Below are 53,834 nucleotides of genomic sequence, written 5' to 3'. Positions count from 1 at the left end.
CGAGCAGGTCGATCCCGCCGCCCCCGTCGGCCGGCGACATCGCGTCCGCCGTGCGGATCTCGACCTCGTCGTCGTCGACGTCGGTGAAGGTGATCTCGAGGTCGTCGTCGACGCGGAGGGTCTGGCCCTCGACCGCCTCGACCTCGGTCGTCGTGTCGGTCGACTCGTGGTCGGGGTCCCAGCCGTTCCAGTCGCTCGCCGTGATCGTCAGCGGGACCGGCTCCTGGTCCCGGTCGAGCACCCCGCACCCACCGAGGGGCAGCAGCACGGCGAGGGCCGTCGTGAGGGTGAGGTGTCGCCGGGTCATGGTCGCTCCTGGGTCGGTGTCGTGGATGGGACGGGCGGGGGTGCCTCGCGGTTCCCACGGAGGTCTTGACCCTCACACCGTGTGAGGCGTCAGGGTGGTGCCCATGACCGACACCCCGGACCTCATGGCGATCGGCGACTTCTCCTCCAGGTCGCGGCTCAGCGTGCGGATGCTGCGTCACTACGGCGAGCACGGGATCCTCGTGCCCGCCGACGTGGACGCCGCCTCCGGCTACCGCCGCTACGCGCCGGAGCAGCTCGCCGAGGCCGCCCACGTGCGGCGGCTGCGCGACGTGGGATTCACGGTGTCCGCCATCTCGGTCCTCCTCGCCACCCACGGCACCGAGAGCTACCGGCAGGCACTCGCCCTGCAGCGGGAGTCCCTCGGCGACGAGCTGCGCGCGGCCAAGGAGCGGCTGGCACTCATCGACCAGCTCCTCGACCAGGAAGGCACTGCCATGTCCACCATCACCGTCACCCGCACGACCGTCCCCGCCCGCACCGTCGTCGCCCTGCGCGGCACCGTCCCCGCCTACGACCAGGAGGGGCGCCTGTGGGAGCGGCTCCTGCCCGAGCTCGGGCGCCAGGGGCTGACGCCCACCGGTCCGTGCGGTGTCTTCGAGCACGACCCTGAGTACCGCGAGGCCGACCCGACCCTGTCGATCTGGCTGCCCGTGCCCCCCGGCACCACCGCGCAGGCGCCCCTCGAGGTGCACGAGCTGCCCGAGCAGGAGGTCGTCCTCGCCCACGTCGAGGGGCCGTACACGCTGATCAGCGAGGCGCACACGCGCATCGACGAGCTGGTCCGGTCCGAGGGGCTGACCCTCGCCCCGCGCTCCGGCGTCGACGACGACATCGCCGTCCTCGGCTTCAACCGCTATCTCGTCGACCCCTCGCAGGCCGCCGCGCCGGAGGACCTCGTCACCGAGGTGTGCGTGCCGTTGGCCTGACCCAGCCGCTGGGGGCCCTCGCTTCGCGTGGAGCGAGGGGCGAGGCTCATGGAACCAAGGTGACCTCGTACTCCGTGTATCCATCGAGCGACGGCGTGGAGATGTGCAGGGGACTGTCCGTGCTGACGGTGAACTTGTCCTCGAGGTTGCGCAGATCACGACCACCGTCGACTCGCTTGGCCAGCCGGCGGTCTGTGGAGATCTCCACCGCCGACTCGGATGTCGAGTCCACGGTGATCTGTACCGTGTCGCCGGCATGGTCGATCGTTGCGACCTCGCCTGGGCTCGCGCTGATCCGGGTGATCGTCGGATCGGTGTCCTTGGCAGAGCCGTCTCCGTGGAAGGCGGTCGACACCTCAATGTTCATGCTGCTCCCTGGATCGGCGGAGCACCCAGTCACGGTGAGTGCCAGGGCGGTCACAACCGACACGGCACGCAGGACAACGAGCATGGTGGCTCCTCGGCTGATGGGCGATGGTCCTTGACCACCGTATGTGAAGCCGCAGTTGCTCCACAGGGGAGAGCTCCCCATCGACCACTGCAGGGGGTCTTACCCTAGGGTCGACCGCAATCAGGGCTTCGGACGGGATCCAGGGGGACACTCACGTGACAGGCGCGACCACGTTGACCGACTTGGTGGGGGCCTACGTCCACGACCCGCAACCAGAACGGCTCCGGGAGCTGCGTTCCGTCGTCAGGGGTTCGCCCACCTTCGACCCGGATCTGGACGTTGCAGCCGTGGTCGGCACCTCGCTCGACGACGGACGGGCCAGCGACACCATCCGTGCGCTGACGGGCAAGATGCCTGGGGCAGCGCTGAACCCGCGGGCGCACGCCGTGCTCGCATCGGCCTTCGAGGAGGTGGGAGACGAGGCTGCTGCCCGGCGCGAGCGACTGATGGCACAGCTGTCGATCACCTCGATCCTGTCGACCGGGGACGGGACCCGGGAGCGACCGTGGTCGGTCCTGCGAGTCGCGGATGAGTACGACGTCCTCAGGGCAAAGAACATCCGGCCGGTGCAGCAGGCGGTGCTTCAGGCCGATGGCCGAGTCCTCGATGGTCACGAGGACGCTGCGGGGGGCCGTGTCTGGTTCGCGCTCGAAGACGCGCGCAGCCTCGGGGGTGAGCTCTGATGGCGGGCGGCATCACCCATGGGTCGGACACCGCTCGACTGCGGGAGGTCGGTGGGCAACTGATCGCCAGCTCACGCTCCTTGGAAGAGCTGGCGACCCAGGGGCGCGGGCTGCTCGCGACTTTGCTGGACAACTGGTCCGGACAGGATCTCGAGGCCTTCGCCCACGGGGCCTGGCCCCCTGCTGACCGCTGCCTCACCCAGGCCGCCGCTCTGGTCGCGGCCATGGGCAAGACGGCCGTGGCACAGGCCGACGAGCAGGATGGTGTCAGCGAAGGCGCGGTGCGCTCCGGCGGGGGGAGCGGTGGAACGTCCCCGGGTCTCTTCGAAGAGGGCCAGTCGCGCGCCGCCGCTGACTACGGCGAGCTCCAGGACGGCATGACCGACAAGTGGGAGGGCTACACGACCGAGGAGCGCGAAGCCATCTTCCGCGAGATCGTCCGGCGTGAGGCGGAGAAGTATGGCATCGAGCCGACACCCAGCATCATCTGGGTCGACGACCCAAACTTCACCTCCAACGGCGTGTCCATCGACAACGGTGACGGCACGTACTCGATCAAGATCAACGCAGGCAACATGGACGACCCGATGATGTTGCACACCATCTACCACGAGATGAGGCACGCGGGTCAGTCCGAGATGAGGCACAACCAGCCCAGTGCCATCGAGCGAGCCATCGACGCGGCCACGGGCCAGGACAGCTATCCCGACGGAGTGACCCACGAGCAGGTCCAGGAGTGGGAGGAAAACTCACTTCCCGGCAACTACGTCGACCCCAAGAAGGACTTCGACGGGTACTTCGACCAGCCCGTCGAGAGGGACGCGCGGGCCGAGGGTAGCGAAGGCGTCGAGGGTCTTTCGCCAGACGAGGCTGACGAACTGCTCGAGACCGGACAGCGCACGGACGAGGCCAACAAGCGGATCAAGGAGGTCCTCGACGACATCTTCGGATAAGGCCATCGCTTGGCCTGACCCAGCCGCACGAAGGAGGTGACCCGCCGCGTCCTGCGGTGGGTCACCCCCTTCGTCGTGGTCAGGACTCGAGCAGGTCCTTGCCCTTGGTCTCCTGCATCGTGAGCACGACCGCGGCGGAGACGAGCAGCAGCACCACCGAGTAGGTGACGAAGGCGCGCGGCCCGACCTCGGTGCCCAGCCAGGTCTGCAGGTAGGGCGCGGTGCCGCCGAAGAGGGCGACGGCGATCGAGTAGGGGATGCCGACGCCGATGGTGCGGATGCGGGTGGGGAACATCTCGGCGAAGACCGCCGGGAGGATCGCGGCCGCCGCGGCGATGAAGACGAGCGCGACGCTCATCGACACGGCCAGCTGCACGGCCGAGTCCTGCAGGTAGGCGTTGATGGGGAAGGAGACCGCCGCCATGCCCAGTCCGCTCGCGGCGAAGACCGGCTTGCGGCCGATGCGGTCGGACAGGCGGCCCCACAGGGGCAGCACGGCGATGAAGACGAGGTTGGCGACGACGCCCGCCCACAGGGCCGACTGGGCGTCGATGCCGAGGGTCGCGATCGCGTGGGCGGGCGCGGCGATGGCCCACGTGTAGAAGGCGACGGTCAGGCCGACCGTCAGGCCGATGACCTTGGCCGCCGAGGCCCGGTGGCGACGCGACGATGCCGCGGGATGCCGGGCCGATCGTCGCGGCCCTCGCGCGGACGGTCGGGTCGAGGCCGCGGCCATCGGGCGCGGGACGGGGCGCAACCCCGCGACCGTCCGGCGCCACCTCGCGCGCGTCATCGCCACGGGTGAGCTCGCCTTCCGCTGCGAGGTCGCCCAGGACCCCACGCTCTGGGCGTTGCACTGCACGTGGCTGGCGCGGGTCCCCGAGGAGGCCAAGGAGCGCACCGTCGCGGCGCTCGCGACCCTGCCCGAGCTGCGGCTGTGCGTGTCGACGACGGGGGAGAGCAACCTGCTCGTGTCGGTGTGGGCGCGCTCGCCGTCGGACCTCCTGCGTCTCGAGCGCCTCCTCGGCGACCGCCTGCCCTGGCTCTCCCGCGTCGACTCGGTCTTCATGCTGCGCACCCTCAAGCACTTCGGCTGGGTGATCGACGCGCGCGGGCGGTCCACGGGCGAGGTCGTCGAGCCGGTGATCATCGGTGACGAGCCCGCCTCTGCCTGACAGGATCGGGACATGCGTTCTCCCGTGCCCGACTACCTGACCGAGGTCGCCGAGGCCTGCTCCGCGACGAAGGGGGGCGAGCCCGCCTCCTACGTCCCCGAGCTGGCGAAGGTCGACCCCGACCGCTTCGGCATCGCGCTCGCGACGATCGACGGCGAGGTCTATGCCGTCGGTGACGCCGAGCACGAGTTCACGATCCAGTCGATCTCCAAGGCCTTCGTCTACGGGCTGGCCGTGCGCGACCACGGTCTGGAGCAGGTCCTGGAGAGGATCGACGTCGAGCCGAGCGGCGAACCCTTCGACGAGCTCTCCCTCGACGCCAGTGGCCGCCCGCGCAACCCGATGATCAACGCGGGGGCGATCACCGCCCACACCCTCGTCGGCGAGCCCGACACCGCGCCCCACGAGCGGGTCGAGCGGATCATCCGGCTCCTGTCCGACCTCGCCGGTCGTGAGCTGTCCGTCGACGAGGACGTGTGGCGCTCGGAGGTCGCCACCGCCGACCGCAACCTGGCCATCGCCCACATGCTGCGTAGCCACGGCATCCTCACCGACTCGGCGGAGGAGGTCGTGAGCGCCTATTCACGCCAGTGCGCCGTGCTCGTCACCGCGCGCGATCTCGCGCTCATGGCGGCGACCCTTGCCAACGGCGGCGTGCAGCCGGTGACCGGCAAGCAGGTCTTCACCGGCGCCCAGGTCCGCCACGTCATGTCGGTCATGCTCACCTGCGGCATGTACGACTCCGCCGGCGACTGGGTCTCCTCCGTCGGCATCCCGGCCAAGAGCGGGGTCGGGGGCGGCATCATCGGGGCGATGCCTGGGCAGGCGGGTCTGGCGACGTTCGCCCCGCCGCTCGACGCCCATGGCAACAGCGTGCGTGGCGTCGAGACCTTCGAGCGGCTCTCCCGCGACATGGGCATGCACCTCATGAAGGTCGAGCCGCCCGCCCGGTCGGTCATCCAGTCCAGCCGGGTCATCGATCACCGCGGCGAGCAGGTGCGGGTCTACTACCTCGTCGGCACGATCGGCTTCAGCGGGGCCGAGCACGTCGTGCGCCGGCTCTCCGAGCACCCGCCGCAGGAGCAGGGCATCGCGCTCGACCTCACCGGTGTGCACTCGGTGACCGACGTCGGCCGCCGGATGATCCTCGAGACGGCGCGCCGTCTGCGACTCGACGGTCACGAGGTCTATCTCGTCGACGCCGACGACGTCCTCCCGCAGCCCGACCCGGGCGACGGGCGCGAGCTGCCGCAGCTGGCGGACCGGTGATGCTGCGCCGCCTGATCTACCCGGTCCCCGCCTGGGACCCCGAGGGCGGGCTGCCCGTCGAGACGACACCCGGCGGCGCCCACCTCGTCCACGCGCCGGCCCCGGCGGGCGGTCGCACGATCGTCTACCTGCACGGCAACGGCTCCGACCTGGCCTCGATCAGCCCGCTCGCCGGGCTCTTCGCCCGGCACGGCCTCGGCTTCGCGGCCGTGGAGTACCCCGGATACGGCCCGGCGGCGGGACGTCCGCACCAGGAGGCGATCCTCGCGGCTGCACGCGACGGGCTGGCGCACCTCTCCCTTCGCGCAGAGCGGACGGTGCTCGTTGGTGAGTCGCTCGGCTCGTCGGTGGCCGCGCACCTTGCCGCGCAGGGTCTGCTCCACGACGACGAGGGCTGTGGCCGCCTCGTCCTCGTCTCGCCCTTCACCTCGATGACCGCGATGGTGCAGCGGGTCGTGCGGGTCTTCCCGCGGCAGCTGGTCCCCGATCGCTGGGAGACCGATGCGCTGCTCGAGCGGATCGACGTGCCGACCCTGCTCGTCCACGGCGAGCGTGACGACCTCGTGCCGCTGGCGATGAGCGAGCAGCTGGCACGAGGGATCTCGTCGTCGCAGCGGGTCGTCGTGCCGGGCCGCACCCACAACGACCTGTGGGAGGCGCCGAGCGAGTGCCTCGAGGTCGTCGCTCGCTTCGCCACGCAGGACCTCGGCGGCGCCGCCGTCGAGGGCAGCACCGACGCGGGACGAAACCCGCTGTCCTGACCGCCGGCCCGAGGAGTAGGTTGTGTGCTCGATGCAGGTAATTGGCTGGCAGGCACACGACGCCGCGGTCGAGCGACTGGTCCGCTCGCACGCGGCGATCCCGCACGGGGCGCCGGTGCGACTGGCGAAGCGCACGTCCAACCTCTTCCGCCCTCGCGCCCGGGTCGAGGTGCCGGGGCTCGACGTCTCGGGGCTGGCCGGGGTCATCGAGGTCGACCCGGACACGCGGACCGCGCAGGTGCAGGGCATGTGCACCTACGAGGACCTCGTCGCCGCGACCCTGCCGCACGGGCTGATCCCGCTCGTCGTCCCGCAGCTGCGCACGATCACCCTCGGCGGCGCGGTCACCGGCCTGGGCATCGAGGCGACGAGCTGGCGCAACGGCCTGCCCCACGAGTCGGTGCTCGAGATGGACGTGCTCACCGGGTCCGGCGAGGTCGTCACCGCCGGGCCGGAGGGCGAGCACGCCGACCTCTTCCACGCCTTCCCCAACTCCTACGGGTCCCTCGGCTACGCCACCCGGCTGCACATCGAGCTCGAGGCGGTACCGCCGCGGGTCGCGCTGCGGCACCTGCGCTTCGACGACGCGCAGTCGGCGGCCGAGGCCGTCGAGCGGCTCGTCGCGGCCGGTGAGCACGACGGGGAGCGCATCGACGGGCTCGACGGGGTGGCCTTCGCCCCCGACGAGATCTACCTGACCCTCGCGCGGTGGACCGACGAGGCCGGGGAGACGAGCGACTACACCGGCCAGCAGATCTTCTACCGCTCGCTCCAGGAGCGCACGAGCGACCTGCTGACGATGCACGACTACCTGTGGCGCTGGGACACCGACTGGTTCTGGTGCTCGGGTGCCTTCGGCGTGCAGCGCCCGGCGGTCCGTCGTCTGTGGCCGCGGCGGTGGCGTCGCTCCGACGTCTACCACCGACTCGTCGCCCTCGACCGACGGCACGGCATCGTCGACCGGCTCGACGCGCGGGCCGGTCGACCCCGGCGGGAGCGGGTCATCCAGGACGTCGAGGTGCCCACGGACCGACTGGCCGACTTCCTCGGGTGGTTCGACGAGGCGATCGGCATGCGGCCGGTGTGGCTGTGCCCCCTTCGCCTGCGGGAGGTCGACGGGCAGGCCCGCACCTGGCCCGGCTACCCCCTCGAACCGGGGCGCACGTACGTCAACGTCGGCTTCTGGGGCACCGTGCACGTCGGCCCCGACGCACCGCAGGGCCCGCGCAACCGCGCCATCGAGGCCCGGGTGACCGAGCTCGGCGGGCACAAGTCGCTCTACTCCGAGGCCTTCTACCCGCGTGACGTCTTCGACCGCCTCTACGGCGGCGCCAACCTCGCTGCGGTCCAGCAGCGATACGACCCGGCCGGCCGACTGACCGACCTCTACGACAAGGTGGTTCGGACACAGTGAGCACGATCAAGATCGCCGACGCCCTCTCCGGCATCCTCCCCGAGGGTCTGTCCGTGCGGATCACGGCCTACGACGGCAGCGCCGCAGGTCCGCAGGACGCCGAGATCGGCATCGAGCTGCGCTCCGAGCGCGGGCTGCGCTACCTGCTGACCGCCCCCGGTGACCTCGGCATGGCCCGGGCGTGGGTCGCCGGCGACCTCACGGGCACCGGGTTCCACCCCGGCAACATCTATCCCCTGCTCGACCTGATGAGCAGCACCGACCGGTGGCGCATCCCCACGGCCCGCGAGGCGCTGGAGCTGGTCCGCGGCCTCGGGTGGGAGCACCTCAACCCGCCGCCGCCCCCGCCGCAGGAGCACCTGCCGCGGTGGCGCCGTGTCATGGAGGGCCTGCGGCACAGTCGCGCCCGCGACGCGGAGGTCATCCACCACCACTACGACGTGTCCAACCGCTTCTACGAGATGGTGCTCGGCCCGTCGATGACCTACACCTGCGCGGTCTACCCGACCGCCGACGCGACGCTCGAGCAGGCGCAGGAGCACAAGTACGACCTCATCGCCCGCAAGCTCGACCTCCAGCCCGGCCAGCGGCTGCTCGACGTCGGCTGCGGCTGGGGCGGCATGGTCCGCCACGCCGCGAAGCACTACGGCGTCAAGGCCCTCGGCGTCACGCTCTCGCGGGAGCAGGCCGACTGGGCCAAGCTGGCGATCGACCGCGAGGGGCTCGGTGACCTCGCCGAGGTGCGCTTCATGGACTACCGCGATGTCGCCGAGGGGGACTTCGACGCGATCAGCTCGATCGGCCTGACCGAGCACATCGGGATCCAGAACTACCCGGCGTACTTCGCCTCGCTGCACGACAAGCTCAAGCCCCACGGCCGGCTGCTCAACCACTGCATCACGCGCGACCACAACCGGCCGACCCGCACCGGTGCCTTCATCGACCGCTACATCTTCCCCGACGGGGAGCTCACCGGGGCCGGCACGGTCATCGCGAAGCTGCAGGACGCCGGCCTCGAGTTCCAGCACGCCGAGAACTTCCGGACCCACTACGCCAAGACGCTCGCCGGCTGGGTCGACAACCTCGTGGAGCACTGGGACGAGTGCGTCGCCGAGGTCGGCGAGGGCACCGCGCGCCTGTGGGGCCTCTACCTCGTCGGATCGCGGATCGGCTTCGAGCGCAACGACGTCCAGCTCACCCAGGTGCTCGCGACGAAGACCACCGACGACGGCACGAGCGGCTACCCCCTGCGCCACACCTTCTGACCCCGGGCGGCAGCCGCCGAACCCTGCAAAACCCTAGGGTTTTGCAGGGTTCAGGGTCTGCAACTGCGCAAGACCCTAGGGTCTTGCAGGGTGGGGGGCGTTCGTGGGAGCGGACGTACTCGGATCAGGCGTGGCCGGAGAGCTGGGCCATGCGCGCCTCGAGCGCGGTGAGCATCGCGCTGCACCGCTTGCCGGCGTCCTTGCGGGCCGCCTTGCCGGTCGCCTCGCCGGGCTCGGTGCACATTGGCAGCACGTCGACCGAGAGTCGGGCGCCACCGGCGAGGGAGCGCAGCTCGTCGAGCTTCGCGGCGAAGGGGGAGCCGCTGCCGGGCGAGTAGTAGCGCACGGCCTCGTCGACCTCGTCGGGGAAGAGGTCGGCCTTGGTGACGACGATGACCAGCCACACCGGCTTGTCGCGGCGCAGCGCCATCGACGCGATGCGGTGCGCCGTGATCGTCCAGTCCTCGAGCTCGGCGGCGAGCAGCTCCTCGCGGGTCGCGACGGCCTCGCCGGACGTGCCGGCGGTGCGGCGGGCGGTGGCGTGGCCCCAGGCGACGACGTGCAGCACGCCGTCGACCGGGTCGTCGTGGAAGACCTCGTCGAGCGCGCCGAGCCGGGTCGCGGCGTTGTCGCCGGGGACGACGCGGAAGCGGAAGCCGCGGCCCTTGGCGGTGCGTCGGGTGCGGCGCTCCATCGTCGCGGAGCCGACCTCGACGGTGCTCTCGGCGCTGGTGCGGCGGGCGAGGCGGTCGGCCAGCCGGGTCTTGCCGACCCCGGTCATGCCGGTGACGGCGACGGTCGGGAAGCGGCCGCGGAAGAGGTGGCTCAGCTGGTGCGGCGCCCCCGACAGCGCGGAGATGGCCCCACCGGCGATGCTCGTGCCGACGGCCGTCCGGGTCGCGGAGGACATGCGTGCCATGTCAGTGCAGCTGCTTCTTGACGTCGGCCAGCGAGGGGTTGGTCGCGGACGACCCGTCGGGGTAGAGCACGGTCGGCACCGTCTGGTTGCCGCCGTTGATCGTCTCGACGAGCTCGGCGGTGCCGGGCGTGGTCTCGATGTTGATCTCGGTGTAGCCGATGCCCTCGCGGTCCAGCTGGGACTTCAGGCGGCGGCAGTAGCCGCACCAGCTCGTGGAGAACATCGTCACCGTGCCCTCAGCGGGCAGGTCGAGGCCGGGGGGCAGGATCTCGCGAACGTTCACCCCACCAGCCAACCACGAGTTGCCCGGATCTCCCGCACCCGGGGGCCCCTCAAGACGGCCTCGAGGCGGCTCAGGCGGCCTCGACGTGGTCGAAGGGGACGGTGAGCACGGACCCGCGCCGCCGCACGTGGAAGCGGGTGCGACCTCGCTTGACGACGACGCCGACGACACCCTGGTAGCGCCCCGGGGTGAGGATGCGCACCCGGTCGCCGACGGCGACGAGGTCACCTGAGCCGGCCCGCTCCGCCGCCAGACGGATCGCGGCGAGCTGCTGCAGGTACGAAGGGGGCATGACCGCCGGCTGCCCGTGGTGGGTCCACGTGAAGATCGCCCCGGGGTCGAAGGAGCGGCTGCACTCCCGGCAGGAGGAGACCTGCGTGGGGCGTCGGTGCCGGTCGATGGTGTGGCCGGCCGGGCAGGTGCCGACCCAGGCGCCGGCCACGGTCGGGGCATCGCTCGGCAGGCAGCGCTGCGGCACGGCGCCGATCGCCGCCGCGATCTCGCGCCACCGGGGGCCGTGGCCGGCCCGCGGCCCGGCGAGGGCGTGGGCGATCTCGTGGAGCACGGTGTCGCGCACCTGCTCGGGCGAGTGCAGCTCGGTGAGCGGGCCGCTCAGCCCGATGGTGCGATCGGCCGAACGGCACACCCCGGCACGTCGCTTGGCCCGGTCGACGACGAGATGCCAGCCCTGCAGGCCGTGCTCGTCCATGAGCCCCCGTGCCATCTCGCGTGCCGCCCCCATCTCCATGTGCAGGAGCGTAGGCGCTGGGTCGCACGCCTCCCGACCACGCGATGACCTGGGGACGACCCCCTTCGCCGGTGGGAGCCTGTGGACAGTCGCGCCGGGAATAGGTGCGCTGTGCACGGGGTTGCCGACGGGTGTGATCCCGAAGCTCTCCCTCCTCGACCTGGCCACCGTGGGCCGCGACCAGCCGATCAGCGAGGCGCTCGCCGACACCGTCACCCTCGCGCAGCGCGCGGACGACCTCGGGGTCTTCGAGCGCCTCTGGTTTGCCGAGCACCACAACATGTCGCGCATCGCCTCCGCGGCGACCTCCGTCCTCATCGCGCACATCGCCTCGCGCACCGAGCGGATCCGCGTCGGCTCCGGCGGCATCATGCTGCCCAACCACTCGCCGCTCGTCATCGCCGAGCAGTTCGGCACCCTCGCCGAGCTCCACCCCGGCCGCATCGACCTGGGGCTCGGTCGTGCCCCCGGCACCGACGGCCAGACCCTGCGCGCGCTGCGCACCGACCCGCGCGCCGCCGAGGCCTTCCCGCAGGACGTCCGCGAGCTGCAGGGATATCTCGCCGACGAGTCGCAGGTCGACGGGATCCACGCCTACCCCGGCCGCGGCACCCGCGTGCCGCTCTACATCCTCGGCTCCTCGCTCTTCGGCGCCCAGCTCGCCGCCGCCTACGGCCTGCCCTATGCCTTCGCGTCCCACTTCGCGCCCGACGCCCTCGAGCAGGCCGTGCGGGTCTACCGCGAGCGCTTCACCCCGAGCGAGCAGCTGCAGCAGCCGCACGTCATCGCGGCGCTCAACGTCATCGCCGCCGACGACTCCGCCGAGGCGGTCGAGGCCGCCGACCGGGTCCTGCGGGCCCGGGTGCGGATGCTCGCCGGCCGGGTCGGCTCGGGCAGCCTCGACGAGGAGATGGTCACGGCGCTCATGGACACCCACGTCGGTGCCCAGGCCCGCCACATGCTCACCCACACGGTCGTCGGCAACCCCGACGAGGTGGCCCGCGGGCTGGCCGACTTCGCCGCCCTCGCCGACGCCGACGAGCTGATCATGACCAACCCCGCCCCGGAGCTGGCGCAGCGGATCCGCACCCTCGAGATCGTCGCCGGGCTCCGCGAGACCGGGAGCTGACCCCCCTTCGACCCTCCTGACGAAGTCCTGACGGCGCCTGTCCGACTCTTGACGGCGCGAGGATGGAGTCGTGGTGAGGGCGGCGCATAGCGTCCCGTCACGAAGGCGATACGACCGTGTCGCCGGGTGATGAAGGGAAACGCCACATGAAGCGCACCACCACACGCGCTGCAACCGTCCTGGGTATCGCGGCCACGATCTCGATGGGAGCGGCGAGCCTCGGCTACGCCGACGGGAGCGACGAGCCGACCTACCAGGAGTACAAGGCACAGACCTACCAGGACCCGACGGACCAGCAGTACATCGTCAACGGGGACATCCCGCTGGCGGGGGAGAAGCAGCTGCGCGAGTTCTACCAGGAGCTCGTCAACCCCCAGTACGAGAGCCAGCTCATCGTCAACACGGTCTACGGCAAGGACGACGTGTGGAGCGCCACCCAGGCGCAGAACCTCACCTACTGCGTGAGTGACAGCTTCGGCTCCGACAAGGCGGCGATCGTCAGCGCGATGCAGGCCGGCGGCAACCAGTGGGAGTCCGCGAGCTCGGGTGTCGACTTCACCTACGACTCGAGCCAGGACGCCAGCTGCACCACGCGCAACTCCAACGTGCTCTTCTCCGTGGAGCCGGTGAGCGGTGCGAGCTACGTCGCCCGCGCCTTCTTCCCGAGCACCGCGAAGTCGACTCGCAACGTCCTGATCAACACGGACCAGATCTTCTCCTCCGGCTGGGCCGCGCAGAACGTCCTGGCCCACGAGCTCGGCCACGCCCTCGGCTTCCGCCACGAGCACACCCGTCCCGAGGCCGGTACCTGCTTCGAGGACAACAACTGGCGTCCGCTGACGCCCTACGACTCGTCGTCGATCATGCACTACCCCCAGTGCAACGGATCGTCCGACGACCTGAGCATGACCGCGGCGGATCGCGAGGGGATCCGCTCGGTCTACGGTTCCTGAGCCTCTCCCCCCAGCTCGGGAACCACCCTGGGAAGGGATACCCCCTTCGCCCCGGATTTCCTCCCCGGGGCGAAGGGGGCGTCCTGTCTCCGGGGGTGCCCCACCCTCGCCTGACCGCACCCTGACGAAGTCCCGACGATGGTGGTCGGATCCTTACCCGACGCTGGTCCGCGAGGGCCCTTCACGGTCATACATTCCCTTCACCCGGATGGCGCGACCGCGCCTCCGACGAGACGAAGGATGACCAGATGAAGCGTGTTGCGAGCGTGCTGGCGATTGCCGCCACCGTGTCGATGGGCGCCATGAGCGTCAGCAACGCCGCGTCGAGCGACGAGCCGACGTACGACGAGTTCAAGACGCAGACCTACCAGGACGCGGACCGCCAGTACATCGTCAACGGCGACATCCCGCTGGAGGGCGAGAAGCAGCTGCGCGAGTTCTACCAGGAGCTCGTCGCGCCGCAGCAGAGCGATGCTCTGATCGTCAACACCGTCTACGGCAAGGACGACGTCTGGACCGCGACGCAGGCCAAGAACCTGACCTACTGCGTCAGCACGAAGTTCGGCTCCGACCACGGCCGCGTCCGTGACGCGATGGCCAGCGGTGCCGCGCAGTGGGAGTCCGCCTCCTCCGGGGTGAACTTCACCTACGTCTCCAGCCAGGACAAGAGCTGCACCACGCGCAACAACAACGTCGTCTTCTCGGTCGAGCCGACCAAAACGACGCAGTACATCGCGCGGGCCTTCTTCCCGAGCACGTCCAAGCGCAGCCGCAACGTCCTCGTGAGCACCAGCCAGCTCTTCAACGCCGGCTCGTGGACCCCGAGCAACATCCTCGCCCACGAGCTCGGCCACACGCTCGGCTTCCGTCACGAGCACACCCGCCCCGAGTCGGGCACGTGCTTCGAGGACAACAACTGGCGTCCGCTGACCCCCTACGACTCGGCGTCGATCATGCACTACCCGCAGTGCAACGGGTCGAGTGACGACCTGAGCATGACCGCGTCGGACCGTGAGGGCATCCGCTCGGTCTACGGCTCCTGACCCACCCTGGGGCACTCGGCGCCCCCTTCGTCACGGCTCCTCCCCGTGACGAAGGGGGCGTCCGCGTCTGCCCCCACGGCCGGGGTGGTTCTCGATCCCTGAGGTGCGAGGCCGCCGCGGCCGAGGTGGTTCTCGATCCCTGAGGTGCGAGGCCGCCCGCGGCCGGGGTGGTTCTCGATCCCTGAGGTGCGAGGCCGCCCGCGGCCGAGCCTCGAAGGGCACGATGGGGGCATGGACGAGATCGAGGCCTTCTGGCAGCGCGCGCAGCAGCACGCCGACCTCGCGCAGGTCAGCTCCTACACCGGGGTCAACCCGCTCGCGGTGATCCGCCCGCCGGCATGGGCCTTCGGGGCGACGCCCGACCAGGCCGACGAGCTGCTCGAGCTCGTCCTCGCCGGGGACAAGACGGCGACCGCTTCAGCGCTCTGGGACTACGAGGCCGAAGGGGAGGACCTGCCCACCGAGGGCACGCTCGGCATCGTCGTCGACGGCTCGGGCCGCCCGCGGGCGCTCGTCGTGACGACCCGGGTGCGGGTGGTCCCCTTCGACGAGGTCGATGCCGACCACGCCCGTGCGGAGGGCGAGGGGGACCGCTCGCTCGAGCACTGGCGGCAGGTCCACGAGCGGTTCTTCACCGAGCACCCGAGCCACGACCGCGCCTTCGCCCGCGACATGCCCGTCGTCCTCGAGGAGCTGCGGGTGCTGCACGCGGAGTAGGGCGCGTCAGACCCGGTGCCGCAGCCCGGTCGCCCGCTGGGTGCGCCGGGTGACCGCGGCCCGCACGGCCTCGACCGAGCCGACGAGCGTCACCGACTCCTGGGCGCGGGTGATCGCGGTGTAGAGCAGCTCGCGGGTGAGCAGGCGAGAGTCGGCGTCGGGCAGGAGCACGGTGACCGAGCGTGCCTGGCTGCCCTGGCTCTTGTGGATCGTCAGTGCGTGGGCGGTGTCGACGTCACCCAGGGTCGAGGCGGCGTGGACGACCGGGGCGTCCGGCTCGCCGAAGACCCCGACGACGCGGTGGTCGGCCCGCAGCGCCATGACGCCGGTGTCGCCGTTGAAGAGGCCCAGGCCCCGGTCGTTGGTCGTCACGAGCAGCGGCCGGCCGACGACCTGGCGACCGAGGTGGTCGCTCGACTCGGCGAGCCAGCGCTCGACCCGATCGTTCCACGGCCCGACGCCCCACGGTCCGTCGCGGTGGGCGCACAGCAGCCGGTGCTCGCCGAGCTCGCGGAGAACGTCGGCGTAGCGGCCCGCGAGGGCGAGGTCGCGCAGCCGCTCGGCGTGGGTGAGCAGCCGGGGGCGCAGGGCCTCGTCGGCCTCGATGACGTCGTCGACCGGCAGGTGCTCGACCGGGCCACCCGGGCCGGCCTGCGCGAGCAGCTCGAGCACCCGGTCGGCGTCGCCGACGCGCACGGCCTCGGCGAGGGCGCCGATCTCGTGGCCGAAGCGGTGCGAGGTCTGCAGGCGCGCCACCGGGCCATCGTCGCCGTAGCCCGCGACGAGGTCGGCGAGCACGGCACCGGCCTCGACCGAGGCGAGCTGGTCGGGGTCGCCGACGAGGAGCAGCCGGGCGCTCGGGCGCAGGGCCTCGAGCAGGCGGGCGGTGAGCGTCAGCGACAGCATCGAGGCCTCGTCGACGACGACGATGTCGTGGGGCAGCGGGTTGCCCCGGTCGCGCCTGAAGCGGTTGCCGCTGTCGGGCCGCCACCCGAGCAGCCGGTGGACGGTGACGGCCTCGATGTCGGTGCCGAGGCGCTGCCGGTCCTGCTCGGGCATGTGGCCCAGGGAGCCGAGGACCGACTCGCGCAGCCGGGCGGCGGCCTTGCCGGTCGGGGCGGCCAGGGCGATCCGCGGCCGGTGACCGGTGGCCTCGGCCTGCTCGAGCAGCAGGGTGAGCAGCCCGGCGACGGTGGAGGTCTTGCCGGTCCCCGGGCCACCGGCGAGCACGGTCGTCAGGCGCCCGGCGGCAGCCCGGACCGCGTCGCGCTGCTCGCCCCAGCCCGTGCTGGGGAAGACGCGCTCCAGTCCCGCCTCGAGCATCTGCTCGTCGACCTCGGGGGCCGGCGTCTCGGCCCGGCGCTGCAGGTCCTGGGCTACCTGGACCTCCTCGCGGTGATAGCGGTCGAGGTAGACGAGGTCGTGCTCGACGAGCAGCACTCCTGCCTCGGCGAGTGCGCTGCCCCGCACCTGCTCGAGCCACTCGGGCGTCGGCGGCAGCTCGACCGCGCCCGACTGCTGGGTGGAGGTGTCCTCGACCGCGCCCGGCCGCTGGGTGGAGGTGTCCCCGACCGGATAGTCGGTCGCAGTCACCTCGAATGCCTCGGCGAGCAGCTCGCGGGCGTGCTCCGGGTCGAGGCTCGTCGAGCCCTCTCGGGCCGCCCGCACGACGAGCGCGAGCGTCACCCGTGCCAGGGGATCTTCCTCGCCCACCAGCGTCGCGAGCCGGCTGGCGACGTGGACGTCGGCGGCCTCGATGACGCCTGCGGCGTTGAGCTCGGCGAGCTCGCCGGTGGCGGTGCGGGCGACGCGGCGGTCGTAGCGGTCGAGCACCTCGGTCATCGGTCCACCCCTTCATTCGTGGCCGCGCCCACGCCCACGCCCGCGGGCCGGCGCCCGTCGAGCAGGTCGGAGACACCTTCGATCAGCTCGACCGGTGGTGCCCACGAGAAGACGCCCGTCGGGTGCCCGTCGACGAGCGGTGTCCGCTCCCCGGCCATGCCTCGCAGGTAGAGGTAGAGCACGCCGCCCAGGTGCCGGTGCGGGTCGTAGCCCGGCTGCCGCCACCTCAGGAAGCGGTGCAGCACGACCCCGTAGAGGATCGCCTGGAGCGGATAGCTCGAGTGCGTCATCGCCTCGCGCAGCGCCGTCGGGTCGTAGTGGGCCGTCGTCAGCGGGGTGTCGACGGGCCCGAGCCAGTTGGTCTTGTAGTCGACGACGAGGTGCCGCTCGCCGAGGCGCAGGACGATGTCGACGGAGCCGGTGAGGTATCCGCGCAGCGCCTGGTCACCGAGCACGGGGTCGTCGAGCACGTCGGCGAAGGGCAGCACCGGGTCGTCTGCCGGCAGGTGCTCGCGCATGAGGGCGGCGAGGTCACCGAGCACGGCGCCGTCGTCGCTGGGCGGCGGGGCGACGTCGCCACCGCCGAGCGGCAGCTCGAAGTCCATCTCGCACAGCCGGTCCCGCGCCCCGACGTCGCGCAGCCGGGTGCCGGGAGCCAGCGGCCCGAGCGGGGTCTCGATGACCTCGACGAGCGCCGCGGCGAGGGCGTCCCGGTCGAGGTCGGGCACCGGCCAGGCGATGATCTGCTCCTCGATGTGCGCCCGCAGCTCGCCGAGCAGGTCCTCCGCCTGCGCATCGGCCTCCTCGAGCACCGCGTGGACGAGCGAGCCGAAGCCCGCTCCGACGGGCAGCTCCGCCATGGGCGAAGGGAGATGACCCTCGCCTCCCGCAGCCCCCGCCGCGTCGGCCCCGCCCGCCACGACGAGGTCAGCGGGACCCCCTTCGTCCTGACGGTCGGTGACCTCCGGCTCGCTGGCCACGAGCTCCTCGGCGCTGGCCCGGGGGACCTCCTCGAGGGGGCGGGTGAGCGCGGTGTAGGAGGTCCGGCGCCAGGCGTCGTCAACGGTGCGGGTGAAGTCGCGGACCGACAGGTCGGTCACCGGCTGCGGCTGCGACATCGTCACGGGGGCGGGCCGGTCGACGTACTCGACCCGCAGCGCACCCCGCCGCTCCCAGTCGGCGAGCCGGTCCTGCAGGGTCTCGTCGCCGGGCACCGGGTGCTTCGGCGGGACCTCGGCCTGCCCCTGGGTGCGGCCGAGCAGGATGCGGTGCAGCGGCGACGGGCCGGTGCTCTGAGCCGAGGGGAACCACCACGTGACGACCTGGCTCTGCGCGCGGGTGAGCGCGACGTAGAGCAGCCGCAGCGACTCGCCGCTCTCCTCCGCCGCGGCTCGGGCGAGGCGGTCGGAGCGGCCGTCGTCGGAGGTGATGCCGATGTCGAGCGCCCGGGTGCGGTCGGCGCGGTGGAAGTGCAGCACGTCGGGCCGCGGCAGCCAGCGGTCGCACACGAAGGGCAGCATGACGACGGGGTACTGCAGGCCCTTGCTCGCGTGGATCGTCGCGAGGTGGACCGCGTCGGCGTCGCTGTCGAGGCGACGGGCGCGCTCCTCCTTGCGGCTGGCGGCCATGCGCTCGCGCAGCCAGGCGGTGAGCGAGGCGAGGCCGTCGCCCTCGGTGACGACCCGCTGGTGGAGGGTCTCGCCGATGTGCCGCAGGTCGGTGAGCAGGCGCTCGCCGTCGGTGCGGCCGAGGACGCGGGCGTCGAGCCCGTCGGCGGTCGCTGCGGCGAGCACGGCGGCCACGCCGCGTCGCCCGAGCAGGGCGGCCCAGGTGCGCAGCCGGTGCGCGACCTCTTCGGTCAGGTCGTCGCCGCGGGCGTCGAGGTCGGTGGCGGTGGCCCCGACGAAGGGGCTGAGCGCCGCCGCGCGCACCCGCTCGGCGCGGTGGGTCAGCTCCATCGCCTCGAGGAGGGTGAGCCAGTGCTCCGCGGCCACGGAGTCGTAGATGCTCTCGCTCGAGACGATGACCGAGCGCAGCCCGACGGCCGTGAGGGCGGAGCGCACGGTGTCGAGCTGCTTGCGGGTGTGGGCGAGCACGGCGATGTCGCCCGCCCGCAGCGGGCGCCCGTCGAAGGTCGTGCGGCCGGCGAGCAGCCGGGTGATCTCGGCCGCGCAGTCGGCGGCGACGAGCGGGCGGACGGTGGCGATCGAGATGTTCTGCCCGGGCTGCTCGACGCGGGCGCTCGGCACCGCGCGCAGCCGCACGGGGGCGAGCTGTCCGTCGGGGGCGGTGCCGTCGGCGATGCCGAGGCGCGAGCCGTCACGGGCGGCGCTCACCTGGTGCACGACGATCTCCTCGTCGCCGAGCTGCGCCCCGCCGAGCAGGACCCCGAGGCTGCGCACGAGAGGACCGTCGGAGCGGTGGTTGACCCCGAGGGTGTGCCGGGTCGTCGCCGACTCGGCGGCGGTGAGATAGGTGTCGACGTCGCCGCCGCGGAACCCGTAGATCGCCTGCTTGGGGTCACCGATGAGCACGAGGGTGCTGTGCCCGCTGAAGGCCCGGTCGAGGATCTGCCACTGCACCGGGTCGGTGTCCTGGAACTCGTCGACGAGCACCACCCGCCAGCGCTGGCGCATCCGCTCGCGTGCGGGAGAGTCCTCGTCCTCGAGGGCGGCGGCGAGGTGGGAGAGCAGGTCGTCGTAGCCGAGGACGCCGAGGCGGCGCTTGCGCCGGTCGAGCTCCGCGCGAACGAGGTGGGCGAAGCGCAGGCTGCGCGCGTCGGCGCTCAGCCCGTCGAGGGCGCTCGGGTCGAGCTCGGCGTGCGGGTTCTCGGTGACGGCTCGGGCGATCTCGCCGGCGCGCTTGCGGGAGAAGGCGGCTGGCCCTCCCTTCGCGAAGCCACGGACGTAGAGGTCGTCGACGACCTCGTCCCGCAGGTCCGACAGGTCCTCGACGAGGCGGGCGTGCTGGTCGGTGTCGCCGGCGACCCCGAGCCCGCGCAGCACGAGCTGGCAGAACTGGTGCGTCGTCGCGATCGTCGCCGCGTCGAAGTGGGTCAGCGCGTCGCGCAGCCGTCGAGCCCGCTCGGCGACCTCGTCGGCGGTGCCCTGGCGCAGCAGCGTGACGACCTCGTCGTCGGTCGGCAGGGCGGGGTCGGCGACGAGCCGGTGGACGTGCCGCAGGTGCTCCCGGACGCGCTCGCGCAGCTCGCGGGAGGCGGCCCGGCTGAAGGTGATGACGAGCATGTCCTCGAGCCGCACCACTCCCTCGGCGACGTGCCGGGCGACGAGCGCGCCGATCGTCCACGTCTTGCCCGTGCCGGCGCTCGCCTCGAGCAGGACCGTGCCCGTCGGCAGCTCGCCGGCGATGTCGAAGGGGGTGAGTGCGCTCATGCCGTGCTCCCCACGTTGTCGAGCGCCGGTGCCCACACCCGCGGGGCGAGGCTGGCCAGGTCGGTGCCCGGGCCGGCGAGGGTCTGCAGCAGCACGTCGAAGGGGGCCTCGCGCCCGTGGACGAGGCGCCACCAGGAGTCGTCCCGCTCGCCCGGGATGACGTCGCCGTTCTTGAGCAGCGACGCCTCCCACTCCTTGGCCGCCTGCTGCTGGGCGAGCCGGGTGCGTGTGGGGTTCCGGCTCACCGCCTGGGCCCACGCGTGCGCGGTCTTGACCGGCAGGGGCAGCGGCGCGGTCTGGCCCAGGGCGAAGACGTCGAGCAGGGTCGTCAGGTGCGAGCGGGCGGCATCGCGGGGCAGCACTCCATAGCTCGTGCGCGCGACCTTGCCCCGCGAGCCCTTGCCGAGGGTCGAGGCCTGCCAGCCCTCGTCGTCCGCGCCGGCAGCGGTGAGCGCCAGCAGGCGGATCCACGCGGCCATGACCTGCTTGGCCCCGAGCCGGGAGTAGGTGACGTCGACGAGGTGCAGACCGCGGACGCCGTCCACGGTGCCGGTGAGGCGACGGTCGCCGGGCAGGGTGACCTCGATGTCGACCGAGCGCGGGTCCTCGGGTGGCCCGAGTGCGAGCTGGCCCATGAGCTGCTCGACGGCGCGGCCGATCTCCTCGAGCGTCGCCTCGCCGAGCCCGGCGGGTGGCAGCGCGCCGCGCAGCAGCTCCGCCTGGTAGATCGAGCGCGGGTCCTGGCCGGCGATGCGGGCGCGCAGGGCGCGGTCGCCGACGGCCCACTTCTCGAGCCCGTCGAGCTCGACCGGCAGCCGGTCGCTCACCTCGTCGGCCTCGCGGCTCACGCCGACCTGCAGCCGGTCACGCAGGAACCCGCGCGCAGGGTTGTCGTAGAAGGCGATGAGATCGGCCAGGCCGACATCGGTGATGACCCCGGTCGGCAGCGGAGCGGTGACGAGTCGCCCGGGCGGGGTGCGCTCGCCGACCGCGGCGCGGGCGGCGAGCAGGGCCGAGCGGTCGAAGCTGAAGGGTCGCTCGCCCCCGGGCCCGCCGACGGTGAGGTTGCGCGCGTCGAAGGGCTGCAGCGGGTGGTGCGTGACCTCGATCGGGCAGCTCGTCGTCTCACGGGCGGCGTCGAGGAGCTCGCCGAGCGGCACGGCGGGCGGGCAGGGCTCGCCGCTGTGCTCGTCGGCGCCGGTGTAGGCGATGACGAGGCGCTCGCGGGCGGCGAGGACGGCGTCGAGGAGCAGCTGGCGGTCCTCGCTGCGGGCATCGCGCTCGCCCGTCATCGGGCGGCGCGCGAGCACGTCGTCGCCGTCGATCGCCTGCTGGCGAGGGAAGGAGTCGTCGTCCATGCCCAGCAGGCACACGACGCGGTGCGGCACCGAGCGCATCGGCGTCATCGTGCACACGGTGAGGCCGCCGGTCCGGAAGCTCGCCCGGCTCGGGCGCCCCGCCAGCTGGTCGGCGAGCAGCACCCGCACGTCGGCGAGGCGCAGCGGCACGTCGTCGCTGGCGTGCCGGGCGGCGGAGCCGAGGGTGCGCTGGAGGTCGCCGACCTGCCAGCGCTCGCGCGGGGGCACGTCGGTCAGCGAGAGGACGGTCTCGGTGAGGGCGCCCATCCACTCGGTGGCCGGGCCGGCGTGCTCGAGCCGGTCGAGTCCCTCACCGATCCGGGCGAGCAGCTCGCTCACCCGGCCGACGAGGTCGACCGACCCGCTGCCGACGTCGTCGAGGGGCATGACGCCGCCGACCTGCAGCGGACCGTCGGCGGAGACGGTGACGCCGACGAGGAGCCGGTCGAGGCCAAAACGCCAGGTCCCCTGCGGCTCCACGTCGAGGGCGAAGGGGGCCCGCCCCGCCTGGTCGTAGCCCCACCGGATGCCGGAGTCGCTGACCCAGCGGGTCATCGTCGCGAGGTCGTCGTCGTCGAGGCCGAAGCGGCGCCGGACCGGTCCGCTCGCCGCGAGGTCGAGCACCTCGCTCGCGGTGAGGCGCCCGCCGGCGAGCCCGACGACGCGGTCGGCGACGTCGAGCAGGGGGTTGGTGGCCCGCAGCGACCGGTCGGCCAGGCGCACCCGCAGCCGGTGGGCGGGGTGGGTGTCGACGCCGTCGGCGTCGGTGCCGTGCTCGCCGAGGCCGAAGGCCGCGCCGATGAGCGGCGCATAGGTCTCGACGTCGGGGCACATGACGAGCACGTCGCGCGGCTCGAGGGTCGGGTCGTCGTCGAGCAGGCCGACGAGCACCTCGCGCAGCACCTCGACCTGCCGCGCCGGCCCGTGGCAGGCGTGCACCTGGACCGACCGGTCGTCGGGGAGCACCGACCGCTTCGATCGTTCGGCCTCATCGGGCACGTGGTCGTCGCGTAGGTCGGCCTGCAGCCACTCGAGCACCGACCGCGCCTCCCCACTCGCCCTCTCCGTTGGTCTGGGTCCCACGCTCCGCGTAGGCGGTGTGAGGCCGTCCGCGGCCGAGCCTCGAGACCCCGGCCCTTCGCCCCCCGTCCCCAGCACCCGCACCAGCTCGCGCGAGTCCCGGCCGAGAGAGGCGAGCAGCGGGTGCCGGACGAGGTCGCTCGTGGCGTCGTCCTCGCGGGCCACGACACCTTCGGCGGCGAAGGGAGCCAGTCGCTCCCACAGGTCGGGCGAGGGTTGGGGCAGCCACAGGTGCACGTCACGGCTGCTGGCGAGGGCGTGCAGCAGCTCGACCTCGGTGACCGCGAGCCGGGTGTGCCCGAAGAGCGAGAGCCGCTCCGGCAGCTCGAGCTCCGTGCCGTCGCCACGCAGCCGCTCCACCGTCTCGGCGTGCCGCACGTCCGGCGGCGGCGCGTCGACGACGCCGACGAGGCGTCGCCACAGTTCGGCCTGCCAGATCAGGTCGTGGTCGAGCGGTGCGCCGGTGCCGTCGGTGTCGCGCCCCTCGTGCCAGTCGGTGAGCATCGCGGGCCGGCTCTGCCCGTAGCGGTGGAGCAGTCGGGCCAGGCGCAGCGCGACCGAGTACCGGCGGCCGGCGCGGGTGCCGTCGGGGTCGTCGGTGCCGTGTCCGAGGTGCCGGCTGAGCGTCGCACACCACGGCTGCCCGAGCCCGGCGTCGATGACCTCGAGCAGCGGCCAGACGAGGTGCTGCGGCAGCCACGGGTCGTCGTCGTCTCGCCCGGTGAGCATCGTGACGAGAGAGCGCGGCCGCAGGAAGGTGACGCCGGCGCACACCCCGTCCTGACCCCCTTCGCCCCGGCCGAGACGGTGGGACAGCCGCTGGGCCAACCACCGCTCGATGCCCTGCTCGGGCACGACGACGACCTCCTGGGCGAAGGGGTCGGGCAGCGGGCTCGCCAGCAGCCCGCCGAGCTCGTCGGCGAGGGTGTCGGTGCGCTGCGCGCGGTGGAGATGGAGGGCCACGGTCAGACCGTATCCGGGCGGGACGACAGCGTGACGTCCCCGGTCCACAGGGCACGTCCGAGCGGTGTCGGTCGAGCGTGGTGGACTCGACTCATGACCGACCTGCGTCACCTGACGACCGAGCGACTGCGGCTCGACGCCCCGAGCCGAGACGACCTGGCGGAGCTCTTCGCGATCTACTCCGACCCGCGGGTGTGGACGCACTTCCCGTCCCTGCGCCACACGACGGTCGAGCAGACCGCGCGGATGCTCGACGCCTGGACCGTCGCCTGGCGGGACGTCGGGCTCGGACCCTGGATCGTGCGTGGTCACGACGACGCCGCCGTCATTGGTCACGTCGGGTGCTCGCCGCGCGCGGCCTGGTGGAACCTCGGCTACCGCTTCGGCGCCGAGACCCACGGCCAGGGCCTCGCCACCGAGGCCGCCCGTCCCGCGCTCGAGGCGGCGCCCACCGTGCGGGACGTGCCCGTCGTCGCCTACCTCCTCGAGCACAACCACGCATCCCGGCGGGTCGTCGACAAGCTCGGCCTGACGCTCCAGCACCGCGGCCCCGACGCCGGCAACCCCGACCCGGCCGCCGTCCGTCTCGTCTACGCCGACCGCGAGCTCGCAGCGGACCAGCTGGCCGGCGTCATGGGGGAGTAGGGCCCGCGAGCACGGCGGCGAGCGTCGGCGATGCCCCGGTATACATGGACCATGCCCACCACCTCGGACACGCTCCGCGCCGACCTCTGCCCGACCGGCCCCCTTCGCGCCGTCATCAACCTCGGCAACCCCGTCCTCGTGCAGGGGACGCCGCAGGAGCCCACCGGCGTCACGGTCGACATCACCCGGGAGGTCGCGGCCCGTCTCGGGGTCGACGTCGAGCTGCTGCCCGTCACCGCGGCCCGTGACGCCTACGCGGCCTTGGTCGACGGGCGAGCGGACCTCGGCTTCCTCGCGATCGAGCCGGCGCGGGAGGAGGGCGTGCGCTTCACGACCCACTACGTCCAGATCGAGGGCGTCTTCGCCACCAGAGACGCCTCGCTCACCATCGTCGACGTCGACCGGCCGGGGACGACCATCGCCACCCGCCGCGGGTCCGCCTACGACCTCTACCTGACCCGCACCATCGAGCACGCGACGATCGTGCGTGGTGACGAGGTCGAGCAGGCCTACGAAGGGGGAGCCGATGTCCTCTCCGGTGTGCGCCAGCCGATCACGGCCTATGCGCAGGAGCACGGGCTGACGGTGCTCGAGCCGGCCTTCCAGGCGATCCGTCAGGCCGTGGCCGTCCCGCGGGAGCGGCCCGAGCGGCTCGTGACCGAGCTCGACGAGATCGTCGCCGAGCTCAAGGCGAGCGGCTTCGTCGCGGAGAGTCTCGAGCGGGCGGGTCAGGTCGCGACGGTGCCCCGGGACTGATTCTTCGAGACGGCCGCGGGCGGCCGCCCACGCGGCACGTGGGACCCACTCAGGGAGCGGCGAACACCTCGGCCATGACCGAGGCGTCGACATTGCCGCCGCTCGCCACGACGACGACGGTCTGCCCGGCGAAGCGCTCCCGCTGCGCGATGAGCGCGGCCAGCGCCGCGGACCCGCCGGGCTCGACGACGAGCTTGAGCGTGCGGGCCGACTCACGCATCGCGACCCGCGCCTGGTCGTCGGTGACCTCGAGGCCGGTCACCTCGTGCCGGGAGAGCGCGGCGAGCGTGTGCTCGCCGACCGTCGGCGAGCCGATGGCGTCGAGGAAGACCGGCACGGCAGGCACCTTTTCCACCCGCCCGGAGGCGAGCGAGCGCGCCATCTTGGGGTAGCCATCCCGCTCCACGACGAAGGGAGCCGCCCCCGGGTACGTCTCCCGCACCGCCGTGATGACGCCGGACGAGAGCCCGCCACCGCTGCACGGGACGATGACCGCGTCAGGCGAGTGACCCCCTTCGCGCAGCTGGTCGACGATCTCGAGACCCACGGTCCCCTGGCCGGACATCACGCGCGGGTCGTCGTAGGGGTGCACGAGGGTCAGCCCGCGCTGCTCGACGAGCTCACGGCCGACGACCTCCCGGTCCTGCGTGGCGGGGTCGTAGAAGACGACCTCGGCGCCCCACCAGCGGCAGCCGTCGACCTTGATCCGCGGCGCGTCCTGCGGCATGACGATCGTCGCCGTCGAGCCCGTCATGCGTGCCGACGCAGCGACGGCCTGGCCGTGGTTGCCGGTGGAAAAGGCGAGGACACCGGCGGCTCGCTCCTCGTCGCTCAGCGACAGCAGCGTGTTGAGCGCACCGCGGATCTTGAAGGACCCGGTGAGCTGGAGGGCTTCGGCCTTGACGAGCACCGTTGCGCCGCAGAGCTCGTCGAGCATCGGGGAGGAGAGCAGGGGGGTGCGCCGCACCCGGCCCTCGAGTCGCTCGGCGGCTGCCCTGATCGTCTCGATCCCGAAGTCCATGGGGTCACACTCCCTTCGAGACGCTTGCTGCGCAAGCTCCTCAGGGAGCGGGGAGGGGCTCGGCGTCGGCTCAGCCGGAGATGCCCACGGGCGTCGCGAACCACACTGCAACGGCGGCGACGAAGGCAAAGGTCGCCACGGCCTGGACGGACCAGCGTTCCACCGAACTGGCGGGAGTCCACAGGGCCAGGAAGGCGATGCTCAGCAGGGCTGCTCCAGCTGCTGCGTATGGCACGAAGGGCCACGCCACGAAGGCGAAGACGCAGGTGGCGTACGTGAGGACGCGGTGCACCGCGGATCGCTGATCCAGTGTCGTCGTCGATGTCATGGTCTACCCCCGGATTCGTGCGCCCGGGAGATCATCCCGGTAGTGGCTTGGCGCCGCGCTCCTTGAGCATATTGGTCATCGTCTCGACCTCGGTCGTCTGGCTCTTGATGATCGACGACGCGAGCGTCTCGACGGCCCGGTTGCCGGAGCTGTCGCGGGCGGCCTCGGCCATGGGGACGCCGGCCTTGTGGTGGCGGATCATCAGTTGGAGGTAGTAGACCTCGGCCCGCCTGCCGCGCAGCCCCTCGAGCTTCGTGATCTCCTCCGGGGTCGCCATGCCCGGCATGAGGCCGTCCTCGCCGAGCTCGGTGGCCTCGGCGCCGTGGTCGTGGCCCAGGCCCTTCATCCAGTCCATCGGTTCGCCGGGCCCGGTGGGGGACAGCCCCCAGACCTGCAGCCAGCCGGCCATCTGTCCGGACTGGTGTGACTGGGTGCGGGCGATGTCGTAGGCGAGCGAGCGGACGAGCGTGTCGTCGGTGCGGTCGTAGACGATCCACGACATCTCGACGGCCTGGTCGTGGTGGGTCTGCATGTCGCGGGCGAAGCCCGCGGCGACGCTGCGGTCACCCGGGTGGTCGTCCCCGCCGGTGCGGCTGAGGGACAGCCCGCCGAGCAGGCCGAGCGCGAGCGCGACGACGACGGCGAGGACGACCTTGGGGGTCACTTGACGAGGCTCGTCTCGGGGGTCACCCCACCCGTGCAGGCCGCGCCCGGCTCGGGGGTCTGCTCGCCCTGGCGGTACTCCTTGATGAAGCCCTTGATCCGCGGGTCGTCGGCCGAGTCGACGGAGAGCTGGTGGTCCCAGGCCGAGAGGACGATCTTGCTCGGCATCTTGCCCTCGTAGGGCGAGAGGACCGTGTAGGTGTCGGGCAGGGCGTCGTCGAGCTTCTTGACGTCGGCCTCGGGCAGCTCGGGGTCGTAGGTGATCCACACGGCGCCGTGCTCGAGGGCGTGGACGGCGTGCTCGTTGGGCACGGGCTCGTCGTAGGTGCCGCAGTTGAGCCAGACGGCGTTGTGCTCGCCGCCGACCGGCGGCGACTCCTTGTAGTCGATCTTGCCGTCGACGTGGTTGCCACCCTTGTAGTCGAAGGTCTTGACCCCCGACAGGTCACCGGCTGCCTGGCGCTCGTCGCGCTCGCCCAGGATCGCCCAGGTCACCGCGGCCGCGATGATGACGATCGCCAGGCCGGCGGCCCCCGCGATGAGCGCGGAGCGTCGACGCTCGGAGGCCTGCTGCTGCTTGCGGGCCGCGGCGAGCTTTTCGTCGCGGGCGGACACGGACTTCTTCTTGCTGCTCATGAGTCCCTCGGGTCTGGGGGCCGGATCGGGGCGAATTATTGCACCGTCAACTGTGCATCGCCTGAGTCCACCCGTCGCTAGGGTGAGGCGCATGCGCGCCGACACGACGACCGTCACCTCCCCGCACGACGGGCTCGCCCTCTTCGTCCGCACCTGGCTGCCTGACGGCGAGGCGAAGGGGGTCGTGCAGCTGGCCCACGGCATGGCTGAGCACTCCGCGCGCTACGCGCGCTTCGCCCAGGCGCTCACCGACGCCGGCTACGCCGTGTGGATCCACGACCACCGGGGGCACGGCGAGACCTCGAGCCTGCCGGAGGAGCGGGGTTACTTCGCCGACGACCACGGCTGGGACGCCGCCGTCGACGACATGCACGCGGTCGCCGAGGCCGCCCTCGCGGCCCACCCCGGCCTGCCCCTCTTCTTCTTCGGCCACTCGATGGGCTCGCTGCTCGGCCGCGACTACGTCACCCGCTACGGGCACGACCTCGCGGGTGCCGTCTTCAGCGGGACCGCGAGCGACGCGGGCCTCCTCGGCCGGGTCGGCGAGGTCGTCGCCAAGGTCGAGTCCCGGGTGCGCGGTCGCCGCGCGACCTCGCGCCTGATGAACTCCCTGACCTTCGGCTCCTACAACAAGGCCTTCGCGCCCGCCGCCACCGACTTCGACTGGCTCTCGCGCGACCCCGCCGAGGTGCGGGCCTACATCGACGACGAGCGCTGCGGCGAGGTCTTCACCGCCGGCTTCTACGCCGACCTGCTCGGCGGGGTCAACTCCCTGCCCAAGATGGCGGCTCGCACCCCCGTCGACCTGCCGATCTTCGTCCTCTCCGGTGCCGCGGACCCCGTCGGTGGCGACGGCGTGCGCAAGGTCGCCGACTGGTACCGCGATGCCGGGGTTCGTGACGTCACCCTCGAGCTCTATCCCGAGGGTCGCCACGAGCTGCTCAACGACACCGTGCGTGATGAGGTCACCGAGCGCGTCATCGGCTGGCTCGACGAGCACCTGACGACGAAGGGGGCGTGACTCCCGTGACCGAGGGCAAGCGCGATGCACGCCAAGCCATCGAGGACCTCGAGCTCGACAAGCACCTCGCCCAGGCGGGTGCGGCTGCGGCGAAGCTCGCCCAGGACGCGGTGAGCGCGGCCGGCGGCTTCGTCGACGCGCACCGCGAGCAGGCGCACGAGTGGCTCGGCCACGCCGAGGGCGAGATCGACCGGGTGACCGGCGGCAAGGCCACCGACCTGCTGGGCAAGGTGCGCTCCGGCCTCGCGGCCGGCGTCGACCTCGTCGCCGACCAGCGGCCCGAGCCCGGCGCCGGTGCCGGTCCTGCGACCGGGCCTGCCGACGAGGCTGGTCCCGATGTGGCGGCTGCCGGCGAGGCCGGTCCCGGCGCACCGCCGGCGGACCCCCCTTCGTCCTCCGCGTGATCCGTCGCCGACTCGGGGGCCTGCTGCTCCTGCTGGCCGCGCTGTACTTCGCCGGAGAGGCGTGGGCGCTCGCGGGCTGGCAGGGGCGCCCCTACGACCTGACCGTCGACGCGATCAGCGCGCTGGGGGTGCCCTTCGAGATGCCCGACGGTGCGGTCTCGACCCGGCACGCGGTGATGAACGCGACCTTCATCGGTTCCGGCCTGCGGGCCCTGCTCGCGGGGTGGGTGCTGGCTCCCTTCGTCCCGCGGTGGCGGTGGCTCGTGCTCCCGCTCGTCGCCGTCTACTCCGCGGGGCTCGTCCTCGTCGGCCTCTCGCCCGCCGGCGCGACCGTGCACGGGGCCGGCGCGCTCCTGGCCATCGGCGGTGGGCTCGTCCTCCTCGCGGCCCTCACCGGCGCCCTGTGGCGCCACCGCGCGCTGGCCGCCTGGACCGCGGCGTGCACGGCGGTCTGCGCGCTCGGCTGGGTGCTCGCCCTGACCAATGCGGTCGGCTTCGGGACCGCGGAGAGGACGGCCGTCTACGCGGTCGTCGTCTGGCAGGTCGGCGCCGGTCTGGGCCTGCTCCTCGCCCGCGGTCGGGACTAGACCCCGGGGGCGAAGGGGGGAGCCGGCGGGCCAGCCGCCAGCCCCTGCTCGGCGGCCGCCGTGCGGACGGCCTCGACGAAGAGGTCGATGGACGGGCGCGGTGACGTCGTCGCCCGATGGGCGATGGAGACGGTCCGCAGCACCGGCTCGTCCAGCGGGATGACGTCGACGCCCGGCGGCAGCAGCGTCAGGCCGAGGTCGGAGACGAGGGTGACCCCGAGGCCACCGGCGATCATCGCCAGCGCGGTGAACTGCTCCTCGACCGTGTGCGCGATGCGCGGCTCGAAGCCGCGCTCGTGGCACCAGACCCGCACCGCCCGACCGAAGTGCGACCTCGGCCCGGCGAGGATCCACGGGAAGTCCGCGAGGTCGGTGAGCGCCACCGTCTCGCCGGTGATCGCCCCCTCGGGCACGGCGGCGTGCAGGCGCTCGACGGCGACGACCGTGCGCTGGAGCGCCGGGTCGGGGTCGATGGTGTGGCTGGAGTAGTCGATGACGAAGGACAGGTCGAGCAGGCCGTCACGCACGGCGTCGGCCGTCTCCTCGGGGGCGAGCTCGCTCGTGCGCACCTCGATGCCGGGGTGGTCGAGGTGCAGCGCCGACAGGGCGCGCGGCAGCAGACCGGAGGCGACCGACGCCCACACGCCGACGGTCAGGCGCGCGGTGATGCCCGCCTGCGCCGCCTCGATGGCCGCGGTGGCCCGCTCGACGGAGCCGAGAATCTCCTCGGCGTGGTCGGACAGGAGCAGGCCGAGCTCGGTGAGCTGGACCCGGCGGCCGTGTTTCTCGATGAGCTTGACCCCGACCTCGCGCTCGAGCTGGGCGAGCTGCTGCGAGACGCCCGACGGGCTGTAGTGCAGAGCCTGGGCGGCAGCGGTCACCGTGCCGCGCCGGTGGAGCTCGCGCAGCATCTGCAGACGTCGCAGGGACAGCTCCATCCGCCCACAGTAGGCCGCGGGCCGCTCGTGGCGGGGGAGGCGGCGACCGTGCAGCGTCGGTGCACGATCACGTGCACCTTCTGTAACTGGACGTGAAGCAGGTCACGCGCTGACGCTGGCCGTACGGCTCCCCACCGCAGCCGGACTGCTCCCCCCTTCGAGAGGTGGTCACGACGTGACGACGACCCACACGACCAACCCCGCCCACGACTTCGTCGACCGCGAGCCCGCGCACCAGATCACCTGGGTCGACCCGGTCACCGGTGCGCACGGCTACCTCGTCGTCCACACCCTCGTCGGCGGCATCGCCACCGGCGGCACCCGCATGCGGCCCGGCTGCACGATCAGCGAGGTCGGCGACCTGGCGCGTGGCATGGCCACCAAGACGGCGGCCTTCGGTTTGCCCGTCGGCGGGGCGAAGGGGGGCGTGGACTTCGACCCGAAGGACCCGCGGGCCTTCGGTGTCCTCACTCGATTCTTCTCCGAGATGCGGCCGTGGCTCGACGGCCGGTGGGTCACCGCCGAGGACCTCGGCGTGACGCAGCAGCTCATCGACGACGTCTTCGCCGAGGTGGGCCTCTCGCAGTCCTTCCACGCGGCGATCTCGCGCTCGCCGCAGCCCGAGGAGACGCTGGCGCGCGTGCAGGCCGGCCTCGAGGTGATGACCGACGACGGCTACCCGCTCGGTGACGTCATCGGCGGCTACGGCGTCGCGGAGGCCTGCCTGGGCGCGGCCGAGGGCTTCGGCTGGGCGATCCCGGAGACGACGATCGCGATCCAGGGCGTCGGCACGATGGGTGGCGGCGCGGCCTGGTACCTCCACGAGGCCGGGGCCCGGGTGACGGCACTCGCCGACGCGCGTGGCACGCTCGTCGACCCGGCGGGACTCGACGTGCCCGCCCTGCTCGACCTGCGCGACGAGTACGGCGAGATCGACCGGGCGCGGGTGCCGGCGCACGTGCAGCAGCTGCCGCGCGAGGCCATCGTCGGCATCGCGGCCGACATCTTCGTCCCGGCCGCCGTCTCCTACGCGATCCGTGAGGACAACGTCGACGCGGTCGCGGCCCGGGTCGTCGTCGAGGCCGCCAACGCTGCGACGACGTGGGGCGCCGAGGACGCGCTCGTTGCCCGCGGTGTCGTCGTCGTGCCCGACTTCATCGCCAATGCCGGTGCGGCCGCATGGGCGTGGTGGCTGCTGCAGGGCCAGGTCGGCTGCGACCCGCAGGACTCCTTCGACCGGCTCTCGGGGGAGATGCGCGCCAAGGTCGCCGTCCTCGCCGAGCGCTGGATCTGCGACCGGATCCCCATGCGGCAGAGCGGGTTTGCGCTCGCGTCGAGCAACCTGCACGCGCTGGAGGGCGCGCAGATCGTCATCCCCTGACGGCTGCCGCGACTCTGCATTGCCCAACGGCAATGCAGGGTCCGCCATCCGTAACCCTGCAAAACCCTAGGGTTTTGCAGAGTTCGCCACTCCAAACCCTCCAAAACCCTAGGGTTTTGCAGGGTTGGGAGGAGGCGAAGGGGGTCGAGCCGGCGGTCGCATTTCCTTAAGGTCGTGCGGCCTCGCGCTTGTCGACGAGGCGGCTGACGGCGTCGTCGAGGTGTGCCTGGAGGGCCGCCTTGGCCTTCGCCGGGCTGGCCTCGAGGATCGCCGTGCGCAGCTCCTCGTGCTCGTGCACCTGGGTCTCGAGGTCGCCATAGGTCGTGCGCAGCTCGCCGAGGCACATGCGGGTCTCGACGAGCAGGGTGCGCATCGCCCGGATGAGGCGCGGGCTGCCCGAGGCCTCGACGAGCACCTCGTGGAAGTGCTGGTCCGCGTCGGAGACGGCGGGACCATCCCCCTTCGCCGCGGCCCGACGCATCCGGCGCACGACGTCGTCGAGCTCGTCGGCGGTCTCCTCGCGACGGGCCTCGTCGAGGACGACCTCGAGGGCGCCGCGCTCGATGACCGAGCGGGTGCGGTAGACGTCGAGCACGTCGTCGAGCGTCAGCTCGGTGACGAAGACGCCGCGGTTGGTGATCGCGTGGAGCAGCCCCTCGGAGACCAGTCGCTGCATCGCCTCGCGCAGCGGGCCCCGCGAGACCTCGAAGCGCCGTGCCAGGTCGGCCTCGCCGAGCTGCTCGCCAGGCTCGAGACGCCCGGCCATGATGGCGTCGCGCAGCTCGTCGGCGATGTACTCGACCGTCGACCGGCGCGGGTTGGGGCTGAGCTCACTGACGGGCATGGACCTGCCTTTGCGTGGGGAGGCGTCGGGCGAAGAGGGCGCCGAGGTCCGGCGTCGTCGGCGTCGACCCCGCGAGCCGCAGCGCCTGCCAGATCGTCACCTGGTTGGCCGTGAGGACCGGCTTGCCGAGGCGGGCCTCGAGCTCGGGCACCACCGCGAGGGTACGCATCGCGGTGTCGGGGACGAGGAGCGTCTGCGCCTCGGGATGGTCGCGGGCGACGGCCAGCTCGACGACCTGCTCGGGGGTGAGGTGGCCGACCTCGGCGGCGGTGTCGATGCCGGCGCTGCCCATCGCGACGACCTCGACGCCGGCGGCCGCGAGGTAGTCGACGAAGAGGCGGGCCACGTCGTCGGGATAGCTCGCCGCCACGGCGACCCGGGTCAGGCCGAGGTGGGCGAGGGCGTCGACAAAGGCGGCGCTCGTGCTCGACGCGGGCACCCCTGCGGCAGAGGCGAGCTGGTTGATCTGGTCGCGCGCTCCCTCGGGCCCGTAGACGAAGCTGCCCGAGGTGCACGCCCACACGACCGACTGCGGTCGGTGCTCGGCCAGGCGCGCCGCGCCGTCGGCCAGGCGGTCGGGCCGCCCGAGGTCGAGCAGCTCCGGGACGGCGTGCAGGTCGGTGCCGTAGACGTGCACGACGGGCAGCTGCACGCCGAGCAGGTCTGCGGCCCAGGGGTACTCGTCCTCGGCGGCGTGGTCCGGGTAGATGATGCCCGCCGTCGTCGGCGCCGTCTGGGGTGGTGTGCTCATCGGCCGAAGGCCTCCCTCAACCAGCTCCCGGGCCCCATCATCGGCAGGCCCATCCGGGCCAGGCAGGCCCACACCGTCAGCTGGTTGGCGGTGAGGACCGGCTTGCCGAGCTCGCGCTCGAGCGGGTCGATGATGTCGTAGGTCGGCAGGTTGGTGCACGAGACGAAGATCGCCTCGGCCGCCGGGTCGTCGGCGGCCTCGACGAGCGCCGCGACGGTGCGGTAGTTGACCCGCCAGATGCCGCCGGCGAGACCGAGGTGCTGCTGGGTGACGACCTCGACGTCGAGCTCGCCGAGGAAGTCGACGAGCCGGTCGGTCAGCGGCTGGTCGTAGGGCGTGATGACCGAGATGCGTTGCAGCCCAAGGGTGGTCACCGCCTCCGCGAGAGCTCCGGAGGAGGTCAGCGCCTCGGGGGCGCCGGCCTCGCGGATCGCGTCGACGAGCGCGGTCTCGCCGTCACGACCGTGGATGAAGCTGCCTGAGCTGCACAGGTAGGCCACGACCTCGGGCTCGACCCCGAGCACGTCGCGTGTGGCGGCCTGCAGGGCACTCACCGACGAGACCCGCTGCGCCATCTCGAGGCTCACGGGCACCGGCTCGAAGGGGGTGCGCGCCAGGTGGAAGCTGACCTCCAACGGCGCCCACCGCCACAGCTCTCGCTCGAGGGCGAGGTCGAAGGGGGCGATGACCCCGATGCCGCGCTGGGCCAGCGGCCCGTCGAGCTCCGCGCCGGTCAGGACCACGTGCGGACCTCCCTTCGCACCGGGATTGCCAGATTGTTGACAATCTAGGAACCCGCTCATACGTTGTCAACATGTCTCGCCAGCCCGTCGTCGTCGTGCTCCACGACGGCGAGATGCCCAGTGAGAGCTCGATGGCCCCGGTCGTGGAGCGGGCGCGCGAGGTGCGCTACGCGACCGCGGCCGAGCTGCCCGAGGCGATCGTCGGTGCCGACGTCCTCTTCGCCTACGACTTCTTCTCCAGCGCGATCCCCGATGCCTGGCCCGCCGCCGACGCCCTCGAGTGGATCCACGTCGCCTCGACCGGCGTCGACGCGATCCTCTCGCCCGAGCTGCGGGCGAGTGACGTCGTGCTCACCAACTCGCGCGGCGTCTTCGACGAGGCGATCGCGGAGTACGTCCTCGGGCAGGTGCTGAGCTTTGCCAAGGACCTGCCGCGCTCGTGGGAGCTGCAGCAGGCGCGCCGCTGGGTGCACCGCGAGTCCGAGCGCGTCGCCGGCACGAGCGCCCTCGTCATCGGGACCGGCCAGATCGGCCGGGCGATCGCCCGGCTCCTGCGCGCGGCCGGCATCCGCGTCTCCGGCTCCGGTCGGCGGGCGCGCACCGACGACCCCGACTTCGGCACGGTCACGGCCCAGGATGACCTGCACGAGGCCCTCGCGGGTGCCGACTGGGTCGTGTGCATCGCCCCGCTCACCGAGGACACCCGCGGCATGCTCGACGCCGCCGCCTTCCGCGCGATGGCCGACCACGCCCGCCTGATCAACGTCGGCCGCGGCGAGTCGGTCGTCACCGACGACCTCGTCGCGGCGCTGCGCGAGGGGGCCATCGCCGGCGCCGCCCTCGACGTCCTCGACACCGAGCCGCTGCCCGCCGACCACCCCCTGTGGGACCTGCCCGACGTGCGCATCACCCCGCACAACTCGGGCGACTTCGTCGGGTGGCGTGACGCGCTCGTGCGCGTCTTCACCGACAACTTCGCCCGGTGGGTCGACGGGGAGCCGCTGCGCGACGTCGTCGACACCTCGCTGGGCTACGTACCGACCGACGGGAGCACCCGATGACCCCCACCGAGATGACCGCCGTCGAGCTCGTCGCCGCCTACGGCGCCAAGGAGCTCTCGCCCGTCGAGGCGACCGAGGCGGTCCTGGCCCGGATCGACGAGGTCGACGGCGAGATCAACGCGATGTGCCTCGTCGACCGGGACAGCGCCCTGGCGCAGGCCCGCGCGTCGGAGGCCCGGTGGCAGGCCGGCGCTCCCCAGGGGCTGCTCGACGGGGTGCCCACCTCGATGAAGGACATCTTCCTCACCAAGGGCTGGCCCACCCTTCGTGGCTCGAAGTCGATCGACCCCGACCAGGCCTGGGACGTCGACGCCCCCGTCACCGCGCGACTGCGCGAGGACGGCATGGTCTTCGTCGGCAAGAACACCACGCCCGAGATCGCGTGGAAGGGCGTCACCGACTCGCCCCTGACCGGCGTGACCCGCAACCCCCTCGACACCCGGATGACCGCTGGCGGGTCCTCCGGTGGCGCGGCCGCCATCGTCGCCGCCGGTATGGGCCCGGTCGCCGTGGGCACCGACGCCGGGGGCAGTATCCGCATCCCTGCGTCCTTCTGCGGGATCGTCGGGTTTAAGCCGACCCACGGGCGGGTGCCGATGTTCCCCGCCAGCCCCTTCGGGCCGCTCGCCCACGCCGGCCCGATGACGCGCACCGTCGAGGACGCGGCGCTGCTCATGGACATCATCTCGCTGCCCGACCACCGCGACCCGACGGCGCTCGCACCGCCGCGCGCGACCTTCCGCGGTGAGCTCGCCCGCGACCTCACCGGGCTGCACGTCGCCTACTCGCGAGACCTCGGGTGGGTCGACGTCGACCCGGAGGTCGCCGCGACCGTCGACGCCGCGGTGGCCAAGATCGACGCCGCCGGGTTGCACGTCACCGCGACCGACCCGGGCTTCGACGACCCCTTCGACGCCTTCGAGCTGCTGTGGGGCGCCAGCGCGGCGACGCTGCTGCGGACGATGCCGGGCGCCCGCGACACGATCGACCCCGAGCTCGGCCGGGCCTGGGACCTGGGCGAGTCGGTGAGCGGCGTCGACGTCTTCGAGGCGCGTGCCGTCGCCGCACGGCTCGGCATCACGATGGGTGCCTTCCACGAGGAGCACAACCTGCTCATCACGCCGACGATGCCGATCCCCGCCTTCGAGGCCGGCCACGACGTCCCCCCGGGCAGCGGCATGACGCACTGGGCCCAGTGGACGCCCTTCACCTATCCCTTCAACATGACCCAGCAGCCGGCAATCAGCATCCCGTGCGGCACGACCTCGGCCGGCCTGCCGGTCGGCCTGCAGATCATCGGTCCGCGGCACTCCGACGACCTCGTCCTGGCCGCGGCGCGCTGGATGGAGGGCGTGCTCACGGGCTGAGCCGGTCCGAGCGCGTTGGCGCGATCGGGTCCTCTCGTGGCTCTGCCGTTGCTCCGTACTGTGAGTCAGAACCACAGCACGGAGCAACGGCAGAGTCGGCGCCATCTGGTACGGCCCTACCGCGCATGGGAGGTGAGCATGTCGGAGCACGCGTACGTCGTCCGCGGCACCGACCCGGGCAGAGCCCCCTTGATGTTGCTGCACGGCTCAAACGGCCGCGAGACGGACCTGCTGGATCTGGCTCAGCGTGTGTCCCCAACCAGCACCCGGGTGGGACTGCGGGGGACGGTGACGATGTCACGTGGGTATGGCTTCTTCCGACGCCATGAGGATCGGCGGGTGGACGAGTCTGACCTGCGGGGGCGCGTGCCTGATCTGGCCGGATGCATCCGGGAGCTGGCCGTCGGTCTCGGTGACTCGCGACCGGTCGCAGTGGGATTCTCCAACGGCGCGATCATGGCGGCCGCACTGCTGATGTCGCACCCAAGTGCGCTCGGGGGAGCGGTGCTCTTCCGCCCCTTGGCCCCCTTCGAGCAACCGCCTCGGACGCAGTTGCAGGGAGTGCCTGTGCTGGTCCTCGACGGTGCCCACGACGAACGGCGATCGCCCGGTGATGGACGTCGCCTGGCGGGCGAACTGCGCGCGATGGGCGCTCGGGTCACGCACCAGGTGCTGCCGGTGGGCCATGCGATCACCCGGGATGACGAACGGATCGCGCGGCTCTGGCTGCGGGACCTACCGGGCGCAGGTGGAGGCGCGTGACCGGGAAGTCCCACGTGCCATGCGACATGACAGCAAGAGTTCCGAACCCTTGCGAAGGGGCAGGTGCTCATGTCGAGCGTGCTGGCGCGCAGGTCAGGCCCGCGCGAAGAGCAACCGCTCGCCGGCAAAGCCGTTGCGCCACAGGTCGTTGCAGGCATCGGCCATCTCGGACAGGCCCTCCTCGATCGCGCCGAAGACCGAGCCGGGGACCCAGCCCATGTCGCCGTTGATGAGCAGGTTGTTGCGGCCGTAGAAGATCGCCAGGTCGGTGGCTCCCTGCTCGGCATGAGCGGTTGACCCCGGCTCGTACCCGTAGGCGGGGTTGCCGATCTCCCACGGCTCGAAGTCGAAGAGGCACACGTCCCCAGGGATGGGGGTGACGGTGGGGTTCTCCCGGTGGGGTGCCGCGGTGATCCGCGGGACGAGGGTGTAGACCTCGTTGCGCGCGTACTTCGCGTGGAAGGCGTCACCGCCCGCGGGCAGCGCATCCCACACCGCGGCGCAGGTCAGGGGCGCCTCGTCGTCGAGCAGCCGCGCCCGGCACACCACGCCGCGCGACTCGAGGGCGATCGTGATGTACCGGGCCATGGCTCAGACCTCCGCCAGGACCTTGCCCCAGATCTCCAGGGCCTCGTCGATCTGCTCGGCGGTGACGACGAGCGGCGGGATCATCCGCACGACGTTCATGTGCGCACCGCAGGTGAGCAGGAGCAGGCCCTTCTTCGCGGCCAGCTGCTGGGCCGCCTGGGCGCGGGCGGTGTCGGGCGTGCCGTCGGCGGCGGTGAACTCGCTGCCGACGAGCAGGCCGAGGCCTCGCACGTCGCCGATCCCGTCGACGGCGGCGGCCTTCGCGCCCTCGAGCAGCTGGGTCCCGCGCTCGGCGGAGTTGGCGACCAGGCCCTCCTCCTCGATGACCTCGAGGGTGGCGACGGCCGCGGCGCAGGCGACGGCGTTGCCGCCGTAGGTGCCGCCCTGCGAGCCCGGCCACGCCTTGCTCATCAGCTCCTCGCTCGCGGCGATGCCGGAGATGGGGAAGCCGGAGGCGATCCCCTTCGCCAGCGTGATGATGTCCGGCTTCACGTCGAAGTGCTCGTGGCCGAACATCTTGCCGGTGCGGCCGAAGCCGGTCTGGACCTCGTCCATGACGAGGAGGATCCCGTGCCTGTCGGCCCGCTCGCGCAGACCCTGGAAGAAGGCGGTGTTGCCGGGGATGTACCCCCCTTCGCCGAGGACCGGCTCGACGATGAAGGCGGCGGTCTCCTGGGGCGAGGTGAGCGTCGCGAGGATGTAGTCGAGCTCCTTGAGGGCGAAGGCGGTGGCCTCCTCCTCGCTCCAGCCGTAGCGGTAGGCGGTGGGGAAGGGGGCGACGTGCACCCCGCCCATGAGCGGGCTGAAGCCGGCCGAGAAGCGGGTGCCGGAGGTCGTCATCGTCGCCGTCGCGACGGTGCGGCCGTGGAAGCCGCCGTGGAAGACGATGACATTGGGCCGGCCGGTCGCCTGGCGGGAGAGGCGCAGGGAGGCCTCGAGCGCCTCGCTGCCGGAGTTGGCGAAGAAGAGGCTGTCGAGGTGCGAAGGGAGCACACCCTGCAGCTTGTCGACGAGGGCGAGCAGCGGCTGGTGCATGACCGTCGTGTACTGGCCGTGGATGAGCTTGCCGACCTGCTCCTGCGCGGCGGCGACGACCTTGGGGTGGCAGTGCCCGGTGCTCACGACACCGATGCCGGCGGTGAAGTCGAGGTGGCGGTTGCCGTCGACGTCGAAGATCTCCGTGCCGAGTGCGTGGTCGATCGTCACGGGGGTGGCCTGCTTGAGCAGGGGGGACAGCGCTGTCATCGGGACCTCCGAAGTCGGGGTTGTTCGTCTGATTGTTGACAATACGTCTACGGTTGGGGAGACGGCAAGGACGCTGACGAAGGAGCCTTCCATGACGACCACGGACACGCCAGAGGTCACCCGCGAGCAGGAGCGCGAGGCCATCGCCTCGGTGCCCACCGGTCTCTTCATCGGGGGCGAGTGGCGCACGACCCGCGCGACGATGCCGGTCGACGACCCGTCGACCGGCGAGCACCTCGTCGAGGTCGCCGACGCCGACCCCGACGAGGCCGCCGCGGCCCTCGACGCCGCCGTCGCGGCGCAGACGGAGTGGGCGCAGGTGCCGCCCCGCGAGCGCAGCGAGATCCTCACCCGCGCCCGTGAGCTCATGCTCGCCGACGTCGACCGGCTCGCCCTGATCATGACCCTCGAGATGGGCAAGCCCCTGGCCGAGGCGAAGGGGGAGGTGGCCTACGCCGCCGAGTTCTTCCGCTGGTTCGCGGAGGAGGCCGTGCGCATCGACGGCGGCTTCATGACCGCGCCGGCGGGCGGCTCGCGCTTCCTCGTCGCCAAGCAGCCGGTCGGCCCGTGCATCCTCATCACCCCGTGGAACTTCCCCATGGCGATGGGCACCCGCAAGATCGGGCCGGCGATCGCCGCCGGGTGCACGTCGGTCATCAAGCCCGCCGCCGAGACCCCGCTGTCGACCCTCGCGCTCGCCGACATCCTCGTGCAGGCGGGCCTGCCCGCGGGCGTGGTCAACGTCGTGACGACGAGCAAGAGCGACGACGTCATGCGCCCGATGATCCTCGACCCACGCTCGCGCAAGATCTCCTTCACCGGGTCGACGCCGGTCGGCAAGCACCTGCTCGAGCTCGCCGCGAAGACCGTCATGCGCACGTCGATGGAACTCGGGGGCAATGCGCCCTTCCTCGTCTTCGACGACGCCGACCTCGACGTCGCCGTCGAGGGGGCCATGGCGGCGAAGATGCGCAACATCGGCCAGGCCTGCACCGCAGCCAACCGGATCCTCGTGCAGCGTCCGGTCGCCGAGGAGTTCGCCCGTCGCCTGGGGGAGCGGATGGGTGCCTTGCCGATGGGCCGCGGTGTCGAGGACGGCGTGGTCGTCGGCCCGCTCGTCAACCAGAAGGCGGTCGACAAGGTCGACGAGCTCGTCCGCGATGCGCTCGACCGCGGGGCGACCGCGCAGCTCGGCGGCGCCCCCGCGGACCGTGACGGCTACTTCTACCCGGCGACCGTGCTCACCGGCGTGCCGGCGGAGGCCGAGATGGGCAGCGCCGAGATCTTCGGCCCGGTCGCGGCGATCACCGAGTTCGACACCGAGGAGGAGGCAATCGCGCTGGCCAACGACACCCCCTTCGGCCTGATCTCCTATGTCTTCACCCAGGGCCTCGACCGCGGGCTGCGGGTGAGCGAGGCACTCGAGGCCGGCATGGTCGGCCTCAACCAGGGCGTCGTCTCCAACCCGGCCGCCCCCTTCGGCGGGATCAAGGAGTCCGGCGTCGGCCGCGAGGGCGGCTTCACCGGCATCGACGAGTTCCTCGAGACGAAGTACATCGGCGTGCGAATGGCCTGACTCAGGCCCGCAGGTCGGTCGCGCTCTCCCCGTGCTCGGCGAAGTCCTCGGCGGTCACCGGGCCCTCCGCGGGCTGGGTGATCCGCACGGGGTTGCCGAAGGGGTCCCGCAGCGCACAGTCGATGCCGTAGGGGCGCTCGGTCGGCTCCTCGGTGAACTCCACCCCCTTCGCCCGCAGGTCCTCGTAGGTGGCCCGGCAGTCGTCGGTCGTGAGGATCGCGGCGGCGCCGAGCGCACCCTTGGTGAGCAGGTCCCGCAGCTGGGCCGCGGTCTCCTCGTCGGCGAAGGGGGCACCCGGCACCTCGAGCATGATCTGCCGGTCGGGCTGGGCGGGCACCGCGATGGTGAGCCAGCGCATGAAGCCCAGGTCGACGTCGGCGCTCACCTCGAAGCCGAGCTTGCCGCAGTAGAAGTCGAGGGCCTCGTCCTGGTCGAGGACGTAGACGGAGTGGTGGCTGATTCCTGTGAGCATGGCTCCAACCTAGGGAGCCGGCGGCGGGGGCGCTTCTCCGAAACTGCTCGGTCTCGTCCACCGCGACACGACGCACCCCGGGGCGGCGATCGGCGCCTCGTCGCGGAAGTCGCTCGGCGTGCGCCCGGTGACCCGACGGAAGGTCCGGCTGAAGGTCCCGAGGCTGTCGTAGCCCACCGCGAGCGCCACCTCGGTGACGCTGCGGTCGTGGTCGCGCAGCAGGGTCATCGCCCGCTCGATCCGCCGCCGCTGCAGGTAGCGGTGCGGCGTCTCGCCGAAGGTCGCCGCGAACTGCCGGGAGAAGTGCGCCGGCGACATCAGTGCCACCCGGGCGAGCGAAGGGATGTCCAGCTCGCTCGCGTAGTCGCGGTCCATGGCGTCCCGTGCCCGCAGCAGGCGGCGGTTCTGGTCCTCCCGAGGCGTCATGGTCATGGGGTCACCGCTAGAGGCACCATGGACCCATGACCCTCCAGCACATCGCCCTCGAGTCCGACTGGCAGGCGGCGCAGTCCGCCGGCAGCTACCCCGTGTCCACGCGCGGGCGGACGATCACCGAGGAGGGCTTCATGCACTGCAGCGGGTCGCCGGAGCAGCTGCAGGGAGTCCTCGGTCGCTTCTACGCCGACGTCACCGAGCCGCTCCTGCTCCTGACGATCGACGAGGCCTCGCTCGTCGGGCACGGCCTCGACGTGCGCTACGAGCCGGCGGTCCTCGGCGGCGACGAGCTCTTCCCGCACGTCTACGGCGGGGACCTGCCGGTCGGGTGCGTCAGCCGGGTGGACCGCCTGCGCTGACCGACGAAGGGGGATTATCCCCCCTTCGCGATGGCGGCCGTGATCGCCCCGGTGACGTCGACGAGGTCACCGGGCGCGAGCTCGAGGTCGAGGCCGCGACGGCCACCGCTGACGAGGACGGTGGCGTGGGCCAAGGCGGAGTCGTCGACCACCGTTGCCAGAGAGCGCTTCTGGCCGATCGGGCTGATCCCACCCACGACATAGCCGGTCGTCTTCTCGGCGAGCGCGGGGTCGGCCATCGTCGCCTTCTTCGCGCCGACGGCCGCGGCGAGCGCCTTGAGGTCGAGCTGCCCGGTCACCGGCACGATGCCGACGACGAGGCCGTGGTCGCGAGGCAGGTCGGTCTGCGCGAGCAGGGTCTTGAAGACCCTGCCGGGCTCGACCCCGAGCGCCTCGGCGGCCTCGAGGCCGTAGGACTCGGCGCGCGGGTCGTGCTCGTAGACACGCTCGGTGAACTCCACGCCCGCCGCCGACAGCGCCTTCGTCGCCGGGGTCGCGCCCGCTCCCTTGGTCCGCTTGCCCATGCGGCCAGTCTGCTAGGTCCCGCAGTAGGTGACGTAGCCCCGGGTGAAGCCGGGGTCGGCCGGCTCGGTGTAGCGCTCCCGTCCCGGCTGCTCGACGAAGGGGGACCGGAGCACCTCGAGCAGCTCCTCGAAGGGAGCGAGGTTACCGGCGTGTGCCGCGGCGAGGGCCTCCTCGACGAGGTGGTTGCGGGGGATGTGGACCGGGTTGGTCTCGTCCATGACCTGCGCACTCGCCGCTCGGTCCTTGCCCTCGCCCTGCAGGCGCTCCAGCCACCGGTCCCGCCAGGCCTGCCAGCGCGGCACGTCGCGGACGCGGTCGAGCGTCGGTGTCGGCTCGTCGCGCAGCACCCGGGCGAGGTCGCGGAAGAGGCCGGTGAAGTCGAGCGACTCGTCCTCGGCGATCCGCAGCAGGTCCTCGACGAGCGCGTCGTCCCCGGCGACGACGCGGACGAGGCCGAGCTTGATGCGGAAGTTGTCGAGCACGTGCTGCTCGTAGGCCGGGGTGAAGGCCTCGAGCCGCTCCTCGGCCTGGGTCACGAGGTCGTCGGCCTCGCCGTCGGCGAGCGGGATGAGGCACTCGGCCAGCCGGGCCAGGCCCCACATCGCCATCGTCGGCTGCGCGGAGTAGCGGTAGCGGCCCCCGGTGTCGACGCTGCTGAAGAAGGTCTGCGGCTCGTAGGCGTCGAGGAAGGCGCACGGGCCGTAGTCGATCGTCTCGCCGGAGAGGGTCATGTTGTCGGTGTTCATCACCCCGTGGATGAACCCGAGGGACATCCACTGCGCGACGAGCTGCGCCTGCCGCTCGACGACCGCGGACAGCAGGGCCATCGGGTCCTGCGGCGGCACCTCGGGGTGGTGCCGGGCGCGGACGTGCTCGGCGACGGTGGCGAGCTGCTCGCGGCTGCCGCGGGTCGCGACGAGGACGAGCGTGCCGATGCGCAGGTGCGAGGCGGCGACCCGGGTGAGGACGGCGCCCGGCAGCGGTCGTTCGCGCAGCACGGGCTCGCCGGTCGCGACGGCGGCGAGTGCTCGGGTCGTCGGGACGCCGACCGCGTGCATGAACTCGGAGACGAGGAACTCCCGCAGCACCGGGCCCATGACCGCGCGACCGTCGCCGCCACGGGAGAAGGGGGTGCGTCCGGACCCCTTGAGCGCGATGTCACGGCGTCGGCCACGGCTGTCGACGACCTCGCCGAGCAGGTGCGCGCGCCCGTCACCGAGCATCGGGGAGAGGTGGCCGAACTGGTGGCCGGCGTAGGCCTGGGCGATCGGCTCGCAGCCATCGGCGACGGCATTGCCCGCGAGGACCGCCACCCCGTCGGGCGAGCGCAGGGCGGCCGGGTCGAGGCCGAGCTCGACGGCGAGGTCGTCGTTGAGCGCGAGCAGCTCGGGGGAGCGCACGGGGACCGGGTCGACCCGCACCCCGAGCCAGCCGAGGTCGCGGACGAAGGTGTTGTCGCAGGGCCACCTCATGCCCCCACCATCGCAGACGCTCACGCGTGCTCTGCCGTGTAGCTCAGCTTGAGCTGCCCCTTCTTGGTGCGCACGCGGGTGATCCGGATGTCGGTGAGGTCGGCGGTCGTGCGCACGTGGGTGCCACCGCACGGGTCGGTCTGCAGGCCCTCGATCGTCACCCGGCGGACCCCGTCGGCGTCGACCTCGGCGCTGTAGGGCAGTGCGGCCGCCACGTGCTCGCGGGCCCGGCCGAGGACCGTCTCGATCAGCGCGGCCTTCGCCTCCTCGCCGTCGGGCAGGGTGCCCCCGTCGACGTCGTAGAGCAGGAAGGCCTGGCCCGGCGCATGGCTCAGGCCCACGTTGACGAAGCCGAGCGGCACGACGCACGCGTCGAGCAGGTGCCCGGCGGAGTGGAGCGCCGCGTGCTGTCGACGCACCTGCGGGTCGATCGCGACGTGCACGGTCTCGCCGACGGCGGGGAGTGCGCCCTCCGGGTGCAACCAGACCGTCGTCTCGCCCTTGCTGACCGAGGCCGGGCCACCGTCGACGGTGACGGCGTCGTCGGGCTGGCCGCCCCCCTTCGGGTGGACGATGCCGTCACGCACCGCGACGCCGGGCGCGGGCTCGTCGCACACCGCGACGACCTCGGTGTCGACCTCGTAGAGGTGGGTGTCGTCCCAATATGCGCGGCGCTGCTCCATGACGGCATTGAAGCAGCCGCACCCGCTCCGCCCTTCGCGTGTCGTCCACCTCCCGGCAACCTCACCTTGGTATCCATCTCGCATGCAGCAGAACCTCCGCGAGTACATCGACCGGCTCATGGTCGAGGGCTACACCGTGCGTGACGACCAGGGCGACGACCCGATGCTCATCGCCCCCGACGGCAAGGCCGTCGAGACCTGGCGGGAGAACTACCCGTACGACGCGCTCATGGAGCGTGAGGAGTACGACGTCCAGAAGTACCTGCTGCAGATCGAGCTGCTGAAGTTCCAGTACTGGGCGCAGGACACGGGGCGCAAGTTCGTCATCCTCTTCGAGGGGCGCGATGCCGCGGGCAAGGGCGGGACGATCAAGCGCTTCACCGAGCACCTCAACCCGCGAGGTGCCCGCGTCGTCGCCCTGACCAAGCCGAGCGACCGCGAGCTCGGGCAGTGGTACTTCCAGCGCTACCTCCAGCACCTGCCGACGAGCGGCGAGATCGTCATGTTCGACCGCTCCTGGTACAACCGCGCCGGGGTCGAGCGGGTCATGGGCTTCTGTACCGACGAGCAGTACGAGGGCTTCATGGACCAGGCGCCCAAGATCGAGCGGATGCTCGCCGACGCCGGGGTGCACGTCACCAAGCTGTGGTTCTCGGTGACCCAGCAGGAGCAGCGCACCCGCTTCGCCATCCGCCAGATCGACCCGGTGCGCCGGTGGAAGCTCTCCCCGATGGACCTCGAGAGCCTCGACAAGTGGGAGGCCTACACGCAGGCCAAGGAGGAGATGTTCCGGCGCACCGACACCCGCCACGCGCCGTGGACGGTCATCAAGTCCAACGACAAGAAGCGGGGTCGGATCAACGCGATCCGGTTCTTCCTCAACCAGTTCGACTACGAGGGCAAGGACCCTCAGGTCGTCTTCACGCCGGACCGCAAGGTCGTCTCCCGAGGCCGCAAGACCGAGGGCGACTGACGCCTCCCTCGCCCTCGGTCCCCGGGCAGGTCCCACGCTCCGCGTGGACGGGCGACCGTGGCCGTCTCGTAGGGCCGAACCGGGTCGACATCGTCGACCGCCCGGGTGCAGGGTGACCTCGTGACCCACGACCCCGTCCCGACCCGCGCCCCGCGCGGCCGGGCCCTCGCTGACATCGGCCCGATCGAGCAGCTGCGCGCCGGCCGCCTCGGTGTCCGCCTGCCGCTCCTGCTCGCCGGGCTCTTCCTCTACGGCGCATCCATGGCGATGGTCCTGCGCGCGACCCTCGGCCAGATCCCGTGGGACGTGCTGCACGTCGGCGTCTCGCACCACATCCCGCTGAGCTTCGGCACGATCGTCATCGGCGTCTCGCTTCTCGTGCTGCTCGGGTGGATCCCGTTGCGGCAGAAGCCCGGTCTGGGGACGATCGGCAACGCCTTGCTCATCGGGCCGTCCGCCGACCTCGTGCTGTCGGTCCTCGACGAGCCGACCGGCATGGTCTGGCGCATCGCCCTGCTCCTCGGGGGGGTGGTGCTCAACGGCGTCGCGACCGGCATGTACATCGGCTCGCAGTTCGGCCCCGGCCCGCGCGACGGGTTGATGACCGGCCTGGCCCGCATCACTGGTGGCTCGATCCGACTCGTGCGCACCGGCATCGAGGTCGCCGTCGTCGCCGTCGGCTGGCTGCTCGGCGGCACCGTCGGCGTCGGCACGGTGCTCTACGCGGTGGCCATCGGCCCGCTGGCCCAGCTCTTCCTGCCGCTCTTCACCGTCGACCTGAAGCGCCCCGTCCCACCCATCGATATATAACTGGACATTATGGATTGACTCATGTCACGTTATGGGTAGGTCATGAGTCCCAGCGCGAAGCCCCGGCTGGCTGGGCGGCAACCCTCCTCCCTTCGGTGGGGTGCCCCGGGTGAGGACCTGGGCTCGGTCGACCGACCGGGCCAAGCGAGGGGCGTCGCCGCCCCGTGACCCACACAAGAGCACGCATGTCCGCCACCGCCACCGCCTCGACCATCCTCACCTCGAGCGTGCAGGGCCGCCTCGTCACCGGGACCGAGGTCGCGATCACCGCCCGCCAGCACGAGTTCACCATCGACGAGCCGCAGAGCCTCGGCGGCGCCGACAGGGGCGCCAACCCCATCGAGCACCTGCTCGCGGCCCTCGCCTCGTGCACCGTCATCAGCTACCAGGTCTGGGCCGGCAAGCTCGGCATCGCGGTCGACTCCGTCGACGTCGACCTCGAGGGCACGATCGACCTCGCCGGGTTCTTCGGCACCGACGAGGCCGTGCGCCCCGGCTTCCAGGGGATCGAGCTGGGCATCCGGGTCGCCGGCCCGGCAAGCGAGGCGGACTACCGCCGCCTCGAGCAGGCCGTCGCCGAGCACTGCCCCGTCCTCGACAACCTGACGCAGGGCGTGCCGGTCACGACAACCCTCGAGGTCGCCACTGCCGCCGCCTGACGTCGGTTGCTACGCTTGCTACATGGCAACCATCTCGCATCGGGAGCTCCGCAACGACAGCGCCGAGGTGCTGCGTCGGGTGGCGGCGGGTGAGAGCCTGACCGTGACCAACCGAGGCGAGCCGGTTGCGCGAATGGTGCCCCTGGGGGGTTCTGCATTCGAGGAGGCGGTCGCGTCGGGGCAGGTGCAGCCAGCGCGTGCGGCGCGGGACTTCTCGAGCATCCACCGAGTCGAAGGCGTGGACACGGCCGAGGTTCTCGAGGACCTCCGAGGCGATCGATGATCGTCTACCTCGACACGTCCGCGGCCTTCAAGCTGCTGGCGGCCGAGGCGGAGTCGGAACCCCTGGCAGCCGCGCTCACCGCACTGGATCCCGCCGACGTCCTGCTCTCCTCCAGGCTGCTCTTCACCGAGCTGCACTGCGCAGCCCAGCGCCGATCGGTGTGGGACGTGACCGCGGTCAACGCCGTGCTGGAGATGATCACCCTGGCCGACGTCACCCGTGAGGACCTCGACCGAGCAGCGACGAGCGGATGGGGGCTGCGCAGCGCCGACGCGATCCACCTTGCCACGGCCCTGCGGATGCAGTCGGAAGTGCTGGCCGCGTACGACCGAGAGCTGTGCGCCGCGGGGGAGTCGGCCGGTCTTCGCCTGCTCCGGCCGGGGGTTACCGACTAGCGCACGACCTCGCGCAGGCTCCCGTCGACCCGACGGGTCCATCCCCGTGAGTCGAGGTGCTCGAGCAGCGGCACGGCGACCCGGCGGGTCGTGCCCAGCGCCTGACGCGCAGCGCTCAGGGTGAATGGCTGCTCCAGCCCCGCGAGCAGTCGCATCGCGTGCGCCGGACCGCTCGGCAGGAGGACGACGTCGTCGGGCAGCCGCAGCAGCCGGCCGAGGCGCGCCGCCGCGGCGAGCTCCGCGGGGCCCAGCCCGAGGTCGTCGAGGTCGCCTCTCTCCGGCGCGACGAAGGGAGTGGCCCGCAGCCTCTCCTCGAGAGCCGCGACCCCCGCCTCCGCGTGCCCCAGGCCAGCGGCGGTCGGGTCGTGGACCCGGCCGTCGGTGATCGTCAGGCCGGTGTCGGGGACGAGGGCACGGACGAGGGCGACCCCGAAGTCGTCGGGCAGGTGATCGGGCAGCAGGAGGTGGCGGCCCGCCTCGTGCAGCGGCACTCCGGCGCTCAGGGGGTCGCTCTCGTGCTCGGCGCGCAGGACGGCGACCAGACGCACCCGCCACGCCTCGCGGGCGAGCGGGTCGACCCACCAGTCGCCCTGACGCACGGCGTCGGGGGGAGGGGGGAGGCCGAGTCGGTCGAGCACCTCGACCCGCTCGGCAAGGCGCGCGGACAGCCGGGCCACCCCGAGCGAGGCGGTCCGGTCCGGGTCGGCCTGCCCGAGCGCCTCGGCTCGCAGTCGGGCCGCGCCACGTCGGACGAGGGGGAGCGGGTCGACGTCGAGGACCCGCACGGACCACAGCCGTCGGCTGCCCGGGTCGCGCAGGATCGCTCGGTCACCCACCCGCCACGGCAGGTCGACGCTCGCCGACAGCCGCGCGAGGTCGTCGCCGAGCGGCCGCACGTGCACCGGCACGTCGACCGACCCCACGTGCAGCGTCGCTTGTTCGGGTACCCGCATCTTCTTGAGGTCGCGAGCCCCCTGGGCCCCGCGACCCCCCTTCGAACCCTGCAGGACCCTAGGGTTTTGCGAAGTTGTGGGGACCTCGGTGAGCTGTACGTCGACGGTCGGGGCGAGCTCCCAGGCGTCGGGGGTGAGCAGCACGGCCGAGCGGCCGACGTCGTCGACGCGGCGGAGGTTGACCGCGGTCCGCGAGACCGGTCCGACGGACTCGCGCGCTTCGTCCTGGCTGTGCAGTCCGCGGACCGTCACCTCACGGGTGGCGCCGAGGTCGAGCAGCAGCAGTCGGTCGCCGGTGCGGACCGTGCCGGCGCCGAGCGTGCCCGTGACGACGGTGCCCGCACCCGACACCGAAAACGCCCGATCGCACCAGAGTCGCACTGCCGCAGCGGGATCCGGCTCCGGCAGCCGGGCGGCGAGGTCGGCGAGGGCGGTGCGCAGGTCGTCGAGACCGACCCCCTTCGCCGCGGCGACCTCGACGGCAGGCACGTCGAGACCGGCCCCGGCCAGATGCCGACCCGCCTCGCCACGGACCGCTGCAGTGCGGTCGTCGTCGGCGAGGTCGCAGCGGGTGATGACGAGCAGGCCATCGGTGATGCCGAGCGCCTGCACCGCCGCGAGGTGTTCGCTGCTCTGCGCCTGCCAGCCCTGATCCGCCGCGACGACGAAGACCACGGCCGCCGCCGGCCCCAGTCCCGACAGCATCGTCCCGACGAACCTCTGGTGCCCCGGCACGTCGACGAAGGCGATCTCGGCCCCACCCGGCAGGCGCGTCCACGCATAGCCGAGCTCGATGGTCAGCCCCCGGTCCTGCTCCTCCGACAGGCGGTCCGGGTCGCGCCCCGTCAGCGCCCGGACGAGCGTGGACTTGCCGTGGTCGACGTGGCCTGCGGTCGCCAGCACCCGCCTCATGACGAAGGGGGCTCCGCCCCGGTCCCGTGGTGGGCGGCGTTGTCGCCCAGGGCTGCTCGCAGCGCTCGCTCCACGTCGACGTCACGGTCGGCCGGGATGCAGCGCAGGTCGACCAGGCCGCGGCCGCCCTCGACACGAGCGAGCACGACGGGCACGCCATCGGTGGGCCGACGCAGCCGCTCGACCGCCTCGACGGGCACCTCGACCGCCCAGCCGGGCAGTGGCACGCCGGGGGCGCCTCCGCCGCCGACGCGGCCGTCGACGGCAACGACCTCGCGGCCCAGTGCCGCCGCCAAGGCGTCGATCCTCGGCCGTAGCTCGTCAGCGGTGGCGTGGAGCGACGCGGTGACCGGTGGGACCGGGCCGCGCACGGTCGCCTCGAGCGCGGCGAGGGTGAGCTTGTCGACCCGCAGGGCCCGGGCGAGCGGGTGGCGCCGCAGCCGCTCGACGACCTCGGCGTCGCCGAGGACGAGACCTGCCTGGGGCCCGCCGAGCAGCTTGTCGCCGCTGGCGGTCACGATCGTCGCGCCGGCGCGCAGCCAGGTCGTCGCGTCGGGTTCGTCGGGCAGGAGAGGGTCAGGGGTCAGCAGCCCGGAGCCGATGTCGGCGACGACCGGCACCCGAGAGCCGTCGGGCCGGGTCAGACCGCGCAGGTCCTCGAGCCCGACGGCGGTCGTGAACCCGTCCACCCGGAAGTTGCTCGGGTGCACCTTGAGCACGCACCCGGTCTCGGGGCCGATGGCGTCGGCGTAGTCGCGCAGGTGCGTGCGGTTGGTCGTGCCGACCTCGCGCAGGCGCGCGCCGGTCGAGGCGATGAGGTCGGGCAGGCGAAATCCGTCGCCGATCTCGACCATCTCGCCGCGCGAGACGACGACCTCGCGCCCGGCGGCGAGGGCCGTCGTGGCGAGGACGAGGGCGGCGGCGCCGTTGTTGACCGCCAGTGCACCAGCGGCGTCCGGCACTGCCTCGAGCAGAGCTGCCAGGGCACCCGCACCCCGTCGGCTGCGGGCTCCGGTCGTCAGGTCCATCTCGACGTCGACATAGCCCGCAGCATCGACGACCGCGTCGATCGCGCTGGGGGACAAGGGTGCTCGCCCGACATTGGTGTGCACCACGACGCCCGTCGCGTTGAGCACCGGCGTGAGCGACGAGGCCCGGGTGGGCAGGGCCGCGAGGGCCGCGGCTGCCACCTCGTCCGGCGGGATCTCGCCGGCCCGCGCCCGCTGCTGGGCCGCGACGATCGCCGTGCGCACCACGGACCGGCCGAGACGCTCCGCCGCCACGACGAAGGGGGGATCCGCCAGCAGCGTGTCGGTGCGGGGGATCGACCGGCGCGGGTCCTCGTCCACGGGCGGGTCTCCCTTCGTCGGACGGTGGGGTCGGGCAGCTGTGGCGGAGGCGGACGGGAATCGAACCCGCCAGACCGAGATGCTCGGCCTCACCGGTGTTGAAGACCGGGGGGACCACCAGGAACCCAGACGCCTCCGAGGGACACCCTAGACAGTCGCTCGACCGGAGCGCCTCTGGTGATCGCGGTACGACCGAAGTAGCATCACAGTATGAAGATCAGTGTCAGCCTGCCCGACGAGGACGTGGCGCTCCTCGACGAGGTCGCTCGTGAGGAGGGGCTGTCCAGTCGGTCCGCCGCGCTCCACCGAGCAGTCGAGCTTCTCCGGCTGCGAGGCCTGGAGGTCCACTACGACGAGGCCTGGGCCGAGTGGCAGGCGGCCGGCGACGCCGACGCGTGGGACGGGGTCGCCGGCGACGGGCTGGGCGATGCTGCGCGGTGAGATCCGGCTCGCCGACCTCGACCCGGTGCGTGGCAGCGAGGCCGCCAAGCGTCGGCCGGTCCTTGTCGTGAGCAACGACGTCGCCAACCGCTCGGCCGTGCGCCGTGGCCGGGGCGTGGTCACCGTCGTGCCGTTGACGAGCAACACCGAGCGGATCTTTGCCTTCCAGGCCATGCTGCCCGCGGACCGCACGGGCCTGTCCCTCGACTCCAAGGCGCAGGCGGAGCAGGTCCGCGCGATCGACGTCCAGCGTCTGGGCGGTGTCATCGGTCGTGTCCCGGCAGCCCTGCTCGACGAGGTCGATGACGCGTTGCGCCTCCACCTCGGGCTCTGACGAGGTCTGCGCTCTACGGTGGGGTCATGGAGCAGATCCGCCTGACCCAGTACGCGCGCGGCGGGGGCTGCGCCTGCAAGATCCCGGCCGGCGAGCTCGAGCAGATCGTCGCCGGTCTGCACGTCTCGGCCCCGCCCGGATTGGACGTCCTCGTCGGGCTCGACGACGGTGACGACGCGGCGGCCGTGCGCATCGCCGGTGGTCAGGCCGTGCTGTCGACGACCGACTTCTTCACCCCCGTCGTCGACGACCCCTACGACTGGGGGCGGATCGCGGCGGCCAATGCGGTCTCCGACGTCTACGCCATGGGCGGCGAGCCGGTCATGGGGATCAACCTCGTCGCCTGGCCGCGGGAGCTGCTGCCGACCGACCTGCTCCGCGAGGTCCTGCGCGGTGGCCTGGACCTCGCGACCGAGGCCGGATTCCCCGTGCTCGGTGGGCACAGCATCGACGCCCCCGAGCCGATCTACGGCATGGCGGTGACCGGCACGGCCGACCCCGAGCGGCTCATGCGCAACGACGCCGCCGAGGCGGGGCTGCCGATCAGCCTGACCAAGCCGCTCGGCGTCGGGGTGCTCAACAACCGGCACAAGGCGACCGGCGAGCGCAGCGAGGAGGCGATCGCCTCGATGGTCACCCTCAACCGTGACGCCTCCCGGGCAGCCGTCGCGGCGGGCATCCGGGCGGCGACGGACGTCACCGGATTCGGCCTGCTCGGCCACCTTTACAAGATGAGCCGCGCCTCCGGGGTCGCGGCCCGTGTTGACGCCGCGGCCGTGCCCTATGTCGCCGGTGCCCGCGAGGCCCTCGCCGCCGGCCACGTGCCCGGCGGCTCCCGCCGCAACCTCGACTGGGTCCGACCACACCTCGCGGCCGACGGCATCGCCGAGGACGAGCTGATCCTGCTCGCCGACGCGCAGACCTCCGGCGGCCTGCTCGTCGTCGGCGAGGTGCCCGGCGCCCCGGTCGTCGGCGAGACGGTCGCGGCCGGCTCCCTCGGTGACGGCGTGCTCGTGCAGGTCGCGTGAGCGAGGTCGACCGGGTCCTTGAGGCGGCCCGGGCCGGCCTGACTCGGCTCACCCCGCAGCAGGCCCACGACGCGGCGAAGGGGGGAGCCCTCCTCGTCGACACCCGCACCGCCGCGCAGCGGGCCCGGCAGGGCGAGCTGCCCGGCGCGCTCGTCATCGACCGAACCGTCCTCGAGTGGCGGCTCGGCCCGACCTGCCCGCACCGCATCCTCGAGGCGCTGCCCGGGACCCGGGTCGTCGTGCTGTGCCGCCAGGGCTACAGCTCGTCGCTGGCCGCGGCCTCCCTTCGCTCCCTCGGGGTGGACGCGACCGACGTCATCGGCGGGGTCGAGGCCTGGGCCGCGGCCGGCCTGCCCCTGCACACCGGGCCCGCCGACGTCCGCGAGTAGCCCCCCCTTCCGCATTGCCCAACGGCAATGCGCCCTCACGCCCGCATTGCCCAACGGCAATGCGCCCCCTTTCGCATTTCCTTCAGGAAATACGACCCGGGGTGCGACGACCTCAAGGAAATGCGAAGGGGGGCGGTTGCCTCAGGCGTGCTGCGGCTTCTTGGTGATGAAGGGGATGACCGCGCCGACGAGGGCGATGACGCCGACGACGGTGAAGGCCATCGTGTACTGCTGGTCCTCGCCGATGAGCCACGAGATGAGCAGCGGGCCGACGATGCCACCGATGGACCAGCCGATGAGCATCAGGCCGTAGATCGCGCCGGAGTTCTTCACGCCGAAGAAGTCGCCGGCCGTCGAGGGCAGGGTGCCGAAGGCGCCGCCGTAACAGGTG

58 protein-coding genes, 1 tRNA gene, 1 pseudogene and 1 riboswitch (2 of these 61 cut by a window edge) are annotated in these 53,834 nt (G+C 72.3%); of the genes and pseudogenes, 32 read left to right on the top strand and 28 right to left on the bottom strand.

Annotated features, from left to right (window positions below; translation table 11 throughout):
- Window positions 1-307, bottom strand: the 5' portion of a protein-coding gene (locus NMQ01_RS15260) for a hypothetical protein (RefSeq protein ID WP_255184747.1). 101 nt of this gene lie to the left of the window's left edge; only the first 307 of its 408 coding nucleotides appear in the window; the start codon lies at window positions 305-307; its stop codon lies beyond the left edge, outside the window.
- Between the two features lie 103 nt (window positions 308-410).
- On the opposite strand from NMQ01_RS15260, the gene NMQ01_RS15255 reads away from it, so the two are divergent.
- Window positions 411-1,256: a MerR family transcriptional regulator gene (locus tag NMQ01_RS15255; protein WP_255184746.1), complete on the top strand. Its 846-nt coding sequence runs from the start codon at window positions 411-413 to the stop codon at window positions 1,254-1,256.
- A gap of 46 nt (window positions 1,257-1,302) precedes the next feature.
- Here NMQ01_RS15255 and NMQ01_RS15250 read toward each other — a convergent pair whose 3' ends face one another.
- Window positions 1,303-1,707: a hypothetical protein gene (locus tag NMQ01_RS15250; RefSeq protein ID WP_255184745.1), complete on the bottom strand. Its 405-nt coding sequence runs from the start codon at window positions 1,705-1,707 to the stop codon at window positions 1,303-1,305.
- 155 nt (window positions 1,708-1,862) lie between these two features.
- Here NMQ01_RS15250 and NMQ01_RS15245 point away from each other — a divergent pair, with 155 nt between their 5' ends.
- Window positions 1,863-2,390, top strand: coding sequence for a DUF4919 domain-containing protein (locus NMQ01_RS15245; RefSeq protein WP_255184744.1), 528 nt, complete (start codon window positions 1,863-1,865; stop codon window positions 2,388-2,390).
- On the top strand, window positions 2,390-3,343 hold the full coding sequence (locus NMQ01_RS15240; protein WP_255184743.1) for a hypothetical protein: 954 nt from the start codon (window positions 2,390-2,392) through the stop codon (window positions 3,341-3,343). Before NMQ01_RS15245 ends, NMQ01_RS15240 begins: the two co-directional genes overlap by 1 nt.
- A 79-nt stretch (window positions 3,344-3,422) precedes the next feature.
- Here NMQ01_RS15240 and NMQ01_RS15235 read toward each other — a convergent pair.
- Window positions 3,423-4,004: pseudogene (locus tag NMQ01_RS15235) on the bottom strand (MFS transporter); the annotation flags it as partial.
- A 190-nt stretch (window positions 4,005-4,194) separates the two neighbouring features.
- On the opposite strand from NMQ01_RS15235, the gene NMQ01_RS15230 reads away from it, so the two are divergent.
- Genes NMQ01_RS15230 through NMQ01_RS15210 form a run of 5 tightly spaced genes read left to right on the top strand, consistent with a single transcriptional unit; the run spans window position 4,195 to window position 9,227 of the window.
- Window positions 4,195-4,518, top strand: coding sequence for an Lrp/AsnC ligand binding domain-containing protein (locus NMQ01_RS15230; RefSeq protein WP_255184742.1), 324 nt, complete (start codon window positions 4,195-4,197; stop codon window positions 4,516-4,518).
- 12 nt (window positions 4,519-4,530) lie between these two features.
- Complete coding sequence (locus NMQ01_RS15225) at window positions 4,531-5,787, top strand: glutaminase (RefSeq protein ID WP_255184741.1); 1,257 nt, start codon at window positions 4,531-4,533, stop codon at window positions 5,785-5,787.
- Window positions 5,787-6,548, top strand: coding sequence for an alpha/beta hydrolase (locus NMQ01_RS15220; protein ID WP_255184740.1), 762 nt, complete (start codon window positions 5,787-5,789; stop codon window positions 6,546-6,548). Before NMQ01_RS15225 ends, NMQ01_RS15220 begins: the two co-directional genes overlap by 1 nt.
- A gap of 31 nt (window positions 6,549-6,579) precedes the next feature.
- Window positions 6,580-7,962: an FAD-binding oxidoreductase gene (locus NMQ01_RS15215; protein ID WP_255186389.1), complete on the top strand. Its 1,383-nt coding sequence runs from the start codon at window positions 6,580-6,582 to the stop codon at window positions 7,960-7,962.
- Window positions 7,959-9,227, top strand: a complete 1,269-nt coding sequence (locus NMQ01_RS15210; protein ID WP_255184739.1) for a cyclopropane-fatty-acyl-phospholipid synthase family protein — start codon at window positions 7,959-7,961, stop codon at window positions 9,225-9,227. Before NMQ01_RS15215 ends, NMQ01_RS15210 begins: the two co-directional genes overlap by 4 nt.
- Window positions 9,228-9,351: 124 nt before the next feature.
- On the opposite strand, the gene NMQ01_RS15205 is transcribed toward NMQ01_RS15210, so the two are convergent.
- The 3 genes from NMQ01_RS15205 to NMQ01_RS15195 all read right to left on the bottom strand — a co-directional run bounded on the left by NMQ01_RS15205 (window position 9,352) and on the right by NMQ01_RS15195 (window position 11,177).
- Window positions 9,352-10,146 (bottom strand): GTPase domain-containing protein, encoded by a 795-nt coding sequence (locus NMQ01_RS15205; RefSeq protein WP_255184738.1) that lies wholly within the window; start codon window positions 10,144-10,146, stop codon window positions 9,352-9,354.
- A 1-nt stretch (window position 10,147) separates the two neighbouring features.
- On the bottom strand, window positions 10,148-10,369 hold the full coding sequence (locus NMQ01_RS15200; RefSeq protein ID WP_255186388.1) for a mycoredoxin: 222 nt from the start codon (window positions 10,367-10,369) through the stop codon (window positions 10,148-10,150).
- A gap of 130 nt (window positions 10,370-10,499) precedes the next feature.
- Window positions 10,500-11,177, bottom strand: a complete 678-nt coding sequence (locus tag NMQ01_RS15195) for a SprT-like domain-containing protein (RefSeq protein WP_255184737.1) — start codon at window positions 11,175-11,177, stop codon at window positions 10,500-10,502.
- A 133-nt stretch (window positions 11,178-11,310) separates the two neighbouring features.
- Between NMQ01_RS15195 and NMQ01_RS15190 the strand changes: the two genes are divergently transcribed.
- The 4 genes from NMQ01_RS15190 (at window position 11,311) to NMQ01_RS15175 (ending at window position 15,019) form a co-directional block, all read left to right on the top strand.
- Entirely contained in the window at window positions 11,311-12,306 is a 996-nt protein-coding gene (locus tag NMQ01_RS15190; protein WP_255184736.1) for an LLM class flavin-dependent oxidoreductase, read from the top strand.
- A gap of 146 nt (window positions 12,307-12,452) precedes the next feature.
- Window positions 12,453-13,259 carry a M57 family metalloprotease gene (locus tag NMQ01_RS15185; protein ID WP_255184735.1) on the top strand — a complete coding sequence of 269 codons (807 nt, stop codon included), beginning with the start codon at window positions 12,453-12,455 and terminating at the stop codon, window positions 13,257-13,259.
- A gap of 248 nt (window positions 13,260-13,507) precedes the next feature.
- Entirely contained in the window at window positions 13,508-14,302 is a 795-nt protein-coding gene (locus tag NMQ01_RS15180) for a M57 family metalloprotease (RefSeq protein ID WP_255184734.1), read from the top strand.
- A 231-nt stretch (window positions 14,303-14,533) separates the two neighbouring features.
- On the top strand, window positions 14,534-15,019 hold the full coding sequence (locus tag NMQ01_RS15175; RefSeq protein ID WP_255184733.1) for an ASCH domain-containing protein: 486 nt from the start codon (window positions 14,534-14,536) through the stop codon (window positions 15,017-15,019).
- A gap of 6 nt (window positions 15,020-15,025) precedes the next feature.
- On the opposite strand, the gene recD is transcribed toward NMQ01_RS15175, so the two are convergent.
- The 3 genes from recD to recC are packed head-to-tail and all read right to left on the bottom strand — an operon-like array spanning window position 15,026 to window position 23,654.
- Entirely contained in the window at window positions 15,026-16,861 is a 1,836-nt protein-coding gene (recD, locus tag NMQ01_RS15170; RefSeq protein ID WP_255184732.1) for an exodeoxyribonuclease V subunit alpha, read from the bottom strand.
- Entirely contained in the window at window positions 16,858-20,253 is a 3,396-nt protein-coding gene (locus NMQ01_RS15165; protein WP_255184731.1) for a UvrD-helicase domain-containing protein, read from the bottom strand. Before NMQ01_RS15165 ends, recD begins: the two co-directional genes overlap by 4 nt.
- Window positions 20,250-23,654 carry an exodeoxyribonuclease V subunit gamma gene (gene recC / locus NMQ01_RS15160; RefSeq protein ID WP_255184730.1) on the bottom strand — a complete coding sequence of 1,135 codons (3,405 nt, stop codon included), beginning with the start codon at window positions 23,652-23,654 and terminating at the stop codon, window positions 20,250-20,252. The genes NMQ01_RS15165 and recC overlap by 4 nt, the downstream gene beginning before the upstream one ends.
- Window positions 23,655-23,747: 93 nt before the next feature.
- Between recC and NMQ01_RS15155 the strand changes: the two genes are divergently transcribed.
- Both NMQ01_RS15155 and NMQ01_RS15150 read left to right on the top strand, forming a co-directional pair.
- Complete coding sequence (locus NMQ01_RS15155; RefSeq protein WP_255184729.1) at window positions 23,748-24,299, top strand: GNAT family N-acetyltransferase; 552 nt, start codon at window positions 23,748-23,750, stop codon at window positions 24,297-24,299.
- Between the two features lie 51 nt (window positions 24,300-24,350).
- Window positions 24,351-25,055 (top strand): transporter substrate-binding domain-containing protein, encoded by a 705-nt coding sequence (locus NMQ01_RS15150; protein ID WP_255184728.1) that lies wholly within the window; start codon window positions 24,351-24,353, stop codon window positions 25,053-25,055.
- 49 nt (window positions 25,056-25,104) lie between these two features.
- Here the strand turns inward: NMQ01_RS15150 and NMQ01_RS15145 are convergent, their stop codons facing one another.
- From NMQ01_RS15145 to NMQ01_RS15130, 4 genes are all read right to left on the bottom strand, one after another.
- Window positions 25,105-26,076, bottom strand: a complete 972-nt coding sequence (locus NMQ01_RS15145) for a threonine/serine dehydratase (RefSeq protein ID WP_255184727.1) — start codon at window positions 26,074-26,076, stop codon at window positions 25,105-25,107.
- Between the two features lie 70 nt (window positions 26,077-26,146).
- Window positions 26,147-26,368, bottom strand: a complete 222-nt coding sequence (locus tag NMQ01_RS15140; RefSeq protein ID WP_255184726.1) for a hypothetical protein — start codon at window positions 26,366-26,368, stop codon at window positions 26,147-26,149.
- 67 nt (window positions 26,369-26,435) lie between these two features.
- On the bottom strand, window positions 26,436-27,068 hold the full coding sequence (locus tag NMQ01_RS15135; protein WP_255184725.1) for a DUF305 domain-containing protein: 633 nt from the start codon (window positions 27,066-27,068) through the stop codon (window positions 26,436-26,438).
- On the bottom strand, window positions 27,065-27,703 hold the full coding sequence (locus NMQ01_RS15130) for a DUF3105 domain-containing protein (RefSeq protein ID WP_255184724.1): 639 nt from the start codon (window positions 27,701-27,703) through the stop codon (window positions 27,065-27,067). The genes NMQ01_RS15135 and NMQ01_RS15130 overlap by 4 nt, the downstream gene beginning before the upstream one ends.
- 91 nt (window positions 27,704-27,794) lie before the next feature.
- Between NMQ01_RS15130 and NMQ01_RS15125 the strand changes: the two genes are divergently transcribed.
- Genes NMQ01_RS15125 through NMQ01_RS15115 form a run of 3 tightly spaced genes read left to right on the top strand, consistent with a single transcriptional unit; the run spans window position 27,795 to window position 29,715 of the window.
- The gene (locus tag NMQ01_RS15125) at window positions 27,795-28,724 is read left to right on the top strand and encodes an alpha/beta hydrolase (RefSeq protein WP_255184723.1); all 930 of its coding nucleotides are present in this window, start codon (window positions 27,795-27,797) and stop codon (window positions 28,722-28,724) included.
- Window positions 28,721-29,128 carry a hypothetical protein gene (locus tag NMQ01_RS15120; protein ID WP_255184722.1) on the top strand — a complete coding sequence of 136 codons (408 nt, stop codon included), beginning with the start codon at window positions 28,721-28,723 and terminating at the stop codon, window positions 29,126-29,128. The genes NMQ01_RS15125 and NMQ01_RS15120 overlap by 4 nt, the downstream gene beginning before the upstream one ends.
- Window positions 29,125-29,715: a DUF998 domain-containing protein gene (locus tag NMQ01_RS15115; protein WP_255184721.1), complete on the top strand. Its 591-nt coding sequence runs from the start codon at window positions 29,125-29,127 to the stop codon at window positions 29,713-29,715. Before NMQ01_RS15120 ends, NMQ01_RS15115 begins: the two co-directional genes overlap by 4 nt.
- On the opposite strand, the gene NMQ01_RS15110 is transcribed toward NMQ01_RS15115, so the two are convergent.
- Window positions 29,712-30,653, bottom strand: coding sequence for a LysR family transcriptional regulator (locus tag NMQ01_RS15110; RefSeq protein ID WP_255184720.1), 942 nt, complete (start codon window positions 30,651-30,653; stop codon window positions 29,712-29,714). The two genes, NMQ01_RS15115 and NMQ01_RS15110, sit on opposite strands and share 4 nt — an antisense overlap.
- A gap of 175 nt (window positions 30,654-30,828) precedes the next feature.
- Between NMQ01_RS15110 and NMQ01_RS15105 the strand changes: the two genes are divergently transcribed.
- Window positions 30,829-32,034 carry a Glu/Leu/Phe/Val dehydrogenase dimerization domain-containing protein gene (locus tag NMQ01_RS15105; protein WP_255184719.1) on the top strand — a complete coding sequence of 402 codons (1,206 nt, stop codon included), beginning with the start codon at window positions 30,829-30,831 and terminating at the stop codon, window positions 32,032-32,034.
- Window positions 32,035-32,200: 166 nt separating this feature from the next.
- Here NMQ01_RS15105 and NMQ01_RS15100 read toward each other — a convergent pair whose 3' ends face one another.
- The 3 genes from NMQ01_RS15100 to NMQ01_RS15090 are packed head-to-tail and all read right to left on the bottom strand — an operon-like array spanning window position 32,201 to window position 34,372.
- Window positions 32,201-32,878, bottom strand: coding sequence for a GntR family transcriptional regulator (locus NMQ01_RS15100; RefSeq protein ID WP_255184718.1), 678 nt, complete (start codon window positions 32,876-32,878; stop codon window positions 32,201-32,203).
- A complete protein-coding gene (locus NMQ01_RS15095; RefSeq protein WP_255184717.1) occupies window positions 32,865-33,629 on the bottom strand; it encodes a maleate cis-trans isomerase in 765 nt (254 codons plus the stop codon). The genes NMQ01_RS15100 and NMQ01_RS15095 overlap by 14 nt, the downstream gene beginning before the upstream one ends.
- Window positions 33,626-34,372, bottom strand: a complete 747-nt coding sequence (locus NMQ01_RS15090) for a hypothetical protein (protein WP_255184716.1) — start codon at window positions 34,370-34,372, stop codon at window positions 33,626-33,628. Before NMQ01_RS15090 ends, NMQ01_RS15095 begins: the two co-directional genes overlap by 4 nt.
- A 71-nt stretch (window positions 34,373-34,443) precedes the next feature.
- Here NMQ01_RS15090 and NMQ01_RS15085 point away from each other — a divergent pair, with 71 nt between their 5' ends.
- The 3 genes from NMQ01_RS15085 to NMQ01_RS15075 all read left to right on the top strand — a co-directional run bounded on the left by NMQ01_RS15085 (window position 34,444) and on the right by NMQ01_RS15075 (window position 37,562).
- Window positions 34,444-35,433, top strand: coding sequence for a D-2-hydroxyacid dehydrogenase (locus NMQ01_RS15085; protein WP_255184715.1), 990 nt, complete (start codon window positions 34,444-34,446; stop codon window positions 35,431-35,433).
- Window positions 35,430-36,800, top strand: coding sequence for an amidase (locus NMQ01_RS15080; RefSeq protein WP_255184714.1), 1,371 nt, complete (start codon window positions 35,430-35,432; stop codon window positions 36,798-36,800). The genes NMQ01_RS15085 and NMQ01_RS15080 overlap by 4 nt, the downstream gene beginning before the upstream one ends.
- Before the next feature lie 138 nt (window positions 36,801-36,938).
- Window positions 36,939-37,562, top strand: coding sequence for an alpha/beta hydrolase (locus NMQ01_RS15075; protein ID WP_255184713.1), 624 nt, complete (start codon window positions 36,939-36,941; stop codon window positions 37,560-37,562).
- Window positions 37,563-37,655: 93 nt separating this feature from the next.
- Here NMQ01_RS15075 and NMQ01_RS15070 read toward each other — a convergent pair whose 3' ends face one another.
- The gene (locus NMQ01_RS15070) at window positions 37,656-38,150 is read right to left on the bottom strand and encodes a DUF3830 family protein (protein WP_255184712.1); all 495 of its coding nucleotides are present in this window, start codon (window positions 38,148-38,150) and stop codon (window positions 37,656-37,658) included.
- 3 nt (window positions 38,151-38,153) lie between these two features.
- Window positions 38,154-39,395, bottom strand: coding sequence for an aspartate aminotransferase family protein (locus NMQ01_RS15065; protein WP_255184711.1), 1,242 nt, complete (start codon window positions 39,393-39,395; stop codon window positions 38,154-38,156).
- Between the two features lie 91 nt (window positions 39,396-39,486).
- On the opposite strand from NMQ01_RS15065, the gene NMQ01_RS15060 reads away from it, so the two are divergent.
- A complete protein-coding gene (locus NMQ01_RS15060) occupies window positions 39,487-40,971 on the top strand; it encodes an NAD-dependent succinate-semialdehyde dehydrogenase (RefSeq protein ID WP_255184710.1) in 1,485 nt (494 codons plus the stop codon).
- 1 nt (window position 40,972) lies between these two features.
- Here NMQ01_RS15060 and NMQ01_RS15055 read toward each other — a convergent pair whose 3' ends face one another.
- Entirely contained in the window at window positions 40,973-41,443 is a 471-nt protein-coding gene (locus NMQ01_RS15055; RefSeq protein ID WP_255184709.1) for a VOC family protein, read from the bottom strand.
- Window positions 41,444-41,452: 9 nt separating this feature from the next.
- Window positions 41,453-41,869 carry a helix-turn-helix transcriptional regulator gene (locus tag NMQ01_RS15050; protein WP_255186387.1) on the bottom strand — a complete coding sequence of 139 codons (417 nt, stop codon included), beginning with the start codon at window positions 41,867-41,869 and terminating at the stop codon, window positions 41,453-41,455.
- 35 nt (window positions 41,870-41,904) lie between these two features.
- On the opposite strand from NMQ01_RS15050, the gene NMQ01_RS15045 reads away from it, so the two are divergent.
- The gene (locus NMQ01_RS15045) at window positions 41,905-42,237 is read left to right on the top strand and encodes a DUF952 domain-containing protein (RefSeq protein WP_255184708.1); all 333 of its coding nucleotides are present in this window, start codon (window positions 41,905-41,907) and stop codon (window positions 42,235-42,237) included.
- A gap of 14 nt (window positions 42,238-42,251) precedes the next feature.
- Here NMQ01_RS15045 and ybaK read toward each other — a convergent pair whose 3' ends face one another.
- From ybaK to NMQ01_RS15030, 3 genes are read right to left on the bottom strand one after another with little or no spacing between them, the layout of a single operon-like run.
- Window positions 42,252-42,761 carry a Cys-tRNA(Pro) deacylase gene (ybaK, locus tag NMQ01_RS15040; RefSeq protein ID WP_255184707.1) on the bottom strand — a complete coding sequence of 170 codons (510 nt, stop codon included), beginning with the start codon at window positions 42,759-42,761 and terminating at the stop codon, window positions 42,252-42,254.
- 12 nt (window positions 42,762-42,773) lie between these two features.
- Complete coding sequence (locus tag NMQ01_RS15035) at window positions 42,774-44,234, bottom strand: YdiU family protein (protein ID WP_255184706.1); 1,461 nt, start codon at window positions 44,232-44,234, stop codon at window positions 42,774-42,776.
- A 20-nt stretch (window positions 44,235-44,254) separates the two neighbouring features.
- Window positions 44,255-44,917 (bottom strand): hypothetical protein, encoded by a 663-nt coding sequence (locus NMQ01_RS15030; protein ID WP_255184705.1) that lies wholly within the window; start codon window positions 44,915-44,917, stop codon window positions 44,255-44,257.
- A gap of 82 nt (window positions 44,918-44,999) precedes the next feature.
- On the opposite strand from NMQ01_RS15030, the gene ppk2 reads away from it, so the two are divergent.
- The 5 genes from ppk2 (at window position 45,000) to NMQ01_RS15005 (ending at window position 48,037) form a co-directional block, all read left to right on the top strand.
- Complete coding sequence (gene ppk2, locus NMQ01_RS15025; RefSeq protein ID WP_255184704.1) at window positions 45,000-45,890, top strand: polyphosphate kinase 2; 891 nt, start codon at window positions 45,000-45,002, stop codon at window positions 45,888-45,890.
- Window positions 45,891-46,010: 120 nt separating this feature from the next.
- Entirely contained in the window at window positions 46,011-46,700 is a 690-nt protein-coding gene (locus NMQ01_RS15020) for a YitT family protein (protein WP_255184703.1), read from the top strand.
- Window positions 46,701-46,738: 38 nt separating this feature from the next.
- Window positions 46,739-46,853, top strand: a riboswitch (SAM riboswitch).
- A 32-nt stretch (window positions 46,854-46,885) separates the two neighbouring features.
- Entirely contained in the window at window positions 46,886-47,359 is a 474-nt protein-coding gene (locus NMQ01_RS15015) for an OsmC family protein (RefSeq protein ID WP_255184702.1), read from the top strand.
- Window positions 47,360-47,381: 22 nt separating this feature from the next.
- The gene (locus NMQ01_RS15010; RefSeq protein WP_072625853.1) at window positions 47,382-47,642 is read left to right on the top strand and encodes a type II toxin-antitoxin system Phd/YefM family antitoxin; all 261 of its coding nucleotides are present in this window, start codon (window positions 47,382-47,384) and stop codon (window positions 47,640-47,642) included.
- Window positions 47,639-48,037, top strand: coding sequence for a type II toxin-antitoxin system VapC family toxin (locus NMQ01_RS15005; protein WP_255184701.1), 399 nt, complete (start codon window positions 47,639-47,641; stop codon window positions 48,035-48,037). The genes NMQ01_RS15010 and NMQ01_RS15005 overlap by 4 nt, the downstream gene beginning before the upstream one ends.
- Here the strand turns inward: NMQ01_RS15005 and NMQ01_RS15000 are convergent.
- The 3 genes from NMQ01_RS15000 to NMQ01_RS14990 form a co-directional block, all read right to left on the bottom strand.
- Window positions 48,034-49,902, bottom strand: a complete 1,869-nt coding sequence (locus NMQ01_RS15000) for a SelB C-terminal domain-containing protein (RefSeq protein ID WP_255184700.1) — start codon at window positions 49,900-49,902, stop codon at window positions 48,034-48,036. The two genes, NMQ01_RS15005 and NMQ01_RS15000, sit on opposite strands and share 4 nt — an antisense overlap.
- The gene (gene selA, locus NMQ01_RS14995; RefSeq protein ID WP_255184699.1) at window positions 49,899-51,251 is read right to left on the bottom strand and encodes an L-seryl-tRNA(Sec) selenium transferase; all 1,353 of its coding nucleotides are present in this window, start codon (window positions 51,249-51,251) and stop codon (window positions 49,899-49,901) included. The genes NMQ01_RS15000 and selA overlap by 4 nt, the downstream gene beginning before the upstream one ends.
- A gap of 41 nt (window positions 51,252-51,292) precedes the next feature.
- Window positions 51,293-51,388 (bottom strand) — tRNA-Sec (locus NMQ01_RS14990).
- A 73-nt stretch (window positions 51,389-51,461) separates the two neighbouring features.
- Here NMQ01_RS14990 and NMQ01_RS14985 point away from each other — a divergent pair.
- The 4 genes from NMQ01_RS14985 to NMQ01_RS14970 are packed head-to-tail and all read left to right on the top strand — an operon-like array spanning window position 51,462 to window position 53,443.
- Window positions 51,462-51,692, top strand: a complete 231-nt coding sequence (locus NMQ01_RS14985) for a ribbon-helix-helix domain-containing protein (RefSeq protein ID WP_255184698.1) — start codon at window positions 51,462-51,464, stop codon at window positions 51,690-51,692.
- Window positions 51,679-52,026 carry a type II toxin-antitoxin system PemK/MazF family toxin gene (locus NMQ01_RS14980; protein WP_255184697.1) on the top strand — a complete coding sequence of 116 codons (348 nt, stop codon included), beginning with the start codon at window positions 51,679-51,681 and terminating at the stop codon, window positions 52,024-52,026. The genes NMQ01_RS14985 and NMQ01_RS14980 overlap by 14 nt, the downstream gene beginning before the upstream one ends.
- 26 nt (window positions 52,027-52,052) lie before the next feature.
- Window positions 52,053-53,054: a selenide, water dikinase SelD gene (gene selD / locus NMQ01_RS14975; protein ID WP_255184696.1), complete on the top strand. Its 1,002-nt coding sequence runs from the start codon at window positions 52,053-52,055 to the stop codon at window positions 53,052-53,054.
- Window positions 53,051-53,443 carry a rhodanese-like domain-containing protein gene (locus tag NMQ01_RS14970; RefSeq protein ID WP_255184695.1) on the top strand — a complete coding sequence of 131 codons (393 nt, stop codon included), beginning with the start codon at window positions 53,051-53,053 and terminating at the stop codon, window positions 53,441-53,443. The genes selD and NMQ01_RS14970 overlap by 4 nt, the downstream gene beginning before the upstream one ends.
- 141 nt (window positions 53,444-53,584) lie before the next feature.
- On the opposite strand, the gene NMQ01_RS14965 is transcribed toward NMQ01_RS14970, so the two are convergent.
- Window positions 53,585-53,834 carry the end of an OFA family MFS transporter gene (locus tag NMQ01_RS14965; protein ID WP_255184694.1) on the bottom strand. 1,025 nt of this gene lie beyond the right edge of the window, so 250 of the gene's 1,275 nt are visible here — the last part of the coding sequence; the start codon falls outside the window, past its right edge; it ends in the stop codon at window positions 53,585-53,587.

It is taken from the genome of Janibacter sp. CX7, from assembly GCF_024362365.1.
In the GTDB taxonomy this organism is placed as follows: Bacteria; Actinomycetota; Actinomycetes; order Actinomycetales; family Dermatophilaceae; genus Janibacter.
The sequence above is the reverse complement of the archived record's forward strand: the minus strand, read 5'-3'. Positions and strand labels throughout refer to the sequence as shown.

Coding starts and splice junctions, on each gene's coding strand:
- NMQ01_RS15255 (WP_255184746.1), top strand. CDS start 411: ATGACCGACACCCCGGACCTCATGGCGATCGGCGACTTCTCCTCCAGG.
- NMQ01_RS15250 (WP_255184745.1), bottom strand. CDS start 1,707: ATGCTCGTTGTCCTGCGTGCCGTGTCGGTTGTGACCGCCCTGGCACTC.
- NMQ01_RS15240 (WP_255184743.1), top strand. CDS start 2,390: ATGGCGGGCGGCATCACCCATGGGTCGGACACCGCTCGACTGCGGGAG.
- NMQ01_RS15225 (WP_255184741.1), top strand. CDS start 4,531: ATGCGTTCTCCCGTGCCCGACTACCTGACCGAGGTCGCCGAGGCCTGC.
- NMQ01_RS15220 (WP_255184740.1), top strand. CDS start 5,787: ATGCTGCGCCGCCTGATCTACCCGGTCCCCGCCTGGGACCCCGAGGGC.
- NMQ01_RS15215 (WP_255186389.1), top strand. CDS start 6,580: ATGCAGGTAATTGGCTGGCAGGCACACGACGCCGCGGTCGAGCGACTG.
- NMQ01_RS15205 (WP_255184738.1), bottom strand. CDS start 10,146: ATGGCACGCATGTCCTCCGCGACCCGGACGGCCGTCGGCACGAGCATC.
- NMQ01_RS15200 (WP_255186388.1), bottom strand. CDS start 10,369: ATGTTCTCCACGAGCTGGTGCGGCTACTGCCGCCGCCTGAAGTCCCAG.
- NMQ01_RS15195 (WP_255184737.1), bottom strand. CDS start 11,177: ATGGAGATGGGGGCGGCACGCGAGATGGCACGGGGGCTCATGGACGAG.
- NMQ01_RS15185 (WP_255184735.1), top strand. CDS start 12,453: ATGAAGCGCACCACCACACGCGCTGCAACCGTCCTGGGTATCGCGGCC.
- NMQ01_RS15180 (WP_255184734.1), top strand. CDS start 13,508: ATGAAGCGTGTTGCGAGCGTGCTGGCGATTGCCGCCACCGTGTCGATG.
- NMQ01_RS15175 (WP_255184733.1), top strand. CDS start 14,534: ATGGACGAGATCGAGGCCTTCTGGCAGCGCGCGCAGCAGCACGCCGAC.
- recD (WP_255184732.1), bottom strand. CDS start 16,861: ATGACCGAGGTGCTCGACCGCTACGACCGCCGCGTCGCCCGCACCGCC.
- NMQ01_RS15165 (WP_255184731.1), bottom strand. CDS start 20,253: ATGAGCGCACTCACCCCCTTCGACATCGCCGGCGAGCTGCCGACGGGC.
- NMQ01_RS15155 (WP_255184729.1), top strand. CDS start 23,748: ATGACCGACCTGCGTCACCTGACGACCGAGCGACTGCGGCTCGACGCC.
- NMQ01_RS15150 (WP_255184728.1), top strand. CDS start 24,351: ATGCCCACCACCTCGGACACGCTCCGCGCCGACCTCTGCCCGACCGGC.
- NMQ01_RS15145 (WP_255184727.1), bottom strand. CDS start 26,076: ATGGACTTCGGGATCGAGACGATCAGGGCAGCCGCCGAGCGACTCGAG.
- NMQ01_RS15130 (WP_255184724.1), bottom strand. CDS start 27,703: ATGAGCAGCAAGAAGAAGTCCGTGTCCGCCCGCGACGAAAAGCTCGCC.
- NMQ01_RS15125 (WP_255184723.1), top strand. CDS start 27,795: ATGCGCGCCGACACGACGACCGTCACCTCCCCGCACGACGGGCTCGCC.
- NMQ01_RS15110 (WP_255184720.1), bottom strand. CDS start 30,653: ATGGAGCTGTCCCTGCGACGTCTGCAGATGCTGCGCGAGCTCCACCGG.
- NMQ01_RS15100 (WP_255184718.1), bottom strand. CDS start 32,878: ATGCCCGTCAGTGAGCTCAGCCCCAACCCGCGCCGGTCGACGGTCGAG.
- NMQ01_RS15095 (WP_255184717.1), bottom strand. CDS start 33,629: ATGAGCACACCACCCCAGACGGCGCCGACGACGGCGGGCATCATCTAC.
- NMQ01_RS15085 (WP_255184715.1), top strand. CDS start 34,444: ATGTCTCGCCAGCCCGTCGTCGTCGTGCTCCACGACGGCGAGATGCCC.
- NMQ01_RS15080 (WP_255184714.1), top strand. CDS start 35,430: ATGACCCCCACCGAGATGACCGCCGTCGAGCTCGTCGCCGCCTACGGC.
- NMQ01_RS15075 (WP_255184713.1), top strand. CDS start 36,939: ATGTCGGAGCACGCGTACGTCGTCCGCGGCACCGACCCGGGCAGAGCC.
- NMQ01_RS15070 (WP_255184712.1), bottom strand. CDS start 38,150: ATGGCCCGGTACATCACGATCGCCCTCGAGTCGCGCGGCGTGGTGTGC.
- NMQ01_RS15065 (WP_255184711.1), bottom strand. CDS start 39,395: ATGACAGCGCTGTCCCCCCTGCTCAAGCAGGCCACCCCCGTGACGATC.
- NMQ01_RS15060 (WP_255184710.1), top strand. CDS start 39,487: ATGACGACCACGGACACGCCAGAGGTCACCCGCGAGCAGGAGCGCGAG.
- NMQ01_RS15055 (WP_255184709.1), bottom strand. CDS start 41,443: ATGCTCACAGGAATCAGCCACCACTCCGTCTACGTCCTCGACCAGGAC.
- NMQ01_RS15050 (WP_255186387.1), bottom strand. CDS start 41,869: ATGACGCCTCGGGAGGACCAGAACCGCCGCCTGCTGCGGGCACGGGAC.
- NMQ01_RS15045 (WP_255184708.1), top strand. CDS start 41,905: ATGACCCTCCAGCACATCGCCCTCGAGTCCGACTGGCAGGCGGCGCAG.
- ybaK (WP_255184707.1), bottom strand. CDS start 42,761: ATGGGCAAGCGGACCAAGGGAGCGGGCGCGACCCCGGCGACGAAGGCG.
- NMQ01_RS15035 (WP_255184706.1), bottom strand. CDS start 44,234: ATGAGGTGGCCCTGCGACAACACCTTCGTCCGCGACCTCGGCTGGCTC.
- NMQ01_RS15030 (WP_255184705.1), bottom strand. CDS start 44,917: ATGGAGCAGCGCCGCGCATATTGGGACGACACCCACCTCTACGAGGTC.
- ppk2 (WP_255184704.1), top strand. CDS start 45,000: ATGCAGCAGAACCTCCGCGAGTACATCGACCGGCTCATGGTCGAGGGC.
- NMQ01_RS15015 (WP_255184702.1), top strand. CDS start 46,886: ATGTCCGCCACCGCCACCGCCTCGACCATCCTCACCTCGAGCGTGCAG.
- NMQ01_RS15010 (WP_072625853.1), top strand. CDS start 47,382: ATGGCAACCATCTCGCATCGGGAGCTCCGCAACGACAGCGCCGAGGTG.
- NMQ01_RS15005 (WP_255184701.1), top strand. CDS start 47,639: ATGATCGTCTACCTCGACACGTCCGCGGCCTTCAAGCTGCTGGCGGCC.
- NMQ01_RS15000 (WP_255184700.1), bottom strand. CDS start 49,902: ATGAGGCGGGTGCTGGCGACCGCAGGCCACGTCGACCACGGCAAGTCC.
- NMQ01_RS14985 (WP_255184698.1), top strand. CDS start 51,462: ATGAAGATCAGTGTCAGCCTGCCCGACGAGGACGTGGCGCTCCTCGAC.
- NMQ01_RS14980 (WP_255184697.1), top strand. CDS start 51,679: ATGCTGCGCGGTGAGATCCGGCTCGCCGACCTCGACCCGGTGCGTGGC.
- selD (WP_255184696.1), top strand. CDS start 52,053: ATGGAGCAGATCCGCCTGACCCAGTACGCGCGCGGCGGGGGCTGCGCC.